Source organism: Virgibacillus salexigens, assembly GCF_014905415.1.
GTDB classification, from domain to species: Bacteria; Bacillota; Bacilli; order Bacillales; family Amphibacillaceae; genus Virgibacillus; species Virgibacillus salexigens.
Genome location: NZ_BNEO01000002.1, coordinates 980416 through 1038086 on the forward strand (window position 1 = coordinate 980416; position 57671 = coordinate 1038086).

61 protein-coding genes and 1 other annotated feature (2 of these 62 only partly in view) are annotated in these 57671 nt (G+C 36.3%); of the genes, 8 read left to right on the forward strand and 53 right to left on the reverse strand.

Annotated elements, in window-relative coordinates; genetic code table 11:
* The 27 genes from tgt to JKP73_RS13000 all read right to left on the reverse strand — a co-directional run.
* On the reverse strand, positions 1-549 hold the 5' end (the start) of the coding sequence (gene tgt, locus JKP73_RS12870; protein WP_038243443.1) for a tRNA guanosine(34) transglycosylase Tgt. It extends 591 nt beyond the left edge of the window; only the first 549 of its 1140 coding nucleotides appear in the window; its start codon is at positions 547-549; its stop codon lies beyond the left edge, outside the window.
* Between the two features lie 22 nt (positions 550-571).
* Positions 572-1600 (reverse strand): tRNA preQ1(34) S-adenosylmethionine ribosyltransferase-isomerase QueA, encoded by a 1029-nt coding sequence (gene queA / locus JKP73_RS12875; RefSeq protein WP_021290997.1) that lies wholly within the window; start codon positions 1598-1600, stop codon positions 572-574.
* Between the two features lie 20 nt (positions 1601-1620).
* Positions 1621-1818: a DUF2905 domain-containing protein gene (locus tag JKP73_RS12880; RefSeq protein ID WP_021290996.1), complete on the reverse strand. Its 198-nt coding sequence runs from the start codon at positions 1816-1818 to the stop codon at positions 1621-1623.
* Entirely contained in the window at positions 1805-2818 is a 1014-nt protein-coding gene (gene ruvB, locus JKP73_RS12885) for a Holliday junction branch migration DNA helicase RuvB (protein ID WP_021290995.1), read from the reverse strand. Before ruvB ends, JKP73_RS12880 begins: the two co-directional genes overlap by 14 nt.
* A 16-nt stretch (positions 2819-2834) precedes the next feature.
* Positions 2835-3434: a Holliday junction branch migration protein RuvA gene (gene ruvA, locus JKP73_RS12890; RefSeq protein ID WP_021290994.1), complete on the reverse strand. Its 600-nt coding sequence runs from the start codon at positions 3432-3434 to the stop codon at positions 2835-2837.
* Positions 3435-3533: 99 nt separating this feature from the next.
* Positions 3534-4265, reverse strand: a complete 732-nt coding sequence (locus JKP73_RS12895) for a YebC/PmpR family DNA-binding transcriptional regulator (protein WP_021290993.1) — start codon at positions 4263-4265, stop codon at positions 3534-3536.
* Positions 4266-4405: 140 nt separating this feature from the next.
* On the reverse strand, positions 4406-4975 hold the full coding sequence (locus JKP73_RS12900) for a YhcN/YlaJ family sporulation lipoprotein (RefSeq protein ID WP_021290992.1): 570 nt from the start codon (positions 4973-4975) through the stop codon (positions 4406-4408).
* 67 nt (positions 4976-5042) lie between these two features.
* The gene (gene nadE / locus JKP73_RS12905) at positions 5043-5786 is read right to left on the reverse strand and encodes an NAD(+) synthase (RefSeq protein ID WP_200411358.1); all 744 of its coding nucleotides are present in this window, start codon (positions 5784-5786) and stop codon (positions 5043-5045) included.
* 34 nt (positions 5787-5820) lie between these two features.
* A complete protein-coding gene (locus tag JKP73_RS12910; protein WP_200411359.1) occupies positions 5821-6768 on the reverse strand; it encodes a protein kinase family protein in 948 nt (315 codons plus the stop codon).
* A gap of 4 nt (positions 6769-6772) precedes the next feature.
* The gene (gene safA, locus JKP73_RS12915; protein ID WP_051739045.1) at positions 6773-7738 is read right to left on the reverse strand and encodes a SafA/ExsA family spore coat assembly protein; all 966 of its coding nucleotides are present in this window, start codon (positions 7736-7738) and stop codon (positions 6773-6775) included.
* A 418-nt stretch (positions 7739-8156) separates the two neighbouring features.
* Complete coding sequence (pheA, locus tag JKP73_RS12920; RefSeq protein ID WP_021290988.1) at positions 8157-9014, reverse strand: prephenate dehydratase; 858 nt, start codon at positions 9012-9014, stop codon at positions 8157-8159.
* A 76-nt stretch (positions 9015-9090) separates the two neighbouring features.
* On the reverse strand, positions 9091-10374 hold the full coding sequence (gene obgE, locus JKP73_RS12925; protein WP_160807059.1) for a GTPase ObgE: 1284 nt from the start codon (positions 10372-10374) through the stop codon (positions 9091-9093).
* A gap of 14 nt (positions 10375-10388) precedes the next feature.
* Complete coding sequence (locus JKP73_RS12930) at positions 10389-10919, reverse strand: Spo0B domain-containing protein (protein WP_021290986.1); 531 nt, start codon at positions 10917-10919, stop codon at positions 10389-10391.
* Positions 10920-11047: 128 nt separating this feature from the next.
* Positions 11048-11338 carry a 50S ribosomal protein L27 gene (rpmA, locus tag JKP73_RS12935; RefSeq protein WP_038243405.1) on the reverse strand — a complete coding sequence of 97 codons (291 nt, stop codon included), beginning with the start codon at positions 11336-11338 and terminating at the stop codon, positions 11048-11050.
* A gap of 13 nt (positions 11339-11351) precedes the next feature.
* Positions 11352-11681, reverse strand: a complete 330-nt coding sequence (locus JKP73_RS12940) for a ribosomal-processing cysteine protease Prp (protein ID WP_021290984.1) — start codon at positions 11679-11681, stop codon at positions 11352-11354.
* An 11-nt stretch (positions 11682-11692) separates the two neighbouring features.
* Entirely contained in the window at positions 11693-12001 is a 309-nt protein-coding gene (rplU, locus tag JKP73_RS12945) for a 50S ribosomal protein L21 (RefSeq protein ID WP_021290983.1), read from the reverse strand.
* Between the two features lie 16 nt (positions 12002-12017).
* Positions 12018-12089: a sequence feature (ribosomal protein L21 leader region), on the reverse strand.
* Between the two features lie 165 nt (positions 12090-12254).
* Positions 12255-12908 carry a reverse transcriptase-like protein gene (locus tag JKP73_RS12950; protein WP_038243402.1) on the reverse strand — a complete coding sequence of 218 codons (654 nt, stop codon included), beginning with the start codon at positions 12906-12908 and terminating at the stop codon, positions 12255-12257.
* A gap of 119 nt (positions 12909-13027) precedes the next feature.
* On the reverse strand, positions 13028-13894 hold the full coding sequence (locus JKP73_RS12955; protein ID WP_160807058.1) for a site-2 protease family protein: 867 nt from the start codon (positions 13892-13894) through the stop codon (positions 13028-13030).
* Positions 13878-14648, reverse strand: coding sequence for a M23 family metallopeptidase (locus JKP73_RS12960; protein WP_021290980.1), 771 nt, complete (start codon positions 14646-14648; stop codon positions 13878-13880). The genes JKP73_RS12955 and JKP73_RS12960 overlap by 17 nt, the downstream gene beginning before the upstream one ends.
* Before the next feature lie 322 nt (positions 14649-14970).
* Complete coding sequence (gene minD, locus JKP73_RS12965; protein ID WP_021290979.1) at positions 14971-15771, reverse strand: septum site-determining protein MinD; 801 nt, start codon at positions 15769-15771, stop codon at positions 14971-14973.
* Positions 15764-16453 carry a septum site-determining protein MinC gene (gene minC, locus JKP73_RS12970; protein ID WP_021290978.1) on the reverse strand — a complete coding sequence of 230 codons (690 nt, stop codon included), beginning with the start codon at positions 16451-16453 and terminating at the stop codon, positions 15764-15766. The genes minD and minC overlap by 8 nt, the downstream gene beginning before the upstream one ends.
* 43 nt (positions 16454-16496) lie before the next feature.
* Positions 16497-17036: a rod shape-determining protein MreD gene (gene mreD / locus JKP73_RS12975; RefSeq protein ID WP_021290977.1), complete on the reverse strand. Its 540-nt coding sequence runs from the start codon at positions 17034-17036 to the stop codon at positions 16497-16499.
* Positions 17036-17911 carry a rod shape-determining protein MreC gene (gene mreC, locus JKP73_RS12980; protein WP_038243395.1) on the reverse strand — a complete coding sequence of 292 codons (876 nt, stop codon included), beginning with the start codon at positions 17909-17911 and terminating at the stop codon, positions 17036-17038. The genes mreD and mreC overlap by 1 nt, the downstream gene beginning before the upstream one ends.
* Before the next feature lie 12 nt (positions 17912-17923).
* Positions 17924-18964, reverse strand: coding sequence for a rod shape-determining protein (locus tag JKP73_RS12985; RefSeq protein WP_038243392.1), 1041 nt, complete (start codon positions 18962-18964; stop codon positions 17924-17926).
* 345 nt (positions 18965-19309) lie between these two features.
* Entirely contained in the window at positions 19310-19999 is a 690-nt protein-coding gene (gene radC, locus JKP73_RS12990; RefSeq protein WP_021290974.1) for a RadC family protein, read from the reverse strand.
* A gap of 177 nt (positions 20000-20176) precedes the next feature.
* Positions 20177-21088: an SPOR domain-containing protein gene (locus JKP73_RS12995; protein ID WP_160807057.1), complete on the reverse strand. Its 912-nt coding sequence runs from the start codon at positions 21086-21088 to the stop codon at positions 20177-20179.
* Between the two features lie 106 nt (positions 21089-21194).
* Positions 21195-22448, reverse strand: a complete 1254-nt coding sequence (locus tag JKP73_RS13000; RefSeq protein WP_234447111.1) for a bifunctional folylpolyglutamate synthase/dihydrofolate synthase — start codon at positions 22446-22448, stop codon at positions 21195-21197.
* A 73-nt stretch (positions 22449-22521) separates the two neighbouring features.
* On the opposite strand from JKP73_RS13000, the gene JKP73_RS13005 reads away from it, so the two are divergent.
* Together JKP73_RS13005 and JKP73_RS13010 are read left to right on the forward strand one after the other, a co-directional pair.
* Complete coding sequence (locus JKP73_RS13005; protein ID WP_021290971.1) at positions 22522-23430, forward strand: ATP-grasp domain-containing protein; 909 nt, start codon at positions 22522-22524, stop codon at positions 23428-23430.
* 2 nt (positions 23431-23432) lie between these two features.
* On the forward strand, positions 23433-24302 hold the full coding sequence (locus tag JKP73_RS13010) for an ATP-grasp domain-containing protein (RefSeq protein WP_021290970.1): 870 nt from the start codon (positions 23433-23435) through the stop codon (positions 24300-24302).
* Between the two features lie 24 nt (positions 24303-24326).
* On the opposite strand, the gene JKP73_RS13015 is transcribed toward JKP73_RS13010, so the two are convergent.
* Entirely contained in the window at positions 24327-26975 is a 2649-nt protein-coding gene (locus JKP73_RS13015; protein WP_038243383.1) for a valine--tRNA ligase, read from the reverse strand.
* A 536-nt stretch (positions 26976-27511) separates the two neighbouring features.
* Here JKP73_RS13015 and JKP73_RS13020 point away from each other — a divergent pair.
* Entirely contained in the window at positions 27512-27700 is a 189-nt protein-coding gene (locus tag JKP73_RS13020; RefSeq protein WP_021290968.1) for a YszA family small membrane protein, read from the forward strand.
* Here JKP73_RS13020 and JKP73_RS13025 read toward each other — a convergent pair.
* The 8 genes from JKP73_RS13025 to hemA all read right to left on the reverse strand — a co-directional run bounded on the left by JKP73_RS13025 (position 27697) and on the right by hemA (position 36252).
* On the reverse strand, positions 27697-28710 hold the full coding sequence (locus JKP73_RS13025) for a phosphotransferase (RefSeq protein WP_188942227.1): 1014 nt from the start codon (positions 28708-28710) through the stop codon (positions 27697-27699). The two genes, JKP73_RS13020 and JKP73_RS13025, sit on opposite strands and share 4 nt — an antisense overlap.
* 51 nt (positions 28711-28761) lie before the next feature.
* Positions 28762-29886, reverse strand: coding sequence for a stage VI sporulation protein D (spoVID, locus tag JKP73_RS13030; RefSeq protein WP_021290966.1), 1125 nt, complete (start codon positions 29884-29886; stop codon positions 28762-28764).
* A 144-nt stretch (positions 29887-30030) separates the two neighbouring features.
* Positions 30031-31317 (reverse strand): glutamate-1-semialdehyde 2,1-aminomutase, encoded by a 1287-nt coding sequence (hemL, locus tag JKP73_RS13035; protein WP_021290965.1) that lies wholly within the window; start codon positions 31315-31317, stop codon positions 30031-30033.
* A gap of 31 nt (positions 31318-31348) precedes the next feature.
* Positions 31349-32329, reverse strand: coding sequence for a porphobilinogen synthase (gene hemB, locus JKP73_RS13040; RefSeq protein WP_038243380.1), 981 nt, complete (start codon positions 32327-32329; stop codon positions 31349-31351).
* On the reverse strand, positions 32329-33099 hold the full coding sequence (locus tag JKP73_RS13045) for a uroporphyrinogen-III synthase (RefSeq protein ID WP_021290963.1): 771 nt from the start codon (positions 33097-33099) through the stop codon (positions 32329-32331). The genes hemB and JKP73_RS13045 overlap by 1 nt, the downstream gene beginning before the upstream one ends.
* Complete coding sequence (gene hemC, locus JKP73_RS13050) at positions 33099-34028, reverse strand: hydroxymethylbilane synthase (RefSeq protein WP_021290962.1); 930 nt, start codon at positions 34026-34028, stop codon at positions 33099-33101. The genes JKP73_RS13045 and hemC overlap by 1 nt, the downstream gene beginning before the upstream one ends.
* Before the next feature lie 19 nt (positions 34029-34047).
* A complete protein-coding gene (gene ccsA, locus JKP73_RS13055; protein WP_200411361.1) occupies positions 34048-34866 on the reverse strand; it encodes a cytochrome c biogenesis protein CcsA in 819 nt (272 codons plus the stop codon).
* A 15-nt stretch (positions 34867-34881) separates the two neighbouring features.
* Positions 34882-36252 carry a glutamyl-tRNA reductase gene (gene hemA / locus JKP73_RS13060; protein ID WP_160807053.1) on the reverse strand — a complete coding sequence of 457 codons (1371 nt, stop codon included), beginning with the start codon at positions 36250-36252 and terminating at the stop codon, positions 34882-34884.
* Positions 36253-36523: 271 nt separating this feature from the next.
* Between hemA and JKP73_RS13065 the strand changes: the two genes are divergently transcribed.
* On the forward strand, positions 36524-37006 hold the full coding sequence (locus tag JKP73_RS13065; protein ID WP_021290959.1) for a LiaI-LiaF-like domain-containing protein: 483 nt from the start codon (positions 36524-36526) through the stop codon (positions 37004-37006).
* A 192-nt stretch (positions 37007-37198) separates the two neighbouring features.
* On the opposite strand, the gene JKP73_RS13070 is transcribed toward JKP73_RS13065, so the two are convergent.
* From JKP73_RS13070 to JKP73_RS13105, 8 genes are all read right to left on the reverse strand, one after another.
* On the reverse strand, positions 37199-37936 hold the full coding sequence (locus JKP73_RS13070; RefSeq protein WP_038243373.1) for an amino acid ABC transporter ATP-binding protein: 738 nt from the start codon (positions 37934-37936) through the stop codon (positions 37199-37201).
* Positions 37937-37959: 23 nt separating this feature from the next.
* Positions 37960-38580: an amino acid ABC transporter permease gene (locus JKP73_RS13075; RefSeq protein WP_051170067.1), complete on the reverse strand. Its 621-nt coding sequence runs from the start codon at positions 38578-38580 to the stop codon at positions 37960-37962.
* A 100-nt stretch (positions 38581-38680) separates the two neighbouring features.
* Complete coding sequence (locus JKP73_RS13080) at positions 38681-39478, reverse strand: transporter substrate-binding domain-containing protein (protein ID WP_038245060.1); 798 nt, start codon at positions 39476-39478, stop codon at positions 38681-38683.
* Positions 39479-39770: 292 nt separating this feature from the next.
* The gene (gene yihA, locus JKP73_RS13085) at positions 39771-40358 is read right to left on the reverse strand and encodes a ribosome biogenesis GTP-binding protein YihA/YsxC (protein WP_160807052.1); all 588 of its coding nucleotides are present in this window, start codon (positions 40356-40358) and stop codon (positions 39771-39773) included.
* Positions 40339-42675 (reverse strand): endopeptidase La, encoded by a 2337-nt coding sequence (gene lon, locus JKP73_RS13090; RefSeq protein ID WP_021290954.1) that lies wholly within the window; start codon positions 42673-42675, stop codon positions 40339-40341. Before lon ends, yihA begins: the two co-directional genes overlap by 20 nt.
* A gap of 244 nt (positions 42676-42919) precedes the next feature.
* Positions 42920-44200 carry an ATP-dependent protease ATP-binding subunit ClpX gene (clpX, locus tag JKP73_RS13095; protein WP_021290953.1) on the reverse strand — a complete coding sequence of 427 codons (1281 nt, stop codon included), beginning with the start codon at positions 44198-44200 and terminating at the stop codon, positions 42920-42922.
* A gap of 408 nt (positions 44201-44608) precedes the next feature.
* Positions 44609-45895 carry a trigger factor gene (gene tig, locus JKP73_RS13100; RefSeq protein WP_160807051.1) on the reverse strand — a complete coding sequence of 429 codons (1287 nt, stop codon included), beginning with the start codon at positions 45893-45895 and terminating at the stop codon, positions 44609-44611.
* A gap of 124 nt (positions 45896-46019) precedes the next feature.
* On the reverse strand, positions 46020-47003 hold the full coding sequence (locus JKP73_RS13105) for a tetratricopeptide repeat protein (RefSeq protein ID WP_021290951.1): 984 nt from the start codon (positions 47001-47003) through the stop codon (positions 46020-46022).
* 227 nt (positions 47004-47230) lie between these two features.
* Between JKP73_RS13105 and JKP73_RS13110 the strand changes: the two genes are divergently transcribed.
* Both JKP73_RS13110 and JKP73_RS23415 read left to right on the forward strand, forming a co-directional pair.
* The gene (locus JKP73_RS13110; RefSeq protein ID WP_038243364.1) at positions 47231-47830 is read left to right on the forward strand and encodes an HD domain-containing protein; all 600 of its coding nucleotides are present in this window, start codon (positions 47231-47233) and stop codon (positions 47828-47830) included.
* Between the two features lie 193 nt (positions 47831-48023).
* Positions 48024-48149 (forward strand): hypothetical protein, encoded by a 126-nt coding sequence (locus tag JKP73_RS23415; RefSeq protein ID WP_021290949.1) that lies wholly within the window; start codon positions 48024-48026, stop codon positions 48147-48149.
* 416 nt (positions 48150-48565) lie between these two features.
* On the opposite strand, the gene JKP73_RS13115 is transcribed toward JKP73_RS23415, so the two are convergent.
* From JKP73_RS13115 to JKP73_RS13125, 3 genes are read right to left on the reverse strand one after another with little or no spacing between them, the layout of a single operon-like run.
* A complete protein-coding gene (locus JKP73_RS13115) occupies positions 48566-48940 on the reverse strand; it encodes a hypothetical protein (protein WP_200411362.1) in 375 nt (124 codons plus the stop codon).
* Positions 48941-48997: 57 nt separating this feature from the next.
* The gene (locus JKP73_RS13120) at positions 48998-49621 is read right to left on the reverse strand and encodes a replication-relaxation family protein (RefSeq protein ID WP_200411363.1); all 624 of its coding nucleotides are present in this window, start codon (positions 49619-49621) and stop codon (positions 48998-49000) included.
* Positions 49614-50807 carry an FtsK/SpoIIIE domain-containing protein gene (locus JKP73_RS13125; protein ID WP_200411364.1) on the reverse strand — a complete coding sequence of 398 codons (1194 nt, stop codon included), beginning with the start codon at positions 50805-50807 and terminating at the stop codon, positions 49614-49616. Before JKP73_RS13125 ends, JKP73_RS13120 begins: the two co-directional genes overlap by 8 nt.
* A 290-nt stretch (positions 50808-51097) precedes the next feature.
* Here JKP73_RS13125 and JKP73_RS13130 point away from each other — a divergent pair, with 290 nt between their 5' ends.
* Together JKP73_RS13130 and JKP73_RS13135 are read left to right on the forward strand one after the other, a co-directional pair.
* Positions 51098-51286, forward strand: coding sequence for a helix-turn-helix transcriptional regulator (locus tag JKP73_RS13130; protein ID WP_200411365.1), 189 nt, complete (start codon positions 51098-51100; stop codon positions 51284-51286).
* Positions 51287-51346: 60 nt separating this feature from the next.
* On the forward strand, positions 51347-51697 hold the full coding sequence (locus JKP73_RS13135) for a YhjD family protein (RefSeq protein WP_200411366.1): 351 nt from the start codon (positions 51347-51349) through the stop codon (positions 51695-51697).
* 695 nt (positions 51698-52392) lie between these two features.
* Here JKP73_RS13135 and JKP73_RS23180 read toward each other — a convergent pair.
* From JKP73_RS23180 to JKP73_RS13165, 6 genes are all read right to left on the reverse strand, one after another.
* Complete coding sequence (locus JKP73_RS23180; RefSeq protein WP_200411367.1) at positions 52393-53451, reverse strand: peptidoglycan recognition protein family protein; 1059 nt, start codon at positions 53449-53451, stop codon at positions 52393-52395.
* A 1-nt stretch (position 53452) separates the two neighbouring features.
* The gene (locus JKP73_RS13145; RefSeq protein ID WP_200411368.1) at positions 53453-53680 is read right to left on the reverse strand and encodes a phage holin; all 228 of its coding nucleotides are present in this window, start codon (positions 53678-53680) and stop codon (positions 53453-53455) included.
* A 29-nt stretch (positions 53681-53709) separates the two neighbouring features.
* Positions 53710-54132, reverse strand: coding sequence for a phage holin family protein (locus tag JKP73_RS13150; protein WP_200411369.1), 423 nt, complete (start codon positions 54130-54132; stop codon positions 53710-53712).
* A 144-nt stretch (positions 54133-54276) separates the two neighbouring features.
* Complete coding sequence (locus JKP73_RS13155) at positions 54277-54459, reverse strand: hypothetical protein (protein ID WP_200411370.1); 183 nt, start codon at positions 54457-54459, stop codon at positions 54277-54279.
* Positions 54460-56958 (reverse strand): tail tube TT1 domain-containing protein, encoded by a 2499-nt coding sequence (locus JKP73_RS13160; RefSeq protein ID WP_200411371.1) that lies wholly within the window; start codon positions 56956-56958, stop codon positions 54460-54462. It lies immediately after the preceding gene.
* 20 nt (positions 56959-56978) lie between these two features.
* Positions 56979-57671 carry the 3' portion of an O-antigen ligase family protein gene (locus JKP73_RS13165; protein ID WP_200411372.1) on the reverse strand. The gene runs 531 nt beyond the window's last position, so the window shows 693 of its 1224 coding nt (coding positions 532-1224); its start codon lies off the right edge, out of view; it ends in the stop codon at positions 56979-56981.

Genomic DNA, 57671 nt, shown 5'->3' on the forward strand with positions numbered 1-57671 from the left:
ATCGTCTTTTCGTTGGTGTGCCGTTAGACAACGTTCAGCCCAACGGGATGTTCTTTCCACAGAATCTTTCATATATTGGTGCTCAGCTGGATACGGTGGACATTCATCAAACGCCATCATTATATCAGAACCAAGGTCATTCTGTATACTCATAGCCTTCTCAGGAGACAAAAATAATTTTTCTCCACTTAAATGATTACGAAAATGTACGCCCTCTTCCTTAATATCACGCATATCGCTTAAACTAAATACTTGAAATCCACCTGAATCAGTAAGAATCGCACCATTCCAATTCATGAAACGATGCAACCCTCCAGCTTCTTTAATAATATCTTGTCCTGGTCGAAGCCATAAGTGGTAGGTATTAGATAAAATAATATTCGCATTCATTTCTTTTAATTCTTCGGGACTCATTGTTTTTACCGTTGCCAGGGTTCCAACAGGCATAAATACTGGCGTATCAAATGATCCATGAGGTGTGTGAACTCTTCCAAGTCTAGCGCCTGTTTGTTTACATGTCTTTATTAATTCATATGTGATTGGTGTCATAAATTATTCGTTCCTTTTTATTTTAAATAATTATCATGGCATCGCCAAAACTAAAGAATCGATAACGATGTTTCACTGCTTCCTGATATGCAGCTAGTATCGTATCCTTATCAGCGAAAGCACTTATTAGCATAATTAAAGTGGATTTAGGGAGATGGAAATTAGTAATTAATCCATCAATTGCTTTAAATTCATATGGGGGATAAATAAATATATCTGTCCAACCACTTGCTTCCAGAAACATACCATTATGGTCTCTAGCAATCGTTTCTAATGTTCTCGTTGATGTAGTACCAACTGAAATGATTCTGCCATTTTCCTGTTTAACACGGTTAAGAATTTCAGCTGTCTCTTTTGTCATGTGATAAAATTCCGCATGCATCTCATGCTCTTCCACTTTATCTACGCTTACTGGTCGAAAAGTGCCCAATCCAACATGCAAAGTAATGAATGTAATAATTACTCCCATTTCCTTTAGTTCATCGAGTAATTCGTTGGTAAAATGCAACCCAGCAGTTGGGGCTGCCGCAGAACCTTCCTCTTTCGCATAAACCGTCTGGTAACGCTCTTTCTCTGGTAACTGCTCTTTGATATAGGGCGGTAAAGGCATTTCACCTAACTCATCTAATACTTCATAGAAAATTCCTTCATAATCAAACTTTACGATACGTCCGCCATGTTCCTTCAGCCCCATGCAAGTAGCTGTTAATTTCCCATCACCAAAGCTAATGATGGTTCCCTTTTTTATTTTCTTTGCAGGTTTTGCAAGGACCTCCCACATGTCTCCTTCAGTTTGATGCAAAAGAAGAATTTCGACACTTGCTCCTGTATCTTCTTTCTCGCCATGCAGTCTAGCAGGCAACACGCGTGTGTCATTTAATACTAAGCAATCTCCTGTTCTAAAATATCGCTTAATATCCGTAAAATGGCTGTGTTCCATTTCACCATTTCGTTTATTCAATGCGAGAAGTCTCGACGCGGATCGATCTTTTAATGGTGTCTGTGCAATTAACTCTTCTGGTAAATCAAAATCAAAATCGTCTATATTCATTATGAATCTCCTTACTTATCTTAGCGAAACTTGCCAATAATATAAAAAATAAGTGTTAAAATAATACTTACAACAATTGATGTTACAATTGGAAAGTGAAATACAACATTCCCTTTTTTAAACGTGATATCACCAGGAAGCTTACCAATAAAGCTCCAAATGATACCAACGATTACAAAAATGACCCCTATTATAATAAATAATTTACCGAGATTCATGATCATCCGCTACCTTCAAACCAAAATGTTCATAAGCCTGAAACGTTGCTACCCTCCCACGGGGAGTTCGCTGGATAAAACCAATTTGTAACAAATATGGTTCATATACATCTTCAATTGTTTGTGACTCTTCTCCAATTGTTGCAGCAATTGTGTCTAAACCAACGGGGCCTCCTTGAAAACTCTCAATGATTCCTTTTAATAATTTATGATCAATATGGTCCAGACCTACTTTATCTACTTGCAACATCTGAAGGGCCTCTCCCGAGGTAGCCAAACTTATCTCCGATTCCCCTTTTACTTGCGAGATATCTCGAATTCGCTTTAATAAACGATTAGCAACCCGGGGAGTACCTCTAGATCTCCTAGCAACTTCTACAGCAGCTTCTTGAGAAATCGACGTATTAAAGATATCTGCTGTACGTTCAATAATAGAACAAAGATCTCTGGCATCGTAATATTCTAATCTACTAAGAATCCCGAAGCGATCTCTTAATGGAGCTGATAGTAAGCCAGCCCTGGTAGTCGCACCAACTAATGTGAAAGGAGGCAAATCAATTCTAACCGACCGAGCGCTAGGCCCCGTACCGATTACGATATCCAAAAAAAAGTCTTCCATAGCTGGGTAGAGCACCTCTTCAACTGACCTAGGCAGCCGATGAATCTCATCAATAAATAAAACGTCTCCAGGTTCCAATGACGACAAAATTGCCGCAAGATCTCCCGCACGTTCAATTGCGGGGCCCGATGTAGAACGAAATTGGACTCCCATTTCATTTGCAATGATTGCAGCAAGCGTTGTTTTGCCTAGTCCTGGAGGTCCATACAATAGGACATGATCTAAAGGCTCTTCACGCATTTTTGCAGCTTGAATAAATATACTTAAATTTTCTTTCACTTTATGTTGTCCAATATATTGCTTCAATGTTGTCGGTCGCAGATTTAATTCAATTGACGTATCTTCTTCTTGAAGCTCTCCAGTAATCATCCGTTCTTCCATTCATTATCCCCCTTTCTTAGTTTTTCATAAGTAGACTTAAGGCTTTTCGGATAACCTCATCCGTATTCTTACTCTCCTCTTTTTGTAGCTGAGGTAATATTGCCTTAATTTCCTTATCCGTATACCCCAATGCTTTCAGGGCCTCCCGTGTCTCCGTAATGATCGCTTGATTAGCCATTTCTGTAGGCTGATCAGAATCTTCAACAACGGCTGTAGTAACCACTAATTTCCCTTTAAGATCAAGAATAATTTGACGTGCTGTCTTTTTACCAATACCAGGAAAGCTAGTTAAAAACTTATCATCTTCCCTTTCGATAGCAGCAGCAAATCCTGCAACATCAACAGATGCTAAAATAGCTAAAGCGCCTTTTGGCCCAATTCCTGAGACAGAGATAAGCTTAGTAAATAAATATTTCTCATCTTCATTCTTAAAGCCAAATAATAGCTGTGCATCTTCACGAATATGATGATATGTATGCACGAATACTTGTTCATTTTCAAAGGATTGAAATGCGAAAGGGTTGGCACAGATAATTTCGTAGCCGATCCCTTGGACATCTACTATAATGCTATCATCCTTTATATATGTCAGTAATCCTTTTATATATGAAATCATTGAATCGGCTCCTTTAACCTTCTCCACCATTTTATCACAAGTCATAACAAATGAATAAAACTTCTATTCCTTCGAAAAGAAATAGAAGTTTGACTTACCTTACTCTGAAACCTCTAAATTATGATGAATATCTTGAACGTCTTCATTATCTTCTAACATATCAATTAAATGAAGCATATTGGATTCATCTTTCTCTGAAAGAGAACTGTATGTTTGCGGAAACATTGTAACCTCTGAGTCTGTAATCGTATATTTCGCTTCCCTTAAATGATCCACAACTGCTTGATAATCCTCTGGAGCTGTAAATACTTCATACGCTCCTTCTTCATTATTAATATCTTCTGCTCCTGCTTCTAACGCTTCTAAAGTAAGCTCATCTTCGTCGATTGCTCCTTCTTCATCCGCGATAACGATGTAACCTTTACGGTCAAACATAAACGATACACTGCCATTTTCACCTAAGTTTCCATTATGCTTTTTGAATGCATGCCGAATATCCGCTGCTGTTCTGTTCTTATTATCTGTTAATACATTAACAATAACTGCAACCCCTCCAGGGCCATAGCCTTCATATGTTAACTCTTCAAAACTAGCACCATCTAATGTTCCAGTAGCTTTTTTAATCGCTCGATCTATATTATCGTTCGGCATATTATCTGATTTGGCTTTATCGACCGCAAGCCTTAGAGCAGCATTCGTTGACAAGTCACCGCCACCTTGTTTAGCTGCAGTATAAATGTCTTTTGCGTGACGCATAAATACCTTTCCTTTTTTAGCGTCCTGGGCATTTTTTCGTCTTTGTATATTTTTCCATTTAGAATGACCAGCCATCGGACATTCTCCTCTCTAGAAATTTCCTTTATTACTATATCAAAAAAATGGAACTTATTAAAGTTTTGACTAAGAATAGCAATACAGTAACTGCTGTCGATAGCCAAAGTATAAAAAAATAAACCCTTTTATATAAGGGTTTATTGATTATTTTCAATAAAATTATTGATGATGTTCTCGATTTTCTCCCCATTACTTTTGGCTTTTATTCTCGAATCCAAATTCTTCATACTATCCCAGTGAACATCATCCGTATATACAACAATTTCTTTATCAGTATCAGGTACGATCTTTTTTACCTCTTGTTTAATTGTGTTTGCGGTCCCTTGCCTCTCATCTTCTGCGAGGATAACTCCGACAATAATCCGTTTCTCCGTGGAAGCAACCTGCGCCTGCACAATTTCTCGTTTATTTTGTAACTTATTAGACAGTTTAATTGCCTCATCATTTGTAAAGGCGTCTGAATAACCGTTTTTATAGTTTGCATTATTTGCTTTCTTTTGATGTGTTTGAGGATAGCCACCTTTGTCTCCAATCGTTTGCTCCCGCTGATTCTTTCGTTCGGTTTTTTCTTGATCTGTTTCATAGTGAATTGGTTGCGTATTGCCAGACTGTTGTTGTTCTTCTTGTACATCTTCATTTAAATTTGTTGCACAAGCTGTCAAAACTAGAAGCAAAGAAAGCAATATTAATCCATGTTTGATACGCATAGGAAATACCTCCTTTATCGATTAGTTTGGATAAAGGAGGTATTTTTACACAGTTAATTTAAGGAAATTAAATCGTACGATTAAATTGAGGTAAAGGATCTCGTTTATGTGTTGTTCGTTTATGCATTGCTTCAATTATTTCTTTATCCTTTTCAGGAATTGATTCTCCTTTAATAAGCGCATCGATCTCTGCATAGGTGGTTCCCATTTCTTTTTCATCACTTTGCCCTTCCCAAAGATCAGCACTTGGCTGTTTATTTAGTACGGAATCGGGTACGCCTAAATAATCTGCCAGCTCTTTCACTTCACCTTTTGTAAATTCTACAATTGGTAAAATATCCACGCCACCATCACCGTATTTTGTAAAATAACCAGTGTACCATTCAGCAGCATTATCTGTACCTACCACAAGATAATTATGGTTTGTTGCTACAGTATATAAAGTACTCATGCGTAATCTTGCACTTAAATTAGCTTTTGCTAGCTGGGCATTTTCTTCTTTATATGTTGCGGATGACTTTAATTCTTTTGTAATATTACCATACATTGATGCACGTGCTTCCGTTAGATCTACCGTAATAGTATTAATACCGCAACTTGCTGCTACCTCTTTGGCGTCTTGCATATTTTCCTCACTGGTATTAATCGGCATAAGAACCCCTAAAGAATGGTCAGGGCATGCACGTTTAATCAAATGAGCTACAACCGCCGAATCTATCCCACCACTTATACCAACTAATAATCCATTAACGCCGGCTAATTTCACCTGTTCTTGTAACCAATTAACAATTTGGTCTACTTCTTTTTGCATAATGATCGCTCCTTGAATAATTAATCCTACGTTTTTATTCTAGCATTATTTTCATATCATTAAAAAAATATTGACGTATTTCCCATTTGTTTTGTATATGAATAAGTTCATTATAGCTGTTTGAATGATTACCTTGCCTTAAAAATCGTAACCACTCCCGCATAATATCTACTGGGATACATATTGCGTATAACCAAGCCTTAAGATCGTATTCATTAACCATAGGATAGGAGAGTAGTTTATTTAAATTCCATCCAATATACGGAAGAAAGCGTTGCCCAAGTTGAATTTTATCATAAATAGGTGCCGTATTCCTTACTAAATCAAAGTCAATTAGATATACAGTGTTGTCAACTTTTAGAAAATTATGTGCTGCTACATCCCCATGAATCCATTTTCCATTCATTATGGCTTCTTCTTCATATTGTCGAATCGGAATTTGCATGCATTTCGAAAGATAGTATTTCGCAGTCTGTATAATATCTTGAAATAGGGATGTAAAATGATAATGATCAAAAATGGCTTTGGTTTCTTGAAATAACAAAATACGTTGATACCAACGTATAATATATTCTGTATTGGTACGGGAAGAGCGGGGATAGATATGGACTGCATTTTGGTGAAATTGAGTTATACATTCTAGTGCTTTCCATCGATCTTCTTCATTCATATAATGTAGTTTTTTTCCTTCTAAATAAGGCGCAATTGTCCATACACCATCATCACTATCCAGATAAGCTTTACCATTCGGAAAATGAATAAAAGTATTTATTATCGTTCGATCTTCCATTGCTTCAAAGAATTCCCACTGCCTTTTTACCTTCTGTCTTTGAAGGTGGTGCTTCACAATATATTTCTGTTCATCACTAGTTGTGAGGGAATAAACGGATGGTTGTTTAATCATCCGTATTTTCTTCACCATTAATTCTCCTTTATGAAAGAAAAAAGAAGAGAGACGATGATAGGATTCGTCTCTACTCATACTTCTATTCACTTTGATTATTACCTGATTGTTGTTGCTCGTCACCAAAGCTAGCATATGGAGGATATCCAGGCGGCATTGGGTGAGGATGCTGATACATATCATTTCTAACTTGTGGAGGGTAAAGGTTTGATGGTTGCTGTTGATATATGCCTTCCGGTTGTTGTTGCTGTTGTTGCTGCTGTGGTTGCTGTTGTTGCTGTGGTTGTTGTGGTTGCTGTTGATTCATGCCTTCTGGTTGCTGTAGCGTTGGTGGTACTTGATAATCTTGATTTCTGTACATTCCATATGAAGGTTTAGAACCCCCGCAACCACAGTCGTGTTTTGCATCCATTGCTCCTTGCACCTGTGGCATAGGATGGTGTCCATGATGATGACCAGGCCCACCATATCCAAACGGCGCAGGCCCCATCATTTGAAATGGTACTTGTGGATAACATGGATCCATTACATAACAGCACAACGGTACCATAGGTTGTTGTGGTTGAGGTTGTGGCATCGGATACGGTAAAGGCATCGGTTTAACTTGTTCCTTCTTCGGCTCTTCCTTTTTCATTTCTTTCTTTTCTGGTTGTTTAGGCATTGGCATTTGTGGAAAATTGATCGTTGTATAATTGTGAAAATCTTGCTCCATCATTGGCATTTGCATCTGTGGTTGAGCCGGCATTGGTGGCATTTGATGTACTGGCATTTCAGGTTTCATCATTTTTGGCTTTTCTTTATCATCCTCTTTTATTACTGGTAATGGTTTCGGTGAAACATCTTTATACGCATGCTCTTTTGGCTTTTGTTGCATTTGTTGTTGCTTTACTGCCTTGGAGGATCCTGGGATTTTAATTTTCATACCAGGCATAATCATATCAGGACTTGATAAGTGACTATTGACTTGTTTTAATTCTTCAAAATCAACACCATATTGCTGTGCTATTTCCCATAATGAATCTCCTTTTTGTACAATGTGTATCTTCAAAATGAATCAATCTCCTCTCTTTTCATTTCTGGGCTAATACTCTATATCAACATATGCATGGAAAGTTTAAATGTTGAATAATTTAATTTAAGACTCAGGGTTCTCTTCCAAGTTAGTCATTGAGGCCACGTACACACCTTATTCTTGATGAAGAGGCTAAATATAGAGCCTATAAAGCATGCGACGAATACCTTCAAGTTAGCTGCTCATCTAAATAATTACACTCATGAATAGCGCAAGTACCTTGGTCATCCCCGACAAAATCTTAATTCCGAAGTGATGTTTTCTGCCACAACGTAAGATTGCTTAAGACCTTGAGGGGGTAGACGCTCGAGCTAGACACAACAAAGCAAAACCTTATACTTTCTTAACTTCAAAAAAATCGGCAATCATTTAGATTACCGACTCAATTAACTATCTACATATCATTCATTTGATATACTGGATATGTTCCTAATATTGACACATTGCATCCTAATGCTTCTAATTCTCCAATGACCCCTGGAAATAGCACCTCATCATATTCTTGATTAACATCAACAATGAAGAAATAATTGCCTAAACCGGTTTTCATAGGTCGTGATTCAATCTTTGATAAGTTCATTTTTCTCCAGGCAAAAGCAGATAAAACTTGATGTAAGGCTCCTGCGTAATCACTAGGTAACGTAATTAAGACGGTTGTCTTTTCAGAATATTTTGGGTGATTAATCTTTATCTGGTTTTCCTTCTTACTTAAAACAGCAAACCTTGTATGGTTATTTGGGAAGTCGTGTATATTCTCATCCAAAATACGTAATCCATACAATTCTGCTGCTAATTTATTGCCAATTGCCGCAATCGATCCTTTCTTCTCAGCAACTAATTCAGCAGCCTTGCCTGTTGACGATGTATAATGAATCGATGCATTTGCTATATGCTGATGAAGATATTGATGGCATTGAGCAATTGCATGACTATGTGAGTGTATTTCACTTAATTCTCCGTAACTACCCGTGAATTCAGGATCCACTAATAAATGTTGTTGTATCGGAACAACGATTTCTGCTACAATCGGTAACCTCACTTGATGTACTAAATAATCAATCGTTAACTGCACGGTGCCTTCTATTGCATTCTCAAGCGGCACGACGCCAATATCAATTTCGTCTTCATTCACAGCGTCTATACATTCAGGAATTGTAGCAAAGCTTTGTTTTACTTCGCCATTAAAAGCTGTATCTACTGCTAATTTTGTAAATGTTCCTTTTGGACCTAAATAACCAATCGTTGCTGCCAAAACCATAATCTCCCTTCACTTCTTTTAAAAATTTCTTTAGTAGCCTGGTTCAGCTACCTACACGGATTTATTTCGATTACTCAATAAACTCAAATTCAAAATCTAAAAGACGAATGGTATCCCCATCTTCTGCACCTCGTTTTCGTAGTGCATCATCAACGCCCATTCCCCGTAATTGTCTAGAGAATCGCTGTACAGCTTCATCATGATTAAAGTCAGTCATTTTAAATAATTTTTCAATTTTTGCTCCAGATAAAACATAAGCTCCATCATCATCACGAGTAATTTTGAATGGTGCTTCTTCCTTGTGATAGCGATAAATTACTTTTTCTTCTTGCTCAGGCTCTTCTTCTGGAGATATTTTCGGTATACTATCTAGTGCATCAGCAACAGCGAATAATAGATCTCTGATTCCTTCTTTTGTGAGAGCAGAAATTTCAAAAACTGGATACTTGTCGTCTAATTCTTGTTTGAATTGTGCTAAATTATCTTTCGCACCTGGCATTTCCATTTTATTTGCAGCAATGATTTGTGGACGTTGCATGATTTTTGCATCATATTTCGTTAACTCTTGATTTATCTTTAGAAAATCCTGATATGGATCCCTACCTTCTGTTGCAGCCATATCAATGACATGAACAATAACTCTTGTTCGTTCTACATGTCTAAGGAATTGATGGCCTAAACCAACCCCTTCATGCGCTCCTTCGATTAAACCCGGCAAATCTGCCATCACAAATCCACGATGATCTTTTGTTTCAACCACACCAAGGTTTGGCGCCAATGTTGTAAAATGGTAATCTGCGATTTTGGGCTTTGCTGCACTAACAACAGATATCAAGGTAGATTTACCCACACTCGGAAAACCCACTAAGCCAACATCAGCAATAAGCTTCAGTTCGACCTTTATATTACGTTCTTGGCCTGGTTCTCCATTTTCAGCCATATCTGGCGCTGGGTTTCTAGGAGTGGCAAATCGTGAATTTCCTCGTCCGCCTCTGCCACCATTGACAATAATTGCCTCTTGCCCATGATTGGTTAAATCAGCAATCACTTCATTCGTTTCTTCATCCGTCACAGTAGTGCCAGGAGGAACAGGAATGATTAACGATTTTGCATTTTTACCGTGCTGATTTTGACTCATCCCATTTTCTCCACGCTTTCCCTTAAAATGGCGATTATACCGGAAATCCATTAATGTATTAAGACCTTCATCTACTTTAAAGATAATATCTGCACCATTTCCTCCATCGCCACCTGCTGGTCCACCTTTAGGAACGTACTTTTCTCGACGATACGCAACGAGTCCATTTCCACCATCGCCAGCTTTTACATATACACTAACTTGATCTACAAACATACTTTCACCTCATCTTAGAAACATGGTACAGAGAAATCACATATTAAACAATTCGCTTGTTTGTATACGGATAACGTGTATAAACTCGTTAAAGAATTTAAGCGAATTAGTAAGCTCTCCTGATTTATTATCCCATAAATCATCAAGCGAACCTCTATAACTTCTGTCCTACCTGTTACCATTTCCAATTCAATATCAATTAGATCATTACTCTGATTTTCGTCTTGGACCAATGCCATGATCTGACGACATTGTTCTGTTAATAGCTTGTCTGCTTTTTCTACCTTTTTATTTTCCGTATGTATTCGAAATTTTAATCGCATATCTTGATACATTTGATGAAATTGAAGCACCCACAAGAAGAATTCAAAAGCTTGTAGTTGCATTAATTTCCGCTCTTCATGATAATAGGCAATAGCATCAGACGTTTTTTCCTCTACTCTTTCTACTTTTCCCATGGATGCATAACCATGAATGACTTGTAAATGATTCATCAAGTCATGTCGGTAATGCTGTATTAGCTGAACTACCTCTTTTTCTGTCATGTTACGCCCCCTCACTATGTTCCAAAGTATAGCAAAAAATTAAGAAAAGATCATTCATATTGGGTAGACCTTTTCCTCAGATTATAAAAAACTCCAGCCAACATACTGGCTGGAGTTTTTTATAATACTTATGCTTCTTTAGCAACTGGGTATACACTTACTTTTTTACGGTCACGTCCAAAACGTTCAAATTTAACTACACCATCAATTTTAGAGAAAAGTGTATCATCTCCACCGCGTCCAACGTTCGCTCCAGGATAAATCTTGGTACCACGTTGACGATAAAGAATCGATCCGCCAGTAACAAATTGGCCATCCGCACGTTTTGATCCTAGTCGTTTCGATTCAGAGTCACGACCGTTTTTCGTACTACCTGCACCCTTTTTCTGAGAGAAAAATTGCAAATCTAGACGTAGCATTATTTCCACCTCCTTATTTCGTTTGTATTTTTATAAATTTACTATATTCTTGTTCAATTGAACTTAATGATATAAGCATTCCCTCAAATAGCAATTGTATCTTCTCCATTTTCTCATCTGAAACAGAGGTTGGAATAGTTACATGAAGATACCCACCGTCATTTCCTTGTCTAATAACAAGATCTGTATCGCATAGATCCATAACTGCGTTTACTGCTCCAATGGATACAGCTGATACTCCTGCACAAACCAAATCATAGCCATATGGTCCACTTTCAGCATGTCCAGAAAGTTCAAATGCTGTTATTTGCTCATTTTCACGAATTACGGTTATAACTATCATGTTAGAATCCTTTATGCATTAATTTTGTCAATTACCAATTTGGTATAAGGCTGACGATGACCTTGCTTGCGATGATAATTCTTTTTTGGTTTGTATTTAAATACAGTAATTTTCTTTTGACGACCATGTTTGGCAACTTTTGCAGTTACAGTAGCACCTTCAACATACGGGGCGCCGACTTTCACGTCATCTCCACCAACAAAAAGAACTTTATCAAATGTAAAAGCATCATCTTGCTCAGCAGCAACTTTTTCAATGTAGATTTCTTGACCTTCTTCTACTTTGATTTGTTTACCACCTGTCTCAATAATAGCGTACATACTACATGCACCTCCTTAATTAACTCAGACTCGCCATACAGGTACCTTCATTGGTTTAAAAACCTGTTCTGCGCGGTTGTAGCACTGGTGCTACGATGAATAACGTATTAATGCTACCATGTTTTCAGTACATGTGTCAAGATTACATTCAGGTATTTGATTCATTTTAACAACTTTAACGAACTGCAACTTTCATATAAAATTGGCACAACACAATTTTTACTGGACAATCTATTCATGTATTGTGCAATGGTTAAATTTCTTTCGTACTAACTACTTCAATTTTTCGAAGAGCTTGCGAAGCTAGTTGATCTGCTTCTTTATTTTTATTTCGAGAAACTAGCACATATTCTGGTTCCATTCCCAATTTTTCAAGCTTGGCATCAATTCGATCAGCCCATCTCGAAAGTTCAAACTCATAACATGGCCATTCCCCACGTAATTGATTAATAACAACATTTGAATCACCTATAATTGTAATTGGGATGTGATGTGCTTCTAATGAATGAAGTTCTTGAAGTGCTAAATGAAGTGCTGCATATTCAGCTTCATTATTTGTCTTAAGTTCCTCAACCAGTGCATTTTTTCTGAGACGAAATGATTTATTGTTCTGTTTATAATACAAAACACAACCTAACCCTGACTGATTTGTTTCTGGATCAAACCCACCGTCGAAGTAGAGGATAATATCATGAACCTCTGTTTTTAATTCCTCAATATGTCGCTGTAATTCCTTCATGGACCATGTTGTATCATGCTTATCTACATAAGTGATCTTTTTTAAACGTCCAGTTCTTTCTAAATCCTCCGTTAGTAATAATGCTTTAGGCACCTTCATCTCTTCAGAAAAACAAGTCATTTCAGCACCTTTTGGGGTTCGATACGTAAATTCCATTCTTACTTTCATTTCATTGCCTCCTTGAAAACACCTTTCGTATATATACTTTACCCTAATTATTTTAATTCCTAATAGCAATCTCCTCTATTTAAAAATAAAAAAGGGCAAGCCCAATAAAAGGCTTGCCCTTAGGTTATGTGATCGGCAATTTCTCCAATGCTTTTATTCACCTGTTTATCGTAAAAAAAACTTTTCAAACAGAACGATTCATCTAGAGCATGTCGTTTATAATTAGCATCATATATATGAATATCATGTTTTCTTTCTCGATAAAAGTAAGAAAACACTTCCATTAATGATTCACTAGCCTTAACATGAATCGGCATGCGTCTTGTATTATTTTTTGATTCCTCTTCATAACGTTGCAAAAGGAATCGCATAAAAGCATAATACCGCTGTTTCCATTCGGTTCTATTTTCCATAAATAAAAAAATAAAAATAAAGAATGAGCTTAATGTAAAAGGAAATGCAAAAAGTTGAATAGATAATAAAATTAAACTAGCTATCATCGAACCGAAAATAATGGAATAATATGCTTTCTTATATGGTAATAAAGAAGATAAAAATAATAATAACAGCTTACCGCCATCTAAAGGCCAAATAGGTAATAAATTAAATAATAAAATAATCGTATTATAATAATAAAATAGTTCCAAAACGGGAGGAGGTAATATATCTCCAGTCCCTACGATCAGTAATCCAAGATAAATAATTATATGTTGAAATGGCCCTGCACAAGTAACATACATTTCTTCTTTTAATGGTTTACTCCCATGTTCTTCTGTATCCATTACCCCACCAAATACCCAAAGCATAACTTTTCGAATTCGCCATTTAAAATGGCGCGCAGCCAATAGATGACCCATTTCATGAAAAAATACGATAAATAATAGAATAGCCAGTTCCATAAACGTTCCTGTAAAAAAAGATATGATAATAAATACTAATAAAATCGGATGGAGATGAATTTTAGGAAGACTATTGAGTGTCGTCAACTTTTAACACCTGTACTGGATCGATATAATCGTTATCTTTCTCAATCGAGAAGAATACGGACTGGCTTTCTTGTGTAGGGCTGAATTGGCCGATTGTTTGGTTTGCTGTTACATGCTGATAAATGTGTACATCAATATTGCTCAAATAACCATACGTTGTTTTACTACTATCAGGATGCTGTACAACAATCGTTTTATTTGTTTCTTTATCATTACCAGCAAATATTACAACACCCTCCTGTAAGGCCGTTACTGTACTCTCTCCCGTTGGAGCAATTTTTATTCCGGTGCCGTTTGTTTGAAATGTTTCTGTCACGTTTCCATTAACTGGCATAGCAGAAGCATTACTCGTTACGTTCTCCGATTGATTATCAGGAACAAATGCTAATGGGCTTCCAAAGGTCTCTTGGTACCAAACATTTACTTTAGCAAAAGGAAATTCCTCTGTTAATGCACTACCTGTCCACTCTTTCGGTGATTGTAATACAGGGGATTCTACTTGCCAAAGTAAAGCGACACCTAAAAATAACAAAATAGAAAGTGTACCTTTTAATAAAAAATTTGTTACCGTTTTACCTTTTGATTTTGAAGGATATCCTGGATCAGAAAATACTGGTGCATATCCATGCTTTTCCTCCTCTTGTAAAAAAGGAGGGATCACCTGTTTGCTTGGTTTTCCTTTAGTGGGTACACCTCGGGCTTTTTTTCGTTGTTCGATTGATTGACGTACTTTTTTTACTCCTTTACTCATCATCCTCACAATCCTTCTCAAGCATTTGTACAAGTCTATGAGAGAGATTATAAAGATATGTCAGAAAAAGGCTAAGCTAAAAAGAAATCATTTCTTATACCATTGCGATCCGTATTTTTCAACGAGGATCTTTTGCCTCCAGAATCACATCCCGTTCCCTTTCTGCGGCCGACTGTAAGTTTTTTCGCTTCATTGCCACGGTCTGTGCTGCTTTGATCTCGCCTAAAGTCTAGTCGAAAGGAATTCCTAAAAAGATGGAATAAAAGAAAAACAGCCAAAAAAACAAGGCAACGAGAACCTCTCGATGCCTGCTCCTTAAACCTTTTTATACACGCATTCCGAAAAACTTTTTCACTTTCTGCATCATCCCTTTTTCCGTATCAAGGTTCTGTAAAGGAACGGTTTCACCTAGAATCCTTCTAGCAATATTTCTATAAGCAATCGAAGCTTTCGTATTTGGCTTAAATGCTACTGGTTCACCTTTATTCGAAGCTTTGATAACTTCCTCATCATCAATAACAATGCCAATTAAATCAACGGATAAAATTTGGAGCACATCATCTATATCAAGCATATCACCGCTTTTCATCATATGATTCCGAATTCGATTAATAACTAATCGCGGTGGTTCAACCATGTCTTCTTTTTCTAATAAGCCAATAATTCTATCTGCATCCCTTACACTTGACTTCTCTGGCGTTGTCACAACTATTGCTTTGTCAGCACCAGCAATTGCATTTTGAAACCCCTGTTCTATTCCTGCTGGGCAATCAATTATTATATAATCATATTCTTGTTTTAACTCTGTAATGATACGCAGCATACCCTCTGTAGTGACAGATGATTTATCACTTGTTTGAGCGGCAGGCAGTACGGATAAATAATCAAAACGTTTATCTTTGATCAAAGCTTGTTTTAATTTACACCTTTCTTCAATCACGTCAACAATATCATAGATAATTCTATTTTCTAGCCCCATCACTACATCAAGATTTCTTAAACCAATATCTGTATCTATTAGACAAACTTTTTTCTCCATTAATGCTAATGCTGTTCCAATATTTGCAGTCGTAGTTGTTTTACCAACTCCGCCTTTACCTGATGTAATAACGATCGCTTCACCCATTTTGCATTCTCCTTTCGAACCTGTTTATTTCTTTTCTTTTATGTGAGAGAACTTGTAGTCGATCAATTATGATTTTATCCTTCTCTTCATCAACTAGACCACATTCCATATACACACCATCAGATTCATAGTCAGGAGCACGACTGATATAATCAGCAATTCGAAGTTGACTAGGGTTCATGAAAGATGCTGCTATGAATGCTTTTATGTCACCGTCAACACCAGCATGGGCAATTCCCCGTAAATTCCCCAATATGTAAATATTTCCTGTTGCTGTAACTTTGCCACCAGGATTTACATCTCCTATAAGTAATAGGTCTCCAGTGACATGTAATATCTGGCCCGAACGAACAATTCGATTCATTGCTTTAATTTCGCTATTTGCTTGCCAAAGACGAGCTTCTTCGCGAAGAACGACATCCGATTCTATTGAATGAATCGTAAACCGGTTTTCCTCACATATCGTTTGTTTTAACCGTTCTAGTTGCTCATCATTTAGATAACGATGACCTAATTTCACTCTAACACTGACAATAGGTTCATGCTGGGTTGGCCTACTTTCTTTCATTTTACGTCCAAGCTCTTGTATCGCCTGTTCAAAAGAACAACTATCTTCGATAAATAATGTTAGTCCATCTTTTGTTCCCTTCATCGTAATTAATTGCTTTTTCTCCTGTACCACATGTTCACCTCATTTATCTAACATGAGAAAATTGAACAAAACATTAAATAGGATTGCTTCTTGCCAATTGCTCCCTTCCCCATGCAGTAAGTTTTTTAACAACGATTGGATATAAAGCGAGTAAAAATACTAGATTAGATAGTACTGTCGGTAGTAATCGAATGGACAAATATTCTTTCCAAGCTACATCGGTAATTCCTACTACCATATAAATTAAATAGATAGCGACATCTGCTAGTGCTAATCCAACAATTCCAAGCAAGATCGTCACAAAAATATTACCGTGTAGCAGCTTCTTTAAACCATGTACGACATATATAAGTAAGGCATAGGAAAACATATAGACACCTAGTACCTCTGTATATACAATATCGATAACTAACCCGAATATAAGGGCATACATTACCGAAAAATATGTTCTATCTTTATCGTAAAAAATGGCAATATACACAAGGAAGATAAATACCCAATGCGGTACAATAAGTAAATCATTTGTTAGTAGACTTCCCGGTAGCAACTCCAATGCTACTCCTTCTAGTACCATAATTAAAAAAAGAATGAGGGGCAAGTATAGACGTTTCATTACTCGCCCTCCTCTCCATTTTCTGTATCCTCTTGCACGGCACGATCAACTACAATGACTTGATTTATATCATACATATCAGCAGCAGGTTCAACTAATGCCGTTCGGGTTAGTCCGTATTGATCGGGAACGACTTCTTTCACTTCACCAATTGGCAACCCTGCAGGGAATACACCGCCCATCCCTGACGAAACAACTAATTCTCCTTCTTTTAGATCCTCTTTAGATTCCTCAATAATTCGGAAGATCAGGCTTTCGGTTTCTTTATCAAATCCTTCAACCATTCCAAAAATCTCTTGTCCATCCCTAGAAACGGTACCTGATATACGATTAAATTGATCAAAACCTGTTAGCAGCTGAACGGTTGAAGTACTTTGTGATGGTGCAAGCACTTTACCAACCATTCCTTCTGGAGTTATGACTGCCATATTAGCTTCTACGCCATCCTTTTTCCCTTTATTAATCGTTACTTGCTCAATCCACCGTTCAGGTGATCTTGACATAACAGTTGCTTGGATTGGATTATAATTCCGCATGTTATCGGAATCGGTGAGCTCTAAATTATTTCTTAAATCCTCATTCTCTTCTTTTAATTCTTGAACTTCATAAATAAGTCCTTTATATTCAGCCAGTTTTTCTTTTAATATCCGATTTTCTTTGTACGTATCTTTAAAATCATCCATATTTCCTACAATATCTGTTATAAAATTAATCGGAGCATGAATAATACCTTGTGCCCATCCTACTGTATCATTAATAAATTCTTCTACGCCTGTTAGATTATCTCGATCTCTAAGCGAGAAACCAATTAACGCGACTAGAATAATAAAACCAATTAATATTATAAATAAGCGTTTTTTACGTAAAAAAGACATAGGAACACCAACTTACTCTACAGTCGGACGTGATGATACATTCGGATGGGAGCGGAAGTGCTGAATGTATTCTAAAGATTTGCCAGTTCCAATTGCTACACTTTCAAGTGGATCTTCCGTAACAAAGACAGGCATTTTTGTCTCATCACTAATAGCTTTATCTATTTGTTTTAACAAAGATCCGCCTCCGGACAAGACTATTCCACGGTCCATAATATCTGCTGCAAGTTCAGGAGGCGTATTTTCTAATGTATTTTTGACTGCATCAACTATCGATTCTACTGTATCTTTCAATGATAACGCAATTTCTTCGGCGGTTATGGTAATCGTTTTTGGCAGGCCAGTTAAAAGGTCTCTGCCACGAATATCCATTTCTTCATTTTTAGTAATGTCACCAGCCGTACCAATTTCAAGTTTTATGGATTCTGCGGTTCTTTCGCCGATCATTAAACTATAATGTTTACGAATATAATTGGTAATAGCTTCATCCATATCATCCCCTGCCGTACGAATTGATCTGCTTGTCACAACTCCTCCAAGCGAAATTACAGCGACCTCCGTTGTGCCACCGCCAATATCAACAATCATACTTCCGGTTGGTTCCCATACCGGTAAACCCGCACCAATCGCTGCTGCAAACGGCTCTGAAATAGGAAAAGCTTCTTTTGCACCTGCTTGTTTAGTAGCATCAATCACAGCACGTTCTTCTACCATTGTTATGCCAGAAGGTACACATACCATAACATTTGGCTTTCTAGCAAAATAAGACCGATTCTTCATTGCTTTTTGTATATAGTATTTCATCATAGCTGCAGTTGTATCATAATCAGCAATAACTCCATCTTTCATCGGCCGAATAACTGTTATATTACCAGGTGTTCTACCAATCATATTACGTGCTGAACTTCCCACGGCCTCTATATCGCCTGTTTGTTTATTCTTTGCAACCACAGAAGGTTCCTTTACAACAACACCTTTGCCTTTTACAAACACAAGAGTATTTGCAGTACCTAAATCTATCCCTAAGTCCTGAGAAAAATTAAATATTCCCAAAAAAATCTCCCTTTCCAAATCACATTCATGTGGTTATATGTAGGTTCATAATATCGAATCCAATTATCTCGTTTTAATCGTTAAAAGTAAAACAATTACCACCATGTCCTAATCTTTAATTTTCGTTTTTAGCAATCCAATTAAAATGAAGCTCAACAAGCGCCACTTTCCATGAATAATTGAAAAATGGCGCTACTGAATCATTCGTCTATATAATTATACGAAAAAAAGAATAAAATAGATAGTGTTATTATCGGATCATTTTTGTTCATTCACCAAAAAGTTATTTACCTTTTTATCTCAATACTTCTATATACTGAAATAAGCTCAAATAATACATAATTCTTATAAATACCCTTTTTCCTTTAAAGAAATGAATTTACGATCACCTATTATAATGTGGTCAATTAATTCAATTCCTATCATTTTTCCTGATTCAGCTAATCGCCTTGTTACATGGATATCTTCTTGTGAAGGGGTAGGGTCTCCGGATGGATGGTTGTGGGCAACAATAATTGAGGCTGCTGAACGCTTGATTGCCTCCCGAAACACTTCACGTGGATGTACAATGGAAGCATTGAGACTACCAATAAAAATAGTTTGTCTGTGAATAATTTGATTTTTCGTGTTTAAGAATAATGCAATAAAATGTTCCTGTTTCAACCCTCGCATTTCTTCCATTATGTAGTCTGCTCCATCCTGAGGAGAGCGAACAACATATCGTTCATCTGGTTTATAATCATGCATGCGTTTACCTATTTCTATGGCTGCTAAGATCAAGACACCTTTTGCTGTACCAATTCCTTTTATAGCTATCAATTCTTCTATGGTTGCATCACTTAATAGCTTCAAACCTTCAAAATGCATTAAAACGCGACTTGATAATGTGATTACAGACTCTTTTTTTGTCCCACTTCCTAACACGATGGATAGCAATTCTGCATTCGAAATATGGTTTGCACCTAATCTTAATAGTCTTTCTCTAGGGCGATCATCTTTTGGTACATCTTTTATCATAATAGGTGTAGCGTTCATTCAGACCATTCCTCTGTTATAAGATAGTATTATCTTAGAACACCTCAGAGAATGATACAAATTGGTAATTTCAAAAAGAAATGGAATGAATGATTTACATAATTGCTTTTTCCATAACAAATAATTAGTTAATACGTATTACCTTATGATTTAAAATGGAATTTTCCATCCATTCACTTAATTATTTTTTGCAACAGACATGTAAGCATACCATAGATTTAAGAGAACAGCTCTACTTTGTAAATAATCTCCCTTTTCATTTTCCGATATTGCAGTTTCTATTTCCGTTTTTAACCCATCAAGTTTGTTTCCCTCTTGTGGATACTTATCCAAAAGCTCTTGCCATGTTTTTGTTTGGAAGCCTTCAGTTTCTAGATCTGCTTTCCATATGTCTGTAAATGACTTGATCCAATCACTTTCACTTTGTGTTAGATTAACTTCAAAACTATCCGTTGACCAATTTTTTACATAAATATCCATATCGGCAGCAGCCAGGCTTTTATTCAATTGATCAGCCTCGTTCTCACTAGCAACGGCAGCAATTAATAAAAAGTATTTTCCCTCTCTTTCCCAGGTCATGGTGGGAATCCCATTGTCCTTATAGTTAGTAGCCCATGTTTCAGCATTTGCCTTTTCAGAGAACACGCCTCCCTGTAATACAAATGCTTGAAGTCCATGAATGGTTGTGGCCGTTCCTTGACTTTCATTTTCTTCCTGGTCTTTATTATCGACAGCTGGTATACTTGCACTTCCATTTGCTTGACCGCTATCCTCTATAGTAACAAACATTTTAAGCATCATTATCCCTAAAAATGAACCAATTACTAGGGCAGAAAGGATTGCAATAATAACTGGTTTCCATTTCTTTACTTTCTGCTTTAAGGATTCAAATCGTGCAGCTTGTATTTTGGTCAATCTAGTATAAGCAGGTATTTCACCTTCATCATCTGAAACTGTAGCTGCTTCTTGTTTTTTTCCAGGGGAATCAGATGTCGGAATTGAATCCTGTGTTTCTTGCTTGTTTATATAGAGTTTTACTTGCTTACCATTTTCCCAGACTGTTATTTTTCGCTTGTCCTTATTTTCCACTACCTTTCTTTCCTCCCCGCACTAGATTTATGTTAAACTCTAGCACAGCAAGGTTAAAAAGTAAGACGAAATCTGTCATCTTACTAAAGAATCGTTCAACATATATTTATCTTTTATTAACATTCATGTAGTCACGTACGAACGAAATAAAATGTAATGAACCAGTTATAAAATATACAGTGTTTGGGTTTACCATCTTATTGACTGCTTTTTGCCAATTTGGTTCAACTATCATTTCACCTCCATATTGTTGCATTTCTGTAACACTGGCAGCTCTCGGGTGATTGAAAGTTGTCAAGGTGATCGAAGTAAATCTACCTTGTAATTGGTGAAGCATATTTTCTAAGTCTTTATCTTTAAAGACAGCAAACAATAACGCACGATCCATATACTTATAGTTGCTCTCCATTGTTTCCAGAAAACGAGAGATTCCGGCTGGATTATGTGCACCATCAACAATAATTAATGGGTGATTCTGAACAATTTCAAACCTTCCAATCAGCTTCACCCGACAAAAAGCAGATTGAACTTTGGATATAACCAAATGAAATCCAGCTCTGGTCAGTAATTGAAGTGCCATCATAGCAATGGAGGCATTATCCTTTTGATGTTCCCCAGGCATATTAATGGTTAAGTCATAAGGCATTGCTGGTGATTGCATCCACGTTATGCTATTTCCTTGTAATGCGTGATATGTAAAATTACTGCCAAGTCGATATATAGGTGCTTGTTTTGCAGTTGCCTCCTTCTTGACAATTTCTGTCGCTTCTTGGCATAGTTCCCCAGTTATGACTGGAGTACCTGATTTTATTATACCAGCCTTGTGGGAGGCAATTTCGGAAATGGTATCCCCTAAAAAAGCAGTATGATCTTTAGCGATATTTGTTATAATGGACAGGATAGGTAGAATGCAATTCGTTGTATCTTCCCTGCCTCCCATTCCAGCTTCTATTATGGCTATATCTGTCCGATCTACAAAATAAAAAAGAGCAATAGCAGTAATGATTTCAAATTCACTAGGATGTAACTCCATATCATCCAATTGTAAGATGGCTGGATAGATTTCGGACCAGATATCCAAAATTAAATGCTCAGGGATAGGCTCGTCATTCAGAAAAACATGCCCTCTTAACCCTGTTAAACTAGGGGATGTAAACATACCTACCTGATAATTATTTGCAATTAAACCTTGTTTCACAAATTCTGCTGTAGAACCTTTTCCATTCGTACCTGCTATGTGGATAGTTGTTAGTTTTTCCTGGGGCCTTCCTAAAAGATTAAGTATCTTTTCCATACGTTGAAGCCCCGGCTTAATTCCCAATTGTCTACGATTTTTTATAAAACTTTCTATTTGATTCATTTGTTGAAACAACTTACAGCACCACACTTATCGTTTAATTTTCCTATTTAGTATATCAGAAAGGACAGAAGCAATGCAGTTACACGGTTGGATTATTTATAATGGAAGTTTACCAGGAAAAAAATTTATTGATTTTGCTGAATGGATTCAAGCAGCTGCTATTCATAAAGGAGGTACTGCATCCATTTATAAGAATACTGAGTTGCTTGCGTATCTTGGCGAAGGAAATTTAGAAATCCTACATCTCCAACATAGAAAAGCACCTGATTATATCGTATTCGCAGATAAAGACATCTATTTAGCAAAACAATTAGAAAAGATAGGAATGCGTGTATTTAATAGTGCCGAAGCAATTTCCATTAGTGATGATAAAATTGCCAGCTATCAGCAACTGGCAGCTAACAATTTGCCGATCCCTAAAACATTGATAGCACCTAAATCATTTACGCAGGGGGAACCAGATATGGATGTCATGAAACAAGCCATTCAATTATTTAGTTTCCCAATGATTGTTAAAGAAGCATTTGGTTCATTCGGGCAACAGGTTTACTTTATACAAACAGAAGCTGAGTTAAGGATAAAGCTTGCCGAACTAGAAGGGAAGCCATATATGTTCCAAGAATTCATAGCAACAAGTTATGGTCAAGACTTGCGGCTTCATGTGGTTGGTGACCAGGTTGTTGCTTCCATGAAGCGTCAAGCTGATAATGATTTTCGGGCAAATGTCTCCGCTGGTGGTAAAATGGAAGCCTATACCCCGACAATTGATGAGCAAGAATTAGCAATTGCTGCTACGAAAGCAATAGGGGCAGACTTCGCTGGAGTTGATTTATTGTTCGGACCTGACCAAACCCCGATTGTATGCGAAATCAATTCGAATGCCCACATTCGTAATATGTTTGATTGTACTGGAATTAATGTGGCTGATGATATGATTGATTATATTTATCAGCAATTAACTGATTTTCAAAAAGGAGAATAACATTGCTTAAAGGTTGGATCGTTTACAGCAAGAAAGACTTCAGAGGAAACCAATCCTATATTAATTGGTTTATCAAAGAAGCTGCTCGACAATCACTTCAATTACAACTTGTAATTCGAGAAAACATTACAATCGGTATTGAAAATAATCAACGAAGAGTTTACTTCAACGGTGAGATGATAACGGATTTAGACTTCGCTATTGTTCGCACGATTGATCCCATGTTGAGCACTCATTTGGAAGCATGTAATATCATCGTCTTTAATTCTGCTTATGTTTCCAGAGTTTGTAATGATAAGGCTCTTACTCATCATATTGTTCAACAATTGAATATTCCGATGGTAGATACCATCTATTCCAAAAAAGAGCAGCTCTCTTCTCACCCACCTTTACCTTATCCGTTTATTATTAAGGAAACCTCCGGGAGAAGTGGAAAACAGGTTTACTACATTGCAGATAAGCAAAGCTACCTAAGATGTCAACAGTTACTTCGCACTACTAATCTTGTTATTCAATCTTGTCATGTGCAAATGGGAAAGGATTTACGTGTCTTTGTAGTTGGGAAAAAAATTGTCGCAGCTGTATTACGACAGAATGATACAGATTTTCGGGCCAATTTTAAATTGGGAGGCTCAGCAACATTATATAAATTGAATAATGAAGAACGATGCCTGATTAAGAAAATAGTCGAATACTTTGATTTTGGAATGGTAGGGATAGACTTTTTAATTGATTATGATGGGAATCTGTTATTTAATGAAATTGAGGATATTGTCGGTTCTCGAACATTAAGTAATTCAAGTGATATAAATATTCTTCGTATTTATGTAGACCATATAAGTGAGAAGTTAAAAAGAAGGAAACTGCTCTAATGATAGACAGTTCCCTTCTTTTTATTATCCCCTCAGTTCTTCCAATCTAGCTTTTACCTTCGCCTGTTTATCTAGATAATCTCGCTCTTTTTGTTTCTCTTCCTCCACAACGGCCTGTGGTGCTTTATTAACAAAACCTTGATTTGCAAGCTTTTTCTTGACGCGTTCAACTTCTTTATTCCACTTCGTTAATTCTTTCTCTAGCCGCGCAATTTCTTTATCAAAATCAATTAACCCTTCTAGTGGGAAAAATAATTCAGCACCTGTTACAACCGCAGTCATTGCTTTATCAGGCACATTTACCGTAGTAGCAATCGTACATTCACTCGTATTACAGAAACGCTCCAGATAATCGCGATGTGTTTTCAATTCATTAATTACATCTTGGTTCTCAGCTTGAATTAATAATTTTATTTGTTTCGACATTGGGGTATCAACTTCTGCTCGAATATTACGCACAGATTTAATAATCGATACAAGTCGTTTCATTTCTTGCGAAGCTTTCTCATCATGAAATGCATGATTTACTTGCGGCCAATTTGCTACTGTAATGGACGACCCTTGATGAGGTAATTGTTGCCAAATTTCTTCCGTTATAAATGGCATATATGGATGTAACATACGCATGGTTTGATCTAGTACATAAGCGAGAACAGAGCGAGTTGTTTTCTTTTTCAACTCATCATCACCGTACAGCGGTAATTTCGCCATTTCTATATACCAATCACATAATTCATCCCAAATAAAGTTGTAAAGATAACGTCCTGCTTCGCCAAATTCATATTTATCCGTATTTTTAGTAACTTGTTCAATCGTCTCATTCAATCGTGTTAATATCCATTTATCAGCAAGTGATTTTTCACCAGTTAAATCAATATCTTCATAGCTAAACCCTTCCAAATTCATAATCGAAAAACGAGATGCATTCCAAACCTTATTGGCAAAATTCCATGTGGATTCTACCTTTTCCCAGTGGAAGCGTAAATCCTGACCTGGTGTTGACCCAGTTAATAAGAAATAGCGTAAGGAATCAGCACCATACTTATCTATGACATCCATAGGATCGACACCATTGCCAAGTGACTTACTCATTTTTCGACCTTCTGCATCACGAATAAGTCCGTGAATTAATACATCATTAAAAGGTTTACGCCCCGTAAAGTGCTTCGATTGAAAGATCATCCGGGCAACCCAGAAGAAAATAATGTCATAACCTGTAACTAGTACCCCTGTAGGAAAATAGCGTTGAAAATCTTCACTAGCTGTATTCGGCCAACCCATTGTAGAAAATGGCCATAATGCGGATGAGAACCAAGTATCTAAGACATCTTCATCCTGTTCCCAATTTTCTATATCTTCTGGTGCCTCCTTGCCAACATGAATTTCATTTGTTTCTTTATGATACCAAGCTGGAATTCGATGTCCCCACCAGAGTTGACGAGAAATACACCAATCTCGAATATTTTCCATCCAATTCAAGTACGTTCGCTCAAATCGTTGTGGAACAAAATTAACCTTATCTTCTTGATGTTGTAACGCAATCGCGGCATCAGCTAACGGCTGCATATTAACAAACCATTGAGTCGAAAGATATGGTTCGACCACGGCTCCACTTCTCTCCGAATGGCCTACTTGGTGCGTATGATCTTCAATTTCAAACAGAATGCCTTGATCTTGTAAATCCTTTACAATCTGTTTCCGGCAATCAAAACGATCCATGCCTGCATAGGACCCAGCATTATCATTCATCGTTCCGTCCTCGTTCATAATTAGAACTCTTTCCAAATTATGGCGATTACCGATCTCAAAATCATTCGGATCATGCGCAGGTGTTATTTTCACAGCACCTGAACCAAATTCCATATCTACATATTCATCAGCAACGATCTCAATTTCCCTGCCAACGATTGGTAATATAACTTTTTTTCCAATTAAATCAGCATAACGATCATCTTTTGGGTGAACGGCTACTGCAGTATCACCTAGCATCGTCTCTGGACGTGTTGTTGCAATTTCAATTGTTTCTTTACTACCCTTTATCGGATAGCGCATATGATAGAATTTTCCATTTACTTCTTCATAAATAACTTCAATATCCGATAATGCTGTTTTCGTTTGAGGATCCCAATTAATAATATATTCTCCGCGATAGATAAGCCCTTCTTCATAAAGCTTTACAAACACTTCTTTCACAGCATCTGATAAGCCATCATCCAACGTGAAACGTTCACGGGAGTAATCTAAGCCAAGACCTAATTTTTCCCATTGGGAACGAATAAAATCAGCATATTCCCCTTTCCATTCCCAAGCTTTTTCTAAAAATTTATCTCTACCTAATTCGTACCTGCTCGTACCGTGTTCTTTCAGTTTTGCCTCTACTTTTGCTTGGGTTGCAATTCCAGCATGATCCATTCCTGGCAGCCATAGCACATCATATCCTTGCATTCGTTTCATACGAGAAATTGTATCTTGCATCGTTGTATCCCATGCATGACCAAGGTGTAACCGTCCGGTTACATTTGGTGGTGGTATTACAATTGCATATGGTTCCTGGTCTGGATCATTGCTTGCTTGAAAGTATTTGCCTTCCAACCAAAATTGATACCTGCCTTGTTCTACTTCCTGCGGGTTATATTTTGCTGACATGGAAGTAGATTTCTTTTGTTCACTCATACTAACGCCTCCTAAAACAAATTAATCAACTAAAAAACCCTTTTCATCCCAATAAAGGACGAAAAGGGTATACTTTCCGTGGTACCACCTTTGTTTGCAAGCTCGGCTTGAGCAATGCACAACTTCGTTGAATGATAACGGTAATAAACTCCATTACCGGCTTCTTCTAGTAATGCACTATATTTTCATAGCGTATGTTCAAAGAAGCTGCATCATGGACGACCTTCCATGGTAATATTGCCAAGGAAATTTTCAGCCTGTGATTTCCCTCTCTTTTGGTTATTACCTTGTACTCTTTCCAATCCGCGCATTTTTCAAAATCGTTTTTTAAGGAATAGCTTTATTTTATATATTATGTGTCATTTCGTCAACTATTTCTAAGAGTTTTGCACAAAAACAGGATATCTATACATAGTATATATAAAAGGTGTATGCACACAGGTTAGAGACGAATCAAGAACCCCTGCACAGGATGGTTAAACCAATAATGTAATAACTTGAAAGTATCATCATTATGAAAAGAGAGGTGAATCCTAATGGCTCGCTACTATCGTTACCGCTTACCACCTTGGGCAAGAACATGCATTATTGTAATTGAAAGAGTTACCTTACCCATTTTGGTCTTTCAATTAATCCGTACCCTTTTCTTTCCAACAACGTTTGATGTATTTTTATTAGGACTGTTAGTAGGGTTATTCATTGCTTTTTATTTGGAGTGGATTTAACTTTCTAAGTCATCAATATCAAACGAATCATACTCTTGCTCAATATAGGCCGACAATTGTAATCCAAATAATATTCTCCTAAATACATGCTGCAATGAAACAATTTGTTCAATCATTGTTTCTTTCGAATTACCATGAGCTTCGAGTAATTGAAGATATGGTTGGCAATCTAATAATTGGATGGCTAACATGTAAAGCTCTTTCTTGGATAATTCATTTTCATTCATATAACTATCAAATGCTTGAATAAATAAATTCGTTGGTGCATCGTACATGCTTGTTTCATTTTTAAAGAAAATAGATAAATCCAACGAAGGATATTCGTACATGGCGTCTTCCCAGTTTATAAAAAATATTTGATCTGGTGATGAAAGGATATGTGAAGCTTGTAAGTTCCCATGACATAGACTATAATTCCATGCTTCATCCTCTTTCTGCTCATATAAAAGTTGATCAATTCTTCGCATTGACTCCTTAAGTGCAAAATCAATATCACGATACTGTGTACAAACAAGTAATTCAAAAGGTGACATGTAATGGTTTTTTTCATAGTTTTCAACAAAATGAAGCAGCTTTTTTTGTCTCTCTTCCGTTTCTTTTTGATAATTTGTAAAACGGTCGATAAATGTTTCATTTGGTATGTTTCGAACTCGTTTGGTTTTAGCATGGATTGTTCCAAGACTTTGGAATACATCACGTATAGAACTTTCATTAAAGTTAGTTAATGCTTTTCCTCTCCATGGCGTAAGGTAATAAATGCGATCATGATGTTTTTTGTATATATTTCCTTCCGTTGTTAAATAAACTGGGAGAATCGTATATAAATTCTCTGCATAAGCTTCTCTGAAAACCTTTTCCCACATGGAAACAGTCTGTTCGGATAAGTCGCTTTGCTTTAATGCATATTGTTGATGACCATCCTGGATTCTAAAGAGGTGACCCGTTTCATGTTCTATGTAAAAAGGTTGAACAGAATAAGCATTTAATATTGTTTTTATGGCATCCAACATATCACCACCTAATAACGGAAAACCCCTTGGCTCGATGGCAAGGGGCAGCATTTATTTTTTCTTATGGGGAATATATAATAACTGTCCTTCTGAGACATCATAGTCTTCATCTAATTGATTCTGCTTAATTAACTGTAAGGCCGAGATTTGATAACGTTCTGCAATTGAATCAATGGTATCTTTTTCTTGAACTATGCACAATCTCATTTTTGTATAATTGCTTTCTTCATTTCCCCTAAACATATCAGACAAATAACTGACATCTTTTACAGTTTCTTCATCATCCGTTCGATCATCAGATCCTTCATACACCTCTGGAGCAGATGTTGTCGACTCTTCTTCCCATTCATCATCAGATAGTTCGTCGATATTCACATCTCCATATTCTGTTGGAGATTCTGCTTCATCTTGTGAAGCAGTACCAAAGAATTCTTTTAGTGTTTTCGACTCCTTGTATTTCCATCTACCATCCGCTTCATCATAATGAGATTCACTGGATTCTTCAATCGATTCTTCTACTATTGGTTCTTCTATATCATTTGGCTCCAAAGCTTCTGTATTATCTCTTTCTTCTGTTTCCGATGAAAGCACGGGTAAATCAGACGGCATTATATCTTCGCTATTTACCGTATCAACTTCAGGTTCTTTTAGTTCAAATTGAAAGCTTTCTTCCTCTTCTCCCAAATTAGAAGAAAACGAATCCTCCGGGGTATTTAAATCTACTTCTTCTCTTTCTGCTACTTCATTTTCATTTACACCATGAATCTCAATTGTAGAATACAACCGAAATAAGGATGGATTCGGAATTTCATAATCAAATGTTTGGATATACACGCTAACATCATTTAAATCCGTCACACGATTGGCTGGCACAGAAATTTCCACTGGAAATTGATGAGAAAAAGTCGCAAGTCCATCTCCATTTTCCTCTACTCTTTCAACATAACGTTTCGACTGAAGATTTTCAGCCTCCAAGGATTCTCCAGTTATTTCTTCGGTTTGCTCGTATTCTCCTTTTAATTCAATAATTCCTCTAATTGAAATATAGTCGTTAAACGAATGTATGGAAATATCCGGCTCTAAGGAAACACCTCTCATTTCTTGGACTTCCTGTCCCTTTTCAAAATAGAGCGTTTCATTCAGTTCAAAGCTGAATACCGGTCGATCCTTTGACAATGCTCTTCCTCCTTTCAACATATATGTGCAATATGATTATATGTCTTAATTATCTATATGAACCCTTTTATACGGATATGCTTTGTTCCATAAAAATATAAAAAAGAGTTGCTCTCTATGAACAACTCTCATTCAAATAACAAATTATTTAATTTTAGAAAATGCTTTGCGGATTGCATTTATTGTGTAGTCTATATCTTCGTCTGTATGCGCAGTAGAAAGAAATATCCCCTCGAATTGTGAAGGAGGTAAAAATACACCTTCTTCAATCATTGCTCGATAGTACTGGGCGAAGTAATCGAGATTAGCACTTTGTGCCGTAGCAAAATTGGTTACTTCTTCATCGGTAAAGAATACTCCAACCATCGAACCAGCACGGTTTATGTGAAGTGGAATATTAAATTCTTCAGCAGCTTTTGAGAAGCCTTCCATTAAACGATCGACTTTTTTGCTAATTTCTTGATAAGAGGATTCATCGACAGCTTTTAACGTTTCTAATCCCGCAGTCATTGCTAAAGGGTTTCCTGATAATGTACCAGCTTGATAAATAGATCCTGTTGGAGCGACCTTTTCCATAATCTCTCGTTTCCCACCATAAGCACCTACTGGTAATCCACCACCAATAACTTTGCCAAGACAAGTCATATCTGGCGTTACTCCAAAATGCCCTTGCGCACAATGATAACCAACACGGAACCCTGTCATTACTTCATCAAAAATCAAAACTGTACCATGTTCGTTCGTAATAGTGCGTAGTTCATGCAAGAAATTACCTTTAGGTGGGACAACCCCCATATTTCCAGATACGGGCTCAACAATTACTGCAGCAATATCATCTCCATATTGCTCAAATGCATAACGTACACTTTCCATATCATTATATGGAACAGTTATCGTATTCTGGGCAATTGATTTAGGTACACCGGGACTATCAGGAAGACCTAATGTAGCAACTCCTGACCCGGCTTTAATTAACAAGGAATCACCATGCCCATGGTAGTTACCTTCGAATTTTAAAATTTTGTCTTTTCCCGTGTATCCTCTGGCTATACGTAACGCACTCATTGTTGCCTCTGTTCCTGAGTTAACCATACGTACCATCTCAATTGAAGGAACCCTATCAATAACAAGTTGAGCAAGTTCATTTTCTAATAATGTTGGTGCGCCAAAACTCGTACCTTTTTCTGCTGTTTGCTTTAATTTTTCGACAACACGATCATCCGCATGGCCCAACAATAAAGGTCCCCAACTCAAAACATAATCAATATATTCATTTCCATCAATGTCTTTAATTTTGGACCCTTTGCCTGATTCCATAAAAATTGGTGACATACCTACAGATTTAAATGCACGTACAGGAGAATTAACTCCACCTGGCATTAAATCTACCGCTTCCTTATATGCATCCTTTGAATTCGTAAAACTATTCACAAAAATCACCTCATTAACGTTTAATTCGTAATTATTGATTCAACCATTTGGCTGCATCTTTTGCAAAATAGGTAATAATTAAATTTGCTCCAGCACGTTTCATGGATAATAATTTTTCCATAACTAGCTCTTTCTCATTAATCCAACCATTTTGTGCCGCGGCTTTTACCATTGAATACTCCCCACTTACATTATACGCAACAACAGGAACATCAAATTGATTTCGAACTTCTCTTACAATATCCAAATAAGATAAGGCTGGTTTTACAATAAGAAAATCTGCTCCTTCTTCAACATCTGCTTTAGCCTCCCGCATAGCTTCTAATCGGTTGGCTGGATCCATTTGATAGGTTTTACGATCACCAAACTGTGGAGTACTATCAGCAGCATCTCTAAAAGGACCATAAAATGAAGATGAATACTTTACTGCATAAGACATAATTGGGATATTCGTAAAGCCTGCCTCATCTAAAGCTTGACGAATGACAGTTACAAACCCATCCATCATATTAGAAGGAGCAATGATATCTGCACCGGCTTTTGCTTGGGATACAGCTGTTTTAGCTAATAAATCCAGTGAAGCATCATTATCTACCTCATGACGGTGAATAACACCACAATGACCATGAGATGTATATTCACATAAACAAGTATCAGCAAGAATTAACATCGCCGGAAATTCCGCTTTAATCAAACGCGTTGCTTCCTGAACAATTCCAGTTTCAATAAAAGCTCCAGTTCCTTGTTCGTCTTTTTCCTTTGGAACACCAAATAACATCATCGCTTTTATTCCGAGCTCGTCTAATTCTGTTACTTCATTTAAAAGTAGGTCTAAAGAAACTTGGAAAACGCCGGGCATGGATGGTACTTCCCTCTTCAACTTTTCGCCTTCAATCACAAACATGGGATAAATTAAGTCATCTACACTTAACTGTGTTTCTCTAACAAGCGAGCGCATGGATGCCGAACTTCTTAATCTACGATGTCTAGCAAAGCCTTTTATATCTGTCATCATTTCTTCCCCTTCCTTATTATATCTTCTTGTATACGAGCGATCATACCATCTATTGTATATTCACTTGGCATTAAAATAGATGAAAAACCTAACTCCTTGGCACGTTGTTTCGTTGTTGAACCAATACAAACACAGGTTGCTGCCACATCCATTGTCGTCATTTCCACAAATGATTCAACTGTAGAAGGGCTTGTAAACGTAATATAATCAATTTGACTATTTAATAATTGCTCTCGCAGTTTATTCTTCATACTATAATTAGCATGTGTTTCATAGACTTCCATAGCTGTAAATGCCTTCTCAGCTGCTTTTAATCGATTCGGCAATACATCTCTTGAACGGTTCCCTCTAACAAGTAATATAGACGTGGCATCGGGATAGCTTGTTAGGAATTCTTCAGCCATCGTGGCTGCATTATAAGTACTTGGTATAAAATCCGCTTTTCTACCGTATAAAATCAATGTCTCTTCCGTTTTTCTACCAACCACTGCGATATTTTTCGTATGAAGTATATCTTGATTCACTTGATAGTAGTTAGCAAGCTGAAAGAAGCAATCTACACCATTGGAGCTTGTAAATAAAATCCAATCAAATGTATCTAACCTTTTAAAGTCTAAGTGATTTTCCTTTGTTTTACTGCATTCAATTCGCAATAGCGGAATTTCTATTGGAACGCCGCCCAACTGCTTTATCTTTTCTGAGAAAGCAGCTGTCTTCTTTTTTTCCCTTGTAATGAGAATCCGTTTATTTTGTAACGGGAAACTCATTACTGATCAAGCTCCTCTTTAACTTGATCAATAATTTCTTTAGCACCTTGTTTCATTAGTATTTCTGCTGCTTCTCTGCCAACCGATTCAGGATCTGTACCACGAACAACCTCTTTTAAAATCGTCTTCCCATCAGGTGTACCTACAAGTGCAGTAAGCACAATCGTATCATTTTCTAAATAAGCATAGCCTCCAATTGGAACTTGGCAACCACCTTCTAATAAATGGAGGAAAGTGCGTTCTGCTTTTACAGTACGTGCTGTGTATTCATTATTGATTCGTGCTAGTAGATCCCGCAGTTCCTTATCATCTTCGCGACATTCAATTGCTAATGCCCCTTGTCCAACTGCAGGCACACACACATCCGGCTCTAAATACTCTGTGATTAACTCTTCACTTAGCCCTACACGTTTCAATCCAGAAACCGCTAAGACGATAGCATCATAATCCTCTTCTCTTAGTTTACGAATGCGAGTTTCAATATTCCCCCGTATCCACTTAATCGTTACGTCTGGTCGTGCTGCTAAAATTTGTGCTGCACGGCGTAAACTACTCGTTCCTACAATAGCGCCTTCTTTAAGATCATGTAAAGAAATATTACCTTTCGAAATAAATGCATCTCGATGATCCTCACGTTCAGGAATAGAAGTTATTACAAGCCCTTCTGGCATTGTTGATGGCATATCCTTCATACTATGTACAGCTAAATCAATTTCTTTATCGTACATTGCCTGTTCTATTTCTTTCACAAATAAACCTTTTCCGCCTACTTTAGAAAGCGTTACATCCAGTATACGATCACCTTTCGTTACAATTTTTTTTACTTCTATTTCGTTGTCTATACCAGCTTGTCTTAATCTGTCTATTACCCAATCTGTTTGGGTTAATGCCAGATTACTTTTTCTTGATCCAATTACAATTTTACGCAATGTACTTCCTCCTTAACAGTTAAAAGTGAAAATTCGATAAGGTACTAAACAAAAAGAAATTGATGAGCAACAAGAGAAATGCTGCAGTATTGTACATAGCTGTTGCTTTCCCTTTGTAGTTGTTTATTAATCTTAAGATCAAATATACGATATAAACGCCTAAAACAAAAAACGAACCAATCGTTTTCAGGTCTAGCCAGTAAAATTCAGCGTTCGAAACATATGCCCAAACTACACCTAATATGATGGCAATTAGCAATAAAGGTACTCCAATGGTTACGGATTTAAAAGAATAGTCATCTAACCGATTCAAATCACCAAATCGCCACATCCATTTAAACCCTTTTTTTCGTTTTAATAGTTGATATTGAATAATATACATAAATGATAATAAAAACGAGAATGTAAAAAAACCATAGGATACAATTGCAATTGCTATATGCGTTACTAAAATTTCATGTACTAGCTGAACCCCATGCGTATCTAAATTTTCCTGAGCATTCAATAGCAAATATAATAATAGAATAAAAAAACTAAAAACATTTGTAAAAAATACAATGAAATGTACAGCGAAAAATTTATTTGCAAGTAATGAGATTGTCACTAATACCCAAGCATAAAGAAATAAACTATCATTCAGCGTTATTATTGGAAAATTATTCTTAATGAATACTTCATACAATAAAAAAACGGTTTGAATAATCCAAACCATACTAAGCAACCAGAAGGCGATGCGATTGACCCTCCGGCTGTCTTGAATAAAGTCAATAAAGTACCCAATCAAGCTCAATCCATAGATAATCAGTATGAATTCATAAAGCCATTTCAGTTCCATCATACTAGAATCCTTTCATTAAATGGTCTTTATTTTATCTAACAACGAAAAGGATACCTCTTTTTTCTTCATTGCTGTAGCTGTATCATTTTTTTTTGATTGTTTTTCTAGTTCAGCCTGTACTTCTTCCTCAATACCAAAAATATCAATAAAAAGTTGTAATGTTTCATCTGCTTTTTCTTTCGCAGCTAATTCTTTTGCCTGTGTAACAGGTTCCTTAAGTAATTGATTCACAATACTTTTTGTGTGTTTATTAATCACTTTTCTTTCTCTTTCTGTTAAATCAGGAATCTTTCTTTCAATACTTTTGACAGTTTCAGCCTGGATAGAAAGTGCTTTCTGTCTTAGGGCCGATATAACGGGTACAACCCCTAATGTTTTTAACCAGTCCTTAAATGCAACAATCTCCGCTTCAAACAGTAATTCAATCTCCTCAGCAGCAGATTTTCTTGCTTCTAAATTCTCGTCTACAATATGTTGTAAATCATCAATATCATATAGAAAAATATGATCCAGTTCGCTAATGCTTGGATCAACGTCTCTAGGCACTGCAATGTCCACTAGAAATAATGGTGAACCTTTACGTTGCTTTTGAATAGGTTCGATCATCTCTTTTGTTAATACAACAGAATCAGAACCTGTTGATGTTAACACAATATCGGCAGTATGCATTACTTGAGATAAATTATCCATCGATTCAGCACCAGCATCAAATTTTAATGCTAGAGCTTCCGCTTTTTCTTTTGTACGATTCACTACAGTTATTTGGGATACTCCAGAGCCTTGAAGGTTCTTCGCAGCTAATTCCCCCATTTTACCGGCACCTAAGATGACGACATGTTTCTGGTGCATATCACCAAAGATTTTTTTGGCTAACTCAACCGCTGCGTAACTTACTGAAACTGCATGTTCACCAATAGCCGTATCCTTTTGCACTCGTTTGCCAAATGTAATAGCCTGTTTAAACAATTCATTAAAAATGGTACCTGTCGTTTGCATTTTTTGTGATGTAAGGAAAGCTTGTTTCACTTGTCCTAAGATCTGCGTTTCTCCTAATACCATAGAATCTAGACCGGTAACAACACGAAAAAGATGTTCCAGCGCACCATCATCTTCTGTAATTCGTAAGAAAGGGGTAAATTCCCCCTTATCTACATCAAACCAGTTCGACAAGAATTGCTTAATATAGTAACGTCCAGTATGAAGTTGATCAACTACAGCATAAATTTCGGTCCGATTACATGTTGAAACAATCACATTTTCTAAAATACTCTTTTGATCTTTTAGTGCAGCCATTGCTTGATGAAGATCTTCTTCTGAAAATGCGAGCTTTTCCCTTATTTCAACAGGGGCTGTTCTGTAATTAAACCCTACTTTTAATATATGCACATTATCTACCCCCAAAAATCCTTAACTCATCCATTCATTCATTATAACTTATTATCATTAAAAAATAAAAAGTTTTACTTAATAATTAATATAAATTAAAGCCTTTACTAATTACCATTATAACATGTAAATTTAATTACAATTTCTTAAAATGTGAACATAATCTGAAACAATATGGTAGGATAAACCGTATATGATATAACTCGACTGTACTTTATCATAATGGCCATTAAGAAGCAAGAATCTGATACAGCAACACTGAGGTGATACTTTGAAAAAACAACACACACTTGCAGCTTATTTATTAATTGGAATTGGGATATTTTTTTTATTACAACAATTAAAGATCCCCATCTTTTCTAATTTTTATTCATGGCAAACAATAATCATTCTAATTGGGCTTGTTTTACTTATACATAGTTATGCTACAAAGAATTACCATAATCTTTTTAGTGGAACCATTGTTTTAGGGCTTGGCATTCATTTTTACGGGCTTAGTTATTATTCCTTTTGGATAGATCATTGGGCAATGTATGTACTAATTGTGGGAATTGCATTTATTATTCGTTTTCTACAAACAAAAGAAGGACTTTTGCCTGGTATCCTCCTTATTGGTTTTGCAATTATCATGCTATTTTCTATTCAATTGCCGGTATGGTTAAATTGGATTTACGTGATTATTGATTTTATGGAACGATTTTGGCCAATTATATTTATCGTTTTAGGATTGTATTTGTTAAAACGAAAAAAGTAGCCTGAAAAAAATGCAAGTATATCATAAGCCAATTGGATGGCGCTTTCCACTACCAAAGGCGGTTAAGGCCGTGCTCTAGTAATTAGCATTTGAACGAATAAACGATAAAATCCCAACTACGATCCGTATTCATATGCTCGGATGATAGTTGGGATATTTCTTATCTAAATCACTTTTGTTTCGGGCTCTTTTCTACAATACAGAGCTTAAAAATGCTTGGGTCCTTAATTCTTGTGGATAATCAAATACTTCTTTCGGTGTACCTGCTTCCACAATTCTTCCTTCATGCATATAAATTACCCAATCTGCTACTTCTCTTGCAAACCCCATTTCATGTGTCACAATAACCATTGTCATGCCCTCTTTTGCTAATTCTTTTATCGTTCCTAGAACTTCCCCAACAAGCTCTGGATCTAAAGCTGAGGTAGGCTCGTCAAATAACATCACCTTTGGGTTCATTGCGAGAGCTCTTGCTATAGCTACACGTTGCTGCTGTCCACCAGAAAGTGTTGAGGGATAGACATGAAGTTTATCACCCAATCCGACTTTTCCTAATAGTACTTTTCCTTCACTTACTGCCTGTTGTTTACTTTTACGCTTGACATGTGTAGGCGCTTCAATTATATTCTGCAGTACTGTCATATGGGGAAATAAATTAAAATGCTGAAAAACCATTCCTATTTTTTTACGAATCGTATTAAGATCATGCGTATTTTGTTCTATTCGTTCTCCATCAATTATAATATGCCCGCTATTTTTCAATTCTAAAAAGTTTAAACAGCGTAACAAAGTACTTTTTCCTGAACCGCTAGCTCCAACTAGTACAACGACTTCTCTTTCTTTCACTGTCAGGTTAATATCTTTCAACACCTGCAGATTTCCAAACGATTTGTTTAAGTTATTTACCCGTATCATTTCCATTGTATTCATTCATTTTTTGCCTCCCATACGATTTAGTCACTTTTAGCCAGTTTCTTTTCTGTTATGTTCACAAAATATGTAAGTATTAGGACAATGATCAAATAATAAATAGCTACAGTAATAAAATAAGGTAAATAATCAAAACTATTTGACCCCATCGTACTTGCTACTCCAAATAGATCTTGCATGCCAATAAATGAAATTAATGAGGAATCCTTTATACCAATGATGAACTGATTACCTAAAGAAGGAATTGCTCGTCGTATCGCTTGTGGTAAGACAATTCGTCTTATGGTTAAGCCACTACTCATACCAAGAGATCGCCCTGCTTCAATCTGCCCTTTATCAATGGATTGTATTGCACCACGAATTATTTCGGCTATATATGCGCCACTATGAAAAGCGAGTCCAGCTACACCTGCCCAAAACATTGGGATAAGCAGAAGATCTGTCAAGCCATAATACAAAATAAAAATTTGTACAATTAATGGTGTCCCTCGAACAATCCAAATGTATGCATCCGCTACCCATTTTAAAATCCTTATATTTGAAATTTTTAGGATGGCAAAAAACAACCCTATGATTAACGCAATAATTAAAGAAACGACAGATAATTTAATGGTAATCCATAAACCTTCCATAAACACATCCATACTACCAACAAATACATCAAAAAAATGTCCGATTGCTGAAAGAATCTTTATCAACCCCTTTCATACCATAAGAAATGTGCGCAAATAACGCACATTTCTTTTATTGCTCTGCTTCTTTCTTTTTAGTAATGTCTCCACCAATCCATTCTTTCGATAGTTCCTCTAATTCTCCGTTTTCTTTCATTTCCTTTAATACCTCATTAACTGCTTCTAAAAGTGCTTCATTTTCCTTTGAAATAGCAATTGCTTGTTCACTGATACCTAGTTGAATTCGACTTTCTACATTCAATCCATTATCGATAGCATTAAACCCTGTTACATCATCGGTAATAACTGCATCATGATGTCCCTTTGCCAAGGATTGAAGAGCTACAACGTCACTATCTACTTGAGGAATATTATCGGTATACTGTTTAGCAATTTCAATGTAAGTAGTTCCTCTTGCTACCGATATCTCCTTCCCTTTGAGGTCATCTGCAGATTGAATATCGCTATCTGGCCTAGTATAGATTACTGGACCTGAATAATAATAAGGTTTTGAAAAATTCACCTGTTCCAGACGTTCCTCTGTAATCGTATGACTTGCAACTGCAATATCATACCTCCCCTCAGTGACCCCTGTTACTATTCCCGCAAACTTCGCTCGCTGAGGATTTGGTTCTAGTCCTAATTTGTTAGCTATAGCTTTACCAACAGCTATGTCATAACCAACCATTTCGGTTCCTTCCATATAACTAAATGGTTTGAATTCGCCAGAAGCTGCAAAAGTTAATTTGCCTTCTTCAATTAAGGAATACTCATTATTGTTTTCCGTATTTCCATGGGAAGAAGATTCCGTTCCACAAGCGGAAATAAAACAGATGAATAATAGCATAATCAACATATTCCGTTTTTTCATTGAATACACCCTTTCTTTTTCTACCTGCGTTAAATCCTTATTTGATAAAGTATTAGCATAATTATAACAATTATCTAAAAATTCTCCGAATTCATTTACACCTAGTTTTTTTGCTTTGTATTCAAAAAACTTTGAATTACCTTGTATTCCCTTCGCTTCCCTCACATATACCTAAGCATCCTTTGAGATACCTTAACTATGCCTTCGTTTCGATACCTTCCCAAAAAAACCCGTAAAGGAAACAAAAATCATCTTGTTCCTTTACGGGCTTTTCTTTTTTAGAAATGTTTGCTTACAGTCCCATATATTCTCTTAAAATGGACCATGCCTCATCTTTTCCCTCCCCTGTTTCTGCAGAAAAGGGTAATAAAATATCTTCGGGTTCTAGATCGAATAGGTTTTTTGTACGTTTCAAATGTTTGGCACGTTTACTTTTTGGTACTTTATCCAATTTTGTTGCAATTACCACAACTGGAAGGTCATAATATTTTAAATAATCGTACATCTGAATATCATCATTCGTAGGTTCATGGCGTACATCTGTAATAAGCAGAACTGCCTTTAAGGAAGATCTTTTTTCAAAATAGGTTTCCATCATCTTACCCCATTTTCGCCTCTCTTTTTTTGAGACTTTCGCATAACCATAACCAGGTACATCCACAAAATAGAAAGCTTCATTAATTTTATAAAAATTAAGTGTTTGTGTTTTTCCTGGTTTAGAAGATGTTCTAGCTAAATTCTTCCGATTAATTAATTTATTAATAAACGAAGATTTGCCTACATTAGACCGGCCAGCTAAGGCTACCTCCGGTAATTGATCAGTTGGATATTGTTTTTCACTTACAGCACTTATGACAATTTCAGCGTTTGTTACTTTCATCCATATCCCCCACTAACGCATGTTCTAATACTTGGTCTAAATGGTTTACCGGAATAAATGTTAAGTCATTTCGAACACTTTCAGGTATTGATTCAATATCTTTTTCATTTTCTTCTGGCATGATAATCGTAGTAATCCCAGCTCGATGAGCACTTAGGGACTTTTCCTTTAAGCCGCCAATTGGTAAGACCCTTCCTCTAAGTGTGATCTCCCCAGTCATTCCGATTTCCTTTTTTACAGCTCGTCCTGTTAATGCAGAAACAAGGGCTGTAGCCATTGTTATGCCAGCAGATGGTCCATCCTTTGGTGTTGCACCTTCAGGAACATGAATATGAATATCACGTTTTTCGTAAAACTCTGGATCAATGTTTAAATCATTAGCACGAGATCGAATATAACTAAATGCCGCTTGTGCAGATTCTTGCATAACATCACCTAACTTACCTGTTAAGGTTAGCTTTCCTTTACCAGGGTAATGAGAGACCTCAATCGATAGGGTATCTCCTCCTGCCGCAGTATAAGCTAGTCCAGTTGCAGCACCTACCTGATCTTCCTCTTCCATTAATCCATATCGATAGATAGGTTTACCTAATAAATCCTCTATGCTTTTTTCAGTCACAACAACACGTTTTTTTTCATTCGATATAATTATCTTAGCTGCCTTTCTACACAATGTTGCTAATTGTCTTTCCAAATTACGTACACCAGCTTCTCTTGTATATGTACGTATTAACTTCATTAACGCTTGATCACGTAGTTGTAAGTCACCTTTTGTTAGCCCATTTTCCTTTAATTGCTTAGGTAGTAGATGCTGTTTTGCAATATGCTGCTTTTCTAATTCCGTATAACCGGCAATTGAAATGAGTTCCATTCGGTCTAGCAGTGGTCCAGGAATATTATTTACATAGTTAGCCGTAGCAACGAATAAAACATTTGATAAGTCATAGGTTTCTTCTATGAAATGATCGCTAAAATTACTATTCTGTTCTGGATCTAGTACTTCTAGTAATGCAGAAGACGGGTCACCCCGAAAATCGTTAGCCATTTTATCAATTTCATCTAAAAGAAAGACTGGATTAACCGACTTCGCTTTTTTCATGCCTTGAATAATTCTGCCGGGCATCGCACCGATATATGTTCTCCGGTGACCTCTAATTTCTGCTTCATCACGAATTCCGCCTAATGAAATTCGTACAAAATTTCTATTTATAGAACTGGCTATAGATTTAGCTAGCGATGTCTTACCAACTCCAGGTGGACCTACTAAACAAAGGATTGGCCCTTTAATTGTTTGCGTAAGTTTTTGTACAGCCAAGTATTCAAGAATTCTTTCCTTTACTTTCTCTAATCCATAATGATCTCGATCTAATATCGCTTCGGCATGTTTTATTTCGATTGTATCTTGTGTCTTTTCTATCCACGGTAATGCTAATAACCATTCAATATAATTTCGAATTACCGAGCTTTCAGCTGAGCTTTGTGGTACTTTCTCATATCTATCCAACTCTTTTAGAGCAACATTTCTAATATGCTCCGGCATATCAGACTGCTCAATCTTTTCTTTCAGTTGACCTACTTCGCCAGTTTTGCCATCCTTTTCTCCAAGCTCTTTTTGAATTGCCCTCATTTGTTCTCTTAAATAGTATTCTTTTTGTGTTTTTTCCATTGATGTCTTCACACGTTGTCCTATTTTCTTCTCTAAATCGAGTACCTTTTTCTCATTAGTAATGCTCGTAATTAATTGCTGCAGTCTGTCTTTCACATTTGGTGTTTCCAAAAGTTCTTGTTTTTCTTTTATTTTTAAGGACAAATGAGAAGTGATCATATCCGCTAATCTGCTTGGCTCATCAATATCTGAAACCGTATCAAAAGTTTCATGTGTTATTTTTCGAGATACTTTACTATATTGTTCAAATTGATCTAGAAGAGATCGCATCAATGCTTCCTCTTCATGCTGATCACCTTGAATATCTTTTAACTCTTGAATTTCTACAATAAATTCATCCTGCTGTTCAATATAACGAATGATTTCTCCTCGATAGATCCCTTCCACTAACACACGCATCGTTCCATTTGGAAGCTTAATCATTTGCTTCACAGTTGCTAGTGTACCAATAGAATAAATATCTTTTGGTTCTGGATCCTCCAATCGAACTTTCTTCTGAGCAGCTAGAAAAATCTGCTGGTCATCCATCATTGCCTTTTCTAATGCAGCAATTGATTTCTCTCGCCCTACATCAAGATGCAATACCATTGATGGAAATACTAACAGTCCACGTAAAGGTAGGAGGGGAAGTTGCCTGTTATCATTGGTCATCGTATGTACCTCCAAATATTATGTAATGTAATTATTTATATCATATGTTCTTAAAGTTTATATAAAAGAATTTTATTTGTAAATTATTATCATACGTCATATTCGATTTTTATTAAGCTGTTCTTATCATTCGTTCGCCATATAAAAATATACGAAATATCATGAAAAGAGACCGACTCGTTACTAAGAACATGTAATAAAGTCAGTCTCTTCACATCATTATTTAAATTAGAATAGATTACTGTTACGCACTCTCTTTCGGATGTTTCTTATTACCTTCCATTACGGTACCATCACGATAAACCAACTTCGGACTGCCATTCTCTTCTTCCACGGTTTTCTTCGTAATAATACATTTCTCAATATCTTCTCTTGATGGTAAATCAAACATCACATCAAGCATAATACCTTCGATAATGGAACGTAGACCTCTAGCACCCGTTTTACGTTCTATCGCTTTAGCAGCAATTTCCCTTAGTGCTTCATCTTCAAATTCTAGTTCTACATCATCCATTTGAAATAGCTTTTCATATTGTTTAACTAATGCATTTTTTGGTTTAGTTAAAATTTCTATTAAGGCTTCTTCATCTAATGGAGTTAGACTTCCTACAACAGGAATTCGGCCAATAAATTCAGGAATTAATCCATAACGAAGGAGATCTTCTGGAAGTACTTTTGCTAGCAACTCTCCCATTTCTAAGTCCTGCTGCTTCTCGTTTGCACCAAATCCAATTACTTTTTTACCAAGACGACGTTTAACTACCTGATCGATGCCGTCAAATGCTCCACCGACAATAAATAGAATGTTAGTTGTGTCGATTTGAATAAATTCTTGATGTGGATGTTTACGGCCGCCTTGTGGTGGTACACTTGCAACCGTTCCTTCTAGAATTTTAAGTAAAGCTTGTTGTACACCTTCACCCGAAACATCTCTAGTAATTGAAGGGTTTTCCGACTTACGTGCTACTTTATCAATTTCATCAATATAAATAATTCCTTTTTCTGCTTTTTCAACATCGTAATCGGCAGCTTGAATTAGCTTAAGTAGAATATTCTCTACATCTTCCCCGACATAACCTGCTTCTGTAAGCGAAGTTGCATCTGCCATGGCAAATGGCACATTAATAATACGAGCTAACGTTTGGGCTAGCAATGTCTTCCCACTACCTGTCGGCCCAATCATAGCGATATTACTTTTTGATAATTCCACATCATCTGCTGTATTCTTTGTTGTATTAATACGCTTGTAGTGATTATAAACTGCAACAGAAAGATTCTTTTTCGCTTTATCTTGACCAATTACATAATCATTTAGGATTTCACAAATCTCTTTCGGCTTTGGGATTTCTTTTAGTTCTGTTTCCTCTTCGGTTCCCAATTCCTCTTCTACAATTTCTGTACAAAGTTCAATACACTCATCACATATATAAACGCCTGGTCCAGCAACTAACTTTCGAACTTGATCCTGGCTTTTACCGCAGAACGAACATTTCAATTGCCCTTTTTCTTCATTAAATTTAAACATTCCATTTCACCCCTAAAAGTTTAAATCTGCTCCTACGCATTTCACGCTAGGTTTCAACTTTTATAGTCATCATATCAGATCGAATTTAAAATACAAAACAATAAACCTTTTTTAAAGTTAATTTGTATCGTATATACATTGTTATCTGTATTCATTTACCATAAATAAGTGATCTAATATGGACTTGTTCCCATCATAAATTAATAAGTAAGGATTGACTTCTAGCTTTTATTGTTACTTAACATTAACACATACTATTACTATATGTTAATTCTTTAAATAAAGTCGCTAAAATTACAATTCCTCAAAATCGTTTGTATTAAAAATAATGGAAAACAAGGTGCGAACGCATCGCACCTTGTTTTAGTCTTTGCCTTATCTCGCATGATCTAAACCTTATAATAAGATTTAAACAGCTTTGCTGTGTTCTACAAGGAAATCAATGGCTTTTCTCATTTTTAAATCACCTTTAATTGCGTCCGTATTACCACCAAGCATTTGCTTTAGCTGCTCTACTTCTGCACCATACATAGAAGCCATTTTTTCAAGTTCTGCATCTACATCATCTTCAGAAACTTCAAGACCTTCTTCGTCCACAATTGCTTCTAATGTAAGATTTGTTTTCACTCGTTTCTCAGCATCTTCTCTCATTTGTTCTTTCAATGCAGCTTCATCTTGACCAGAGAATTGAGAATACATTTCTAATGTCATACCTTGCATCTGCAGACGCTGTTCAAACTCTTTTACCATTTGGTCTAATTCCGTATCCACCATAGCCTCTGGAATTTCAGCTTCAGCATTATCGCTAGCTTTTTCAACTAATGTTTCACGTTTTTGGTTTTCGACATCCTGTTTCTTCTGTTCAAGAAGTTGTTCTTTTTTCTTACTTTTCAATTCTTCTAGCGTTTCAACTTCATCATCGAGGTCTTTAGCAAACTCATCATCAAGTTCAGGAAGTTCTTTGTATTTCACTTCATGGATCTTCACTTTGAAGGTTGCTTCTTTACCAGCAAGGTCTTCTGCATGATAATCTTCAGGGAAGGTCACAGAAACTTCGGTGTCTTCTCCAGTTTCTTTGCCAATTAATTGTTCTTCAAAGCCTGGGATAAATTGACCAGAACCGATTTCTAAGGAATGATTTTCACCTTTTCCACCTTCGAAAGCCTCTCCATCAACGAAACCTTCAAAGTCGATAACAGCTGTATCTCCTTCTTCAATTTTTCCTTCTTCTTTTACAACTAATTCAGCATGATGTTCGCGTTGATGTTCTAAATCATGTTCCACATCTTCATCTGTAACTTCTACAGATTGATCTTCCACTTCAAGTCCTTTATATTCACCAAGTTTTACCTCTGGTTTAACGGTAACTTTTGCTGTAAAAACAAGTGGTTGCCCTTTTTCAATTGTGTCAATATCAACATCTGGTTGTGCTACTGGTTCAATGCCTGTTTCTTCAACTGCTTGCATATAAGCATCTGGAAGTACAATGTCAACCGCATCCTGATATAGTGCTTCTACTCCAAAACGTTTTTCAAAAATCCCACGCGGAATTTTACCTTTACGGAATCCAGGAATTTGAACATCTTTGGATACTTTTTTAAATGCTTGATCCAATGCTTTGTCAAATTCTTCAACACTTACTTCAATCGTAAGTACTCCTTCATTGCCTTCTTGTTTTTCCCATTTCGCTGACATAAAAATTCCCTCCAAAATCTATTATATCCTTCATATTTCACGTTCATTATTATATAATGATCTAAATTTACAACCATCTTATTATAACATAATTACTATGCCTTTCAAGCATTTAACGACATTCTTAGCTTTCTTCTATAATACTTTCATATAGTGTTTCACATAGTTCGATCTCTTCTATGTAATGCCTATTTTCGATAGACGATTCTTCCCTGGTGGGAGATGGAATATTTAAATACGATGAGCCCACATATTTCAATGATTCGGCTATCCATTCAGCATCTTCTTCACCTGGCAAAACCGGAAACCTTACATATAAATAATGATTTAATAGTTTAAGCAATAAGTTATATAAGGAAGGATCTTTTTGTTCCAACTCACCGATAATTAATAAAATCTGCTTAAATAAGATTTGATTATGTATATTGGGAACTTCATCTGGTTTTACATTTAATGCTGTATCCCACTTATGAACCTTCACCTTATCCTTATAGTTAATATCCTGAAGCCAAATAAATACAGCTGTTTTAATGACAGGGTGAATCGATCCCTTCATTAGCAGCGATATGACCTCTTGAGTTGGGTCACTCCTCAATTTCCGCAATTTCTCAAGCAATCGCCATTGTTTTCGATAATCCTCAGCCTCAATTGCTTCATGCAACTCATCTAAATAAGTAGTCGTATGCTCTACCGAAACATCTGCCTTCATTTTACTACTCATCTCATATAATTGCTGAAACTGCTCTTGCATCATGGATGGCACAGCATTTGATTGAAATTCATAGTCTATTTGCTTCATCAATGTATCGTATTGATTGGTTTGAAATAGAATCGTTAAATAAATATGTAAATAATGATAATAATGTTCATCCTTATGTTTTAGTAATTCTTCACATATATCTTGAGCTTCATGATGACGCCCTAATTCCATTAAGCAAATTAGCTTACCACTAATGATTTCATAGCTATCAATTTGGTAACTTAATAACTTATTTAATTTTAACAGAGCGTCTTCATATTTTTTTTCTTTCAGAGCCTGTAAACTCTCTTCTTCTAATACTGTCCTCCATTTCGGAAAAAGAATGACATTTTCTGGCAAGTTCTGCATTGTCTACCTCCTCTCATGCGTGTTTATAGTATTTAATTTTAACATACTAGATATACATTCCCGATGCAAAGAAATTTCAAACTTTAAGCTAAGATGTTCTTCCTTTAAATGGGGAATGAAACGTATCCGCATTATAGCATATAACCAGAATTCAAAGAAATGTGACCTAACGATTACATATGGCTCTAAGAGCATGGTTTGATTATAATAGGGTTAGAGGTGAGAATATGAGTGAAGCATTGAAGCAAATCTATTGGGCCATCAAGCTTGGGGAAAAATTAAAATATGAGTTAAGGCATAGCTGGCTATCAAATGGGCGACAAGAAAGTGTGGCGGAACATACTTGGCGATTATCCTTAATGGCGATGTTAATCGAACCTTACTTAGAGGAAAATATTGATTCTGAAAAGCTATTAAAAATGATCATTATTCATGATTTAGTAGAGGCTGAAGCGAGTGATATCCCTGCTTTCGATACATTAAATAACCCAAAACTCCTTAAGCAGAAACATGAAAAGGAAAGAGAAGCAATCGACCATATAAAGCAAATGTTGCCAGAACCCCTTGGTAGCAATGTTTTCGATTTATGGATAGAATTTGAAAACAAACACACCTATGAAGCAAAAGTTGCCAATGCCCTCGATAAGCTTGAAGCACAAATTCAACATAATGAAGCGGATATAGTTACATGGAAGCCCATTGAATATAAAATGAGTTTTATGCTGGATCAACATACGAATTTTAGCCCGATACTTAGTCAATTCAAAGAACTAATCGAACAAGAAGCAGAAGAAAAGATAAACAAGGCCAATCATCTATCGCCGTAGACTAGCACTAATATGTTAAAGAGAGTGATTTCTGTGTTATTGCTGGTCAGGAATATTACGAATAATGCGAAAACATTTATAATAGGAGTGAAATATGTTTAGTAGTATTTTAATGTTTCTTTAATCTTTTACAGGAAGAGGCTCCTAGCACCTTTACTGCTACTATAACAGTTTAAAAAAGGGGGTAATCAATATGACATTAGTGTTAGCTTCTTTTATTATTTCCCGAGCGGTATTATTTATAGTAGTGAAAAAGAAATATGGGAATCAGTCGAAAGCAATAAAAAATGGCAATAGAAAATCAAAATATGCGACATAGTTAAGGGTAGATCTAAGCAAGAGGTTTCATTCGTATGCATGCAACATCGAATCTTGAGCATTCAAAGCCTAATTAGCGAATGACAGCTCGAGTATAGGGAGTAGGAGTCTTAAATCTAGTATATATAAAATACTTGTATCTGGAATGATGTTGATACAGTAGGAAAAAAAGTTCCGTAAAAGATTTGGTAGGGGAATAACAGATGGTGCAGCAGGTAGACAATAAGAAAACATGCCCAAATGTGTTATTATCACAGTTGGGCATGTTTTCTACCTAATTCATATTTCTTAGTGACGTCCCAGGCAGACATATATAATAGGAAGAAACTCGTTATTTTAAAAGGGTTTCTTCTTTTTTGTGTGTAAAATATGTGTAAAAAAGTTTTGTGTGTAAAAGAAGAGAATTAATCCTTATTTTTATTCATCATAAATTTGACCTGTCTTTATAACATTATTTATTTGCCTTTTCCTGTCTTCGTAGTTTTCTTTATCGCTTTCTAATGTAGTATAAAACTCTGGGTTTTCGACGATGTGCTTAACTAGTATGAACAAACGTTCTTCTTCTTCGCTTAATTCGGAATTCTTTTGGAATGCACTATACTTTATATAGTAATGATCGAAGATTTCCTTTTCTTGTTCAGAAATCTCATTTTTTTCCTCAATAACACCATCCATTATATTTAAAATTTGATTTGTGTCATCTGCTATATCTTCGCCTATATTCTCATGTATCTTATCCCCACACCCTACCAACACCACACTTAAAATAACTAAAAGCAAAACGTTCTTCACTTATTGGCCCTCTAGTATCTTTTTTCTACATATTACCATAAATCCAGTACAAAAGTTTCAACCAATTTTAAATTTTATACCATTTGATTCTTCTTTTACTTTCTCCTTTTTCTTGCTTATATTTTGCATAAATTCCTGTATAGATCCTACCTGGAATACTGTTAAATCTCCTTCCTGTATTTCATAGTTGGTGCTGGTAATCATTACTATGAAAGGAAATGGTTTAAATTCATTTGAAATCTTTAGAGCTTCATAGCGTTTGATTTTCTCATTCATTACTTTTTGTGAGTATAAATTGCGCTGCACTTCTATAAAGAATGGTGCACCTTTTATTGTAGTGAATATATCTGGTTCCGCTAATCCTTTTTTATATTTTGGTTCGATTTGAAAAGTTTTTGGAGTAGTGTATTTCCTTATCTGTTTATAGACTTCTACCAGCTGCAGAAAATGAGGTATTTTAGTGGAATTATGTTTAATGGTAGATTGAATCGGAAAATAAACGTAAGGCGTAAATGATTTGCTTACACCTATTTGTTTGTCTCTAACTAAACGTTTTAAAACAGTGTTAGCACATGTCACAGGGTTTTTTAGTCTAGAAAAATATAGCTCTATGATGTCATCCCTACTCATAACCCTAAATCGTTCTAAATCCTTTATGATCTGCAAATCCCTTTTATTCATTTTCAAACATCTCCAATACTTTAGAGTAATTATTTTCTTGAGTGGGTTCCTTCTTTTGTTGCTGTACTCTATATGAATGAAGCAATTTACGGGCATTATCATTATCTAACCAAGGACACTGTATCTCTTGTATACTCGAATTAATTTTCAATAGCATCCTTCCAGGTGTATTAATCTTTTCAGAGCCAGGTGTACCAATAATTTTTGAATTGGTTGCATCAGCTGTCATGAATCCCATTCGCACTGTTAGATTTACCTTTAGCTTTCCATCCAGTAGCTTGGCATCAGGTCTTTGCATTGACAAAATAATAAACACTCCTAATGATCTACCTATGCTTGAGATTTCTTCTAAAATGTCCATAATGTCAGTTTCTTTTTTTAACAAAACAACTTCGTCAATACATACCACGATATAAGGCAATCTTTCTTTTAATTGATCAATTGAATTTACAGCAGCTTCATCTAACTTATTCCCTCGCTTGACCATTTCTCTTTTAACTTTATTAAGAGCTGGCCGTAGTTCATCAGCAGAATGGAAAACACCTTCTACATGCTCGATTTGTTTAAATAGATGAAACTCTGACCTTTTTAGATCCCCTAATATCAATTGCAATTGCTTTGGTGATTTATGTTTTATTAACGTTGTTAGGATACTTCTTATCTCGCTTGATTTTCCTGAACCTGTTTCACCAGCAATAAGAACATGAGGATTTCTAGTAAGGTCAAATGAATGGATTTTACCATCTAAAGTCTGACCGCAAACAATGGGTATTTTTCCTTTTAATGCGCTGTGGATTTCAGGGTAATCATATTTAAACTTACCTGGTAATCCATCTGGAAACACTTTTAATATTCCTCTTTGCTCTGTGATATTCAAATCAATGTATTGTCCAAAATGTTGCTTAAAGACAAATAGACGTTTTTCAAATTCATCTGGATTTATACCTTTAGGGATAGTAAAAACAAATGTGATACATCCTCCCTTTTGATCGAAACGTAATAAATGAGGATAAGCTTCATATTTATCTATTTTTTTAAATAATCCTCCGTTAATAAATGCAGCATTCAAATTTTCTATAAGCTTTCTTTTTCTGTATTTATTTTTCAGAAAAACATATTCAAATGCAGGATAAGACCCCCATAAAATTGAACTAGTTAGTAAAGACCAACCTAGAATCGTGAACATACTTTCTCCTCCCATACATGAGTTATTGTACTTAATATTTTTTTTACCTCCCTCGCCCTCCCTCTTTCAGACAGCTCCACTTCGCTCCGCTTTAAACAAATTTTTAAATACCCTTATATATTGGACGTAGATTCTAATACCTTGGTAGATGTGCCTTGGTAGATAATTTGGCAATTACTTTGGTAGTTACCTTGGTAGTAATGTATGTATAAACGCCCACTAAAATGCCTGTCCATGCGTAAAAAAGGAATTTAGTTTAATTTGGAGAATTAATATTGTGAGGTGGTGTAATGAAATCTAGACTAAAAGAAATTCTAGAGGATAAAGGTATTAAACAAACACACTTAGCCAAGGTAACTGGTGCAAATAAGTCAACGATCAATCGCATAGTAAACAAGGGCGCGATTCCCGCATTGCCGCTTGCTTATAAAATAGCTAAGGAATTAGATAAACACATTGAAGATATATGGTTTGAATAATGTTTGATAAAAAGTAAATCACTGTATATAATAGGAACAAACGTTCTTTGGGGTGATCTTATGAATGAGGAATTAAAACGGTTAGCACAAGATTTCATCATTCTTCCTTTTGCTGCGAAGATTTTCGAACAGGATAGAAAGCGCTTTGCTAAGTTTAAGCAAGGTATCGTATATCAAAGTATGATTGATGCCGTCATAGAACGAATACAGAAAGACATGTCAGCTACAAAACAGAAATTATATACTAAGTATCACCTAGACATAAAACGAATTGGGAACACTACTTATCGATGGAATAGCAGGGGTAATAGTGGTGTGATTGAATATTCTTCAGAGGATTTAAAAGAAATGACTAATCAAGCTATGAAACGTTACATGAATGGAACTGATTTTGAGGTAAAAGATTATTAAATAGGCAAATGCCGTTTCAATATAGTACTTATTCGCATATATTTATTACGATTGTACTTTAATTTTAACAACCTATTAAGTCGTTTTTACCAAGAAATTCTTTAGAGAAATAGCCCCCACATTTGTGAGGGCTATTTTCATGTACTCTAAGCACACGGATATACTCGTTCTGTTTCATGATAAAAAAAATAAACCCGGAGTATGTATAAATGTACTGGAAATTGAAGAGGATATTAACGGGCTTTACTGAGGGCCTAAACTTCTTGTTCCCCCCTTTTACATCCCTAGGTAAGAGGGGGATTTATAATAGCCCTAGCTCAACAAACCGCAAAAATTGAACTAAGGCATGGTTGCAGCAAGGGAGTTAACCCTTATAGATAATATTTAACAACGTATTGAAATATGACAAAGGTACATAATATAATTGAGGCTTTTCTAAGTCTTTCAATTACTCACTTTCTCCTTTTGAATTACAACTTTCTTTCCATGTAAATGTCTTAAACGGGTATAATATAAATGTCTACCTGTTCAAGTTGTTGAACAAAACGCACACTGTTTGCCTCTCGGAATCGAGAGGCAATTTATTTTGTATATAATTATTTATCCATGTCAATACTGTTTAGAGTTAGAGGCTCCTGCCGAGCCAACGAATTATTAAGCCCCTAGTCTCCCTAAAGATATGGGGCTTAATTTTATTACATAGCTTTTTCTAAAGCTTTCTTAGTATCAGGACCATAAATGCCATCCTGTGCTAATCCATGCATGGACTGGAATCGTTGTACTGCATCGGCTGTATTTGGACCATAAACACCATCGATGCCTTTATTTTTAGCGCCCTTATTTGGGTAAAAGTAAACAGATGCCAAGGCTTTTTGTACTGCCTTCACACCGCTACCTCTAGGATATGGTTTAGCAGCTTTATAAACTGCATTAGGTAATCCAGATGATTTAGGCTTGCTTGCTGGTTTATTTGATGAACTTTTGCCAGTTAGAGATCCATAAACCTCTTTACCTGCTAACCCGTCAACAGATAAACCGTAATATGATTGATAACGTGTTACTGCATTTTCTGTGTTATCTCCGTAATAACTATCAATCCCGTTGTTTCTTGCACCTTTATTTGGATAGAATGGAGGATCATTTTCTGCAAGCATGGTTTGTAATTGTCTTACAGGTTCACCATATTCTCCATTACCAAGTGTTTGACCCTTCCAATCACCAGTAACTTTTGTCCATTTGTTAGTGATTTCGGACTCAACTTCCTGTTTTGGAGCTTCAACTTTTCCACCTGAAACTCCTTTTTTAAGTTCTGACATTCTAAAGTTTTTACCTGGACAAGCAGTGCTTCCTAAATCTTTATGTCCTAAAATATCCCCAGCTTGCAGATTAGGGAATTCATCAATAAGCCATACATTTAATGCTATACCAGCTTTTAATTGTGCATCCGTCATATGTTGCGTTTGGAAATTACCTTGATAACCAATGCCTATAGTAGTGCTGTTGTACCCTAAACAATGCGCACCTTGATAAAGCCCCCTAGCTTCATAAATCGTTCCATCAAATCCAATCCAAAAATTATATCCAATCCCTTGCCAACCATTAGAATACCTGTGAAAATTATGCACGTCCATGATATCCCAAGATGGATGCGCCATGTGATGCTGCACTATTTTCACGATCCGGCTTTTACTTAGTGGGTTTAGATTTCCTCTGAATGATAAATTAAGCTTTTTGATATATGGTTTTTTGGCCATCTTATTTCAACCCCTGTTCTTTGAGCCACGCCTCTTGCTCTTGAGCCTTTTTAGTGACGTTATTGTTTTTCCAGTAAGTCCACAAAGATACTCCAACAGTTGCTACTGTAGAAACACCTGCATATACTTGATCCTCGGTAAACGGTAACGGGTCCCAACCATATACGACTAAACCTTGGTTTAACAATAAAATCCCTAATACCACTAATCTTGTAATTGCTGCTTTCATATAAATTCCTCCTTAAAATTTTTGAAATGTTATTTTTCCTTCGTTGAAAATTCTTCTCTTACTTCATCCGGCAAAGTTTTTTCGCTTTCATCAATAGCCTTTAATTTGTCAGCTAGTCCAGGTGGTACAATTACACCAACTGCCGCCAAATTTTCTAATATGGATAGTCCTTCATTAGCCAAATAAAAAAGAACCGTCGCATAAGTGACCGCTCCATTCAATCCAAGTATTTGATCTACAACGTTTGCCAATATAATTACTACTAAAATAAGCACCTTTCGAGCATAGCCAAAAAGGCTTTTTCTGCTCCATAGATTACCGTTTTTCCATGCTTTGAATACCCCTGTTAATATATCTAATGCCATCAATAGTAATAGCAAATGTAAGAACTTAACATCCCCAAATAAATACATCCTTGCAGCTTCTAGATGTTCCAAATTAACACCGCCCATTTATTCATCTCCTCCATTAGGTAAATGACCCCCTAACATAAAAATAATTTCTCGTATAACACTAATAACCACCTATTTGACCCTCAATAGGTGGAAGAGGGCTAACATCCCTAGCCCTCGATTTTCCCCCATAAAAAATACGCCTTACTTGGCGCTATCCATTTCCTCTATTTGTTTCTCCGTTATTTCTTCTATCTGTTTCTTTAATTCCTGTATTTCCTGATGTTGTTCTGTAATTATCGCATCACGTTCAGCAATCTGGATTGATGTGTTTGATATCTGAGCTTGTAACGATTGAATCATGTAATCTTTGTTAGGCTTTTGCATTTAAGCACCCTCCGATATAATTATTTCTAAATCTTGTACACGTTTTTCTAATTCTTTACGGGCAATATATTCTTCTTGCATTCCTTTTATTGCATACCCAAGTAACTTATATATGTTAATTGCTTTACCGTCTGGCGTAGCGATTTCTGGACTTAATTCACTAATGAATCCGACTTGCCAATTGTCGTATACTCCGTTATCTACATCTTCTTGAAGAACATATTCTTTAACCGATAAATTGTTAATAATCGGTAGCCCTTCTACAGCCAAATCTTCAATATTAGTTTTATAGACTATACTAGATGCGTTCCTGAACTCACTCGCCGCGATAGGTCGATAACCGACATCACCATTGTTGTAAAGTAAATTGTTTGTTACTCTAGCTTCCCCGGAAGATGTACCGATGTAGAGGTTAGCATCAGAATCATTTACCCTGATCGAATTTGCTTGTATGAACGAAAGTTGTAAATCACGTAAAACAGGATTACCGTTATTATACCCTCGCCTATCAGTAATTCGTACTTTATCGTCAGCCATTAGGTATAAAAATCCGTCGCCAGGCGCAGCTAAATGTCCTAGAAACCGATCCGCGTGAAAGTTGCCTGTTCCGATATCTCCGTTAATGTTCGTTGCATACACTGTTGGATTAGATGCGTTTTTACTAAAACGAATACCCGACCCATGCGTAGTGCCTTCGGTTAAATTACCGTAAAGTAACGCTCCGTCCGTTTCGCTGGCCGATGCGTTATCCTTTACGTAAAATTGAAACTCATTAAGGCCTGTTCGGGTATACATGAATGGTCGTATATAAACCGAATAATCTTCGCTTTCGATATTGTTCGTTAAATTAGACCTGCTTACAATCGTACTATTCTGCGCTAATAATGCGACCGTACCCCAAGATGAAATTAACGAAACGCCTCGGGATTCTTGGTTAAAACGTTGGCTATGAAATTCTAACGTACCTGCCGTATAATCTTCCTGCGCCCCCGACATCGTAGTTGATAATCCGAGTTCAGTCATGTAAAGGTTGTATCCGGTATCCTCGTTAGAAATCATTACACGTCCGTTATATATACCTAGATTCAATTCGGCAGTATCTTGAATTCCTGCCCAAGTTCTAGTGAATTCTCCATGTGAGATTAATTCCGAACCATTCATATACATATAACGCAAGCCGTCGCCACCACGAATAATAACTTGGTCTGTGTTCAGTAAACCCGTTGTTATGACATCCGCTACTATTCCTTCTGCGGTCGCTGCTACTTTCGGAGTAACACCACCATCAACACTAATCATCCATCCGTTAGAGTTCATCCACATTAACTTGTTAGGATCGTTCTTATCTTGCGCTATGATACCTTGTACGCCATTCTCCGCATTACCGAATATTAATTCCGTTTGCGCTTCTTCTAATTTACGCATTGCTGCTTGTTTTGCGGAAGGTAGTACGCTAAAAGGCATTTCTTTTCGTCCGGCTAATATGTCGGTGATATCTTTCGCTGCTGTGTTTAATCTCGACTGATAACGTTTGGTTAATCCGTCCGAACCGAAGGTTAACTTTAAGTCTAATACGTTACCTTTCCAATCTTTCTTGATCGACATATTCACGATGCGTACTTCCTCGTTTAAACCGATTCGCTCATCGATAAGAAATGTACGATCTCCTAATTCCGGTTGTCCTAATTCGTATCCCTGTTTGCGTAAGTCGAAAATATCGGCTGATACGCTAATTTGCAACGACTCATCGACTAACGTTTTAAGTTGTGTATCCATCGTTGATATGGTCGTAATGTTACCGTTTTTAATTGGCGGCGCTTCGCGTTTACCGATGATGTTCGCGAGTGGTGACGTATATTCTCGAATTAATTTCGCGTCCTGTTCTTCACCTTCTGCAAAATCACCGTAACCTTTTGCGTACGTGTACATTGCGGCTGCATCGATTTCTTGAACGATGTTAGAAGCATTTAACTTGTGTCGATACATGAACGATGTATCCCGTCCGATTTGTCTTTCGAGATAAACCGTAGTACCAACGATCCGAAACTCTATACCATATCGATTTATCGCCTCTTTAAACATGGCAAGTCGAGTGTCACCTTCTCCGAATCCTTTCCATTGAATCGCCTCGAATTGATCGACTAGAACGAATTCATAACCACTGTTTTCGAATATAATCGAAAAACAATTAATCGCGGTCATGTGTTGGTCGTAACGTTCATATATACGCTGCGTGTCGAAATCGTCAAAGAAAAGAGGAACAGCTTTGACTTGTACTGTCAATAACCGCCCCTCACCTTTACGTTTAGCATATACGATTTTATACGTTATTCCGTCCGCTGTTATCTGCCACATTTCGGATACATCGTCAATAAACAGCTTGTTCACTCTTGTCGGCAGTATCTTCAACGATAACGATTGGTTTCCGTTTAACTCTAAATCGGTGGTTGTCGTAGCTTGTAATGCGAATTCATCCCCGTTTAGATTACGTATATACACTTATTCACCTCCTAACTAATTTACCAAACAATTCGTTTTTTTAAGATCCGTTTCTTATTCACTAAAGGTTTCATCGACTCAATTGGGTTGTTTTTGTTAATGTAATAAGCCGACAATATAAAACCAAATATTATCCATGTGTATTTTTGTGCTTCTGCATGACTGGCGATAGAAAGAATCATCCATGCAGTAACAAGAGTAAGGCATAACCATCTATAAGGATTATTTTTACTTATTTTGAGTGAAGAAACAAATAGAATAGCCAACATTGTAACAAAAAACGAAAAACCTAACATCCCATTCTCAACAAGAACCGATAAATAAGCATTATGCGCAGAATAAGCAACTCCAGTATCTGAATTAGCAACAGAAGCTTCTAAAAAAGACCCAGATCCAACTCCCAAAATAGGATTTTGAGTAAACGTTTCTACCCCAGAACTCCAAATACCAGTCCTTCCGTTTAAAGTACCGCTAGTTATTTGATCTTTTATTGTATAAAGTCGTTCTAACTGTCCTTTCGGCAATTGGTAAAGAACATAAGCCCCAACGCCGAATAACGAAAACGTAAATATTTTTCTAAACCTTACTTTATATTTAAATAACAACCAAATCGAACAAATGAATATAAAAACCAATAGGATTAAAGCAGTTCTTGACCCAGTTAGTAATATTGAAAAAGATGCAATGGGCACATATAACATGAAAAGCTTTGA

Bases quoted from the DNA above. Each gene is read 5' to 3' on its own strand.
- queA (WP_021290997.1), bottom strand. From the start codon at position 1,600: ATGAATATAGACGATTTTGATTTTGATTTACCAGAAGAGTTAATTGCA.
- JKP73_RS12880 (WP_021290996.1), bottom strand. From the start codon at position 1,818: ATGAATCTCGGTAAATTATTTATTATAATAGGGGTCATTTTTGTAATC.
- ruvB (WP_021290995.1), bottom strand. From the start codon at position 2,818: ATGGAAGAACGGATGATTACTGGAGAGCTTCAAGAAGAAGATACGTCA.
- ruvA (WP_021290994.1), bottom strand. From the start codon at position 3,434: ATGATTTCATATATAAAAGGATTACTGACATATATAAAGGATGATAGC.
- JKP73_RS12895 (WP_021290993.1), bottom strand. From the start codon at position 4,265: ATGGCTGGTCATTCTAAATGGAAAAATATACAAAGACGAAAAAATGCC.
- JKP73_RS12900 (WP_021290992.1), bottom strand. From the start codon at position 4,975: ATGCGTATCAAACATGGATTAATATTGCTTTCTTTGCTTCTAGTTTTG.
- nadE (WP_200411358.1), bottom strand. From the start codon at position 5,786: ATGCAAAAAGAAGTAGACCAAATTGTTAATTGGTTACAAGAACAGGTG.
- JKP73_RS12910 (WP_200411359.1), bottom strand. From the start codon at position 6,768: ATGAGTAGAGACGAATCCTATCATCGTCTCTCTTCTTTTTTCTTTCAT.
- obgE (WP_160807059.1), bottom strand. From the start codon at position 10,374: ATGTTTGTAGATCAAGTTAGTGTATATGTAAAAGCTGGCGATGGTGGA.
- JKP73_RS12930 (WP_021290986.1), bottom strand. From the start codon at position 10,919: ATGACAGAAAAAGAGGTAGTTCAGCTAATACAGCATTACCGACATGAC.
- rpmA (WP_038243405.1), bottom strand. From the start codon at position 11,338: ATGCTACGTCTAGATTTGCAATTTTTCTCTCAGAAAAAGGGTGCAGGT.
- JKP73_RS12940 (WP_021290984.1), bottom strand. From the start codon at position 11,681: ATGATAGTTATAACCGTAATTCGTGAAAATGAGCAAATAACAGCATTT.
- rplU (WP_021290983.1), bottom strand. From the start codon at position 12,001: ATGTACGCTATTATTGAGACAGGTGGTAAACAAATCAAAGTAGAAGAA.
- JKP73_RS12950 (WP_038243402.1), bottom strand. From the start codon at position 12,908: ATGAAAGTAAGAATGGAATTTACGTATCGAACCCCAAAAGGTGCTGAA.
- JKP73_RS12960 (WP_021290980.1), bottom strand. From the start codon at position 14,648: ATGATGAGTAAAGGAGTAAAAAAAGTACGTCAATCAATCGAACAACGA.
- minD (WP_021290979.1), bottom strand. From the start codon at position 15,771: ATGGGTGAAGCGATCGTTATTACATCAGGTAAAGGCGGAGTTGGTAAA.
- mreD (WP_021290977.1), bottom strand. From the start codon at position 17,036: ATGAAACGTCTATACTTGCCCCTCATTCTTTTTTTAATTATGGTACTA.
- mreC (WP_038243395.1), bottom strand. From the start codon at position 17,911: ATGTCTTTTTTACGTAAAAAACGCTTATTTATAATATTAATTGGTTTT.
- radC (WP_021290974.1), bottom strand. From the start codon at position 19,999: ATGAACGCTACACCTATTATGATAAAAGATGTACCAAAAGATGATCGC.
- JKP73_RS13000 (WP_234447111.1), bottom strand. From the start codon at position 22,448: ATGAATCAAATAGAAAGTTTTATAAAAAATCGTAGACAATTGGGAATT.
- JKP73_RS13005 (WP_021290971.1), top strand. From the start codon at position 22,522: ATGCAGTTACACGGTTGGATTATTTATAATGGAAGTTTACCAGGAAAA.
- JKP73_RS13015 (WP_038243383.1), bottom strand. From the start codon at position 26,975: ATGAGTGAACAAAAGAAATCTACTTCCATGTCAGCAAAATATAACCCG.
- JKP73_RS13020 (WP_021290968.1), top strand. From the start codon at position 27,512: ATGGCTCGCTACTATCGTTACCGCTTACCACCTTGGGCAAGAACATGC.
- JKP73_RS13025 (WP_188942227.1), bottom strand. From the start codon at position 28,710: ATGTTGGATGCCATAAAAACAATATTAAATGCTTATTCTGTTCAACCT.
- hemB (WP_038243380.1), bottom strand. From the start codon at position 32,329: ATGACAGATATAAAAGGCTTTGCTAGACATCGTAGATTAAGAAGTTCG.
- JKP73_RS13045 (WP_021290963.1), bottom strand. From the start codon at position 33,099: ATGAGTTTCCCGTTACAAAATAAACGGATTCTCATTACAAGGGAAAAA.
- ccsA (WP_200411361.1), bottom strand. From the start codon at position 34,866: ATGATGGAACTGAAATGGCTTTATGAATTCATACTGATTATCTATGGA.
- JKP73_RS13070 (WP_038243373.1), bottom strand. From the start codon at position 37,936: ATGAATACAATGGAAATGATACGGGTAAATAACTTAAACAAATCGTTT.
- JKP73_RS13075 (WP_051170067.1), bottom strand. From the start codon at position 38,580: ATGGATGTGTTTATGGAAGGTTTATGGATTACCATTAAATTATCTGTC.
- JKP73_RS13080 (WP_038245060.1), bottom strand. From the start codon at position 39,478: ATGAAAAAACGGAATATGTTGATTATGCTATTATTCATCTGTTTTATT.
- yihA (WP_160807052.1), bottom strand. From the start codon at position 40,358: ATGAAAGTAACAAACGCTGAAATTGTCATAAGTGCTGTAAGTGAAAAA.
- lon (WP_021290954.1), bottom strand. From the start codon at position 42,675: ATGACCAATGATAACAGGCAACTTCCCCTCCTACCTTTACGTGGACTG.
- clpX (WP_021290953.1), bottom strand. From the start codon at position 44,200: ATGTTTAAATTTAATGAAGAAAAAGGGCAATTGAAATGTTCGTTCTGC.
- tig (WP_160807051.1), bottom strand. From the start codon at position 45,895: ATGTCAGCGAAATGGGAAAAACAAGAAGGCAATGAAGGAGTACTTACG.
- JKP73_RS13105 (WP_021290951.1), bottom strand. From the start codon at position 47,003: ATGCAGAACTTGCCAGAAAATGTCATTCTTTTTCCGAAATGGAGGACA.
- JKP73_RS13110 (WP_038243364.1), top strand. From the start codon at position 47,231: ATGAGTGAAGCATTGAAGCAAATCTATTGGGCCATCAAGCTTGGGGAA.
- JKP73_RS23415 (WP_021290949.1), top strand. From the start codon at position 48,024: ATGACATTAGTGTTAGCTTCTTTTATTATTTCCCGAGCGGTATTATTT.
- JKP73_RS13120 (WP_200411363.1), bottom strand. From the start codon at position 49,621: ATGAATAAAAGGGATTTGCAGATCATAAAGGATTTAGAACGATTTAGG.
- JKP73_RS13125 (WP_200411364.1), bottom strand. From the start codon at position 50,807: ATGTTCACGATTCTAGGTTGGTCTTTACTAACTAGTTCAATTTTATGG.
- JKP73_RS13130 (WP_200411365.1), top strand. From the start codon at position 51,098: ATGAAATCTAGACTAAAAGAAATTCTAGAGGATAAAGGTATTAAACAA.
- JKP73_RS13135 (WP_200411366.1), top strand. From the start codon at position 51,347: ATGAATGAGGAATTAAAACGGTTAGCACAAGATTTCATCATTCTTCCT.
- JKP73_RS23180 (WP_200411367.1), bottom strand. From the start codon at position 53,451: ATGGCCAAAAAACCATATATCAAAAAGCTTAATTTATCATTCAGAGGA.
- JKP73_RS13145 (WP_200411368.1), bottom strand. From the start codon at position 53,680: ATGAAAGCAGCAATTACAAGATTAGTGGTATTAGGGATTTTATTGTTA.
- JKP73_RS13150 (WP_200411369.1), bottom strand. From the start codon at position 54,132: ATGGGCGGTGTTAATTTGGAACATCTAGAAGCTGCAAGGATGTATTTA.
- JKP73_RS13155 (WP_200411370.1), bottom strand. From the start codon at position 54,459: ATGCAAAAGCCTAACAAAGATTACATGATTCAATCGTTACAAGCTCAG.